Raw genomic sequence first — 57,671 nt, 5'->3', positions numbered from 1 at the left:
ATCATTCTTGGGCCAACAACTTCCGGACTGATACAGCAGGACTTTGATATTGCCCTGCTGGCCGAGATCGGGGTGGTTTTCCTGCTGTTTACCTTAGGCCTGGAATTCTCCATGAAAACCATTATGGCCATGAAAAAAGAGGTATTTGGCCTGGGTGGGTTGCAGGTACTCCTGACAGGCGTCGGCATTTTTGGCGTTCTGATCGCTTTTGATTTTGCCGTACTCACATCCTTTGTCTGTGCATCGGCACTGGCGCTCTCCTCCACCGCGATTGTCTCCAAGGAACTCACCCAGAGTAACGAAATACGTTCCCGCCAGGGGCAGCTGGCCATCGGTGTCCTGCTATTTCAGGATATTGCCGCCGTTGTCTTTCTGATTATGATTCCTGCCCTGATCGGTGGAGGCAGTGACTCCATCGCTTCCTCCCTCGGATTTGCCTTTGCCGAAGGGGTTGTGTTTGTGGTGATCATGCTGGCCATTGGCAAATGGGTTCTACCCCTTATTTTTCACGAAGTTGCCAAGGCCAGGTCTGAAGAACTGTTTGTTCTTATGGCATTGGTTATTGCCCTGATGGCCGCCTGGCTCTCTCACGCAATGGATTTATCCATGGCGCTGGGCGGTTTTGTGGCAGGCATGATGATGGGTGAGAGCCACTACAAACACCAGGTTGAAGCTGATATCAAACCCTTTCGGGATGTGCTCCTCGGGCTGTTTTTCGTATCCGTTGGCTTAATGCTGGATATGGATGTGCTGGTCACTTTCTGGAAAGAGATTCTACTGGGTACGGTAGCATTGATCGTCTTTAAGTTTCTGGTGATCTACACCCTGACCAGAACCTTTGCCGAGAGCAAAAATATCTCCCTCAGAACCAGCCTGTCACTGGCACAGGGTGGCGAGTTCTGTTTCGCCCTGGTTGCCCTGGCATCGCAATATGGTGAGAGTGGCGGCAACCTGACTTCCGTTGTACTCGCGATTACCATCTTATCGATGATTATTGCGCCGCTTCTGATCAGAAACAGCAATGCCATCGTTAAACTGGTCAAGTTCGATAAATCCGAACAGAGTATTCATCGGATAAAAGAAGAGGAAGTCCGCAAGCAAACTGCCCATATACACCACCATACCCTGATCTGTGGTTATGGCCGTGTCGGGCAAACCATTGCCCGCTTTTTGACCCAGGAAAACAAAGCATACGTTGCCATTGATGATGACCCTATTCATGTACATGAAGCGGGTCTTGCCGGTGATCCGGTCTTCTTTGGGGACTGCAGGAAGTTAGAACTGCTGATGGCGGTTGGACTGGAGCGGGCAAGTCAGGTGGTTATCTGTATCGACCGCCCCGAAAATGCGCTTAAAATCCTACAGGCTGTTCGACAGCAATCGCCCGAGGTTCCCGTTCTTGTTCGCACGCGGGATGACAGTCAGTCAGACGCATTGAAAAAGGCCGGGGCAACGGTGGTTATTCCAGAGGTGCTCGAGTCCAGCCTGGTCATTGTCAAGCATGCCCTATTGATGCTGGGCATGAACCCTATCCGTGTTCGTCAAAGAGTCCATGAAGCCAGAACCAAAGGGTATGAAATCCTCAACGGCTTTTATCCGGGCATTAGTGATTACCTGCTGGAGAATGATACGAAAACCTATCGCCACGCCGTTGCCCTGGGCAAAAAATGTGCGGCAGATCAGAAAACCATTGAGTCTCTTGATTTTAAAGGTACAGACGTTTCAATTGTCGAGGTCCGTCGAGATAATATGGTGCTGCAACCACAAGTCGGAATGATTTTAAATGCCGGTGATATTGTGGTTTTGACTGGAAGCAATAGCGATATTTCTCACATTGAGAAACTTTTTCACTAATTTATTGCCTAACAATAAGCAAACAACAATTATAATCGTCGGATTATTTCAGGCTCCTGGCCTGAAATAGTTAACCTTAGATTGAAATGGCAATGGAGTGCCTCCCATTCAGGATGGTAGGTATGCCAAGAATAATTGTGTCCAATGACCGTTTCCAGACTCTTCGATTCCCCGGGTTAATATCCTTGATTTTCTTATTGTGTAACGCCTCACTGGCTTATGCATCCCATCAAAATGAAGTTTACCTGTTATCACCAGACAGTCATTCTGATTTAGAAATAGTAGCTTCAGAACAGCAGGAAATCACGATTGCCATCGATACCAAAGGTCTTAAGAAAGATCTTCAGGGTAACATTCCTGTACAAATTATTTTGGAAAATGAGAGCCTGTTATTTGAAAATGGTGAGCAGCAGATATTATGGCATGATCAAATCAGCGCACTGAAAAAAGAAAGTAACAAAAGAGTTAATACAGATGAGCTGATTTATTTAACACTCGCGCCAGGCCAAAGTCATGTTGACAAGATTATAAAAATAAGAATAAGAAAAGAGAAAGATCTTTCCAGGTTGTCAGCCCTTGCTGCATTTTTCCCTCAAATGATTCCTGTTATCTTCATGGATGAAGTTACATTCGGTCCAAAGCCCGTTATTTTCTACGAAGCACTCATGAGATGGAATTATAAGCTATTGGGAGGTGATCTTGTTAAATCGATTCGAAATCTTGTTCTGAGCCAAACGTTTGGTAACCAAAAATCCCTGGCAACGCAATGTTCAGCAGATTTTATTGAAGGGTTCCTGCTTTTTGAAGCTGCCAATTATGGAGAGACTTCGGCATCGTCCAGAACCAAAAGCCAAACCATCCGGGCATATGTTATGAGCGCCCCCTTCAAGAGGCTGATGGACTGTATCTCAAACACAGTGGCATCAGCACTGTTTGACATCCAGAAAAATCACATCGGTGACGAGTGGCAATATTTGCAAGGACAGAACAAAGAGTCGATCAATGGCCTGGCAAAAATAATGGTCGGCTATAGTTTTAATACCTTTGCTTTTGAGGCGGGAGACTTCTTTAAGTTACTAAAGCAAACCATTGGTTTTTCTAATGCAATTGAGGATCTTGCGTTACAGAATGAACTGGACCGGTCAATTGTTAAAGCCACTCAGCTTACTCTTCAGGCAGGGTACGAAGATTTCTTTAAGGGCCAACTCAAATCTCATAGTTTTAATGAGAGCTACGCTCTGCCAATGGCCACGGGTGCAGGGGTTATTGAAATCCTGTTGAGGCTGTATGCCCAACAGGGCATGGCAGGGCGGGACCAGACCCATCAGGTTCATTCATTGACCAAGCGGGCCGAAGCAATAGGAGTATCCATCAATAAAGCCCTGGCACTACCGGAATTATCTGAACTTCAACTACTGACACTTGGTGTCGCAATACCTGCTGTCATTTATGGTGCATTTAAATTAACTACTGGATCTGATGTTTCATCTCCGTTGTTTAAACTATTTGATGCCACTTATGAAGGAATGGTACTTGGTGCTGCCACGCATTTATTGTCACCTGTTCTTCAGAGATATGGTATTTGGGCAGCAAACACTGTACAAAAGCCAATTCTTCAATTTATGGAGGCAGAGCCTGGAAGCTGGTCAGAATATTTTCTGGCAGATACGATTCGTTACCGTATAGATGTGGTTACTGAAAGTCAGCAGTAAAAAAAACTGATTTTGATAATAGATATAAATCTTTATTAATCCATTTATGGGAATGCAAAGGGAATAAAAACAAATTTTGTATCTCAATTAATTATGATTAAAAAATATTAGATTCGTTTAAAATATTTGAAAATTCGTCTCTACAACAGAGATAACAACTTTAAACAATATTATTCCAGATTTTTCTGTGGCAAAGGAGAGCCTGTCTACTTAGGTGGTAAATAATGGCTTTTCTATTATCCTTCAAATCCAGAAAAAAACCTGAAACATTTAAATCAGATACGACTGTTTATTATCCCCTGCCCCTGCTGTCACTCATATCTGAGTTATTTAACAGTAAAATCTTTTTGATGTTTTTTGTCTTCTCAGTTTATCCTGTTAATTCTTTTGCTGTTAATATTCCGAAGCTATCTCCCGGCAATAACAACTCTGTGGAGATTACAGTAAAAGACAACGCACCACTTCAACTGGAAATTGATACCGAGATATTAAAAAAACAAATTTACGGTAAAATACCCATACGATTTCAATCAGAACATGATCAGGCTTCTTTCAGTTCAGGAGACGCAGAGTCAAATAAAATGTATTGGCATGACAAGGAAGCTTCTGTTGTTGATAATGGGAAAATCCAGCGTGCAAATAATGATCGGTTTATTAATCTAACACTGAATACCACGGATGAAATGGTGGGTAAAAAAGTAAAAATCATACTTGAGAAAGAGGAGAACCTGTCCAGGGTAGCAGCTGTGGGTGCTTTTGTTCCTCAGGTGGTCCCCATTATTGCCATGAACATGGTAACCTGGCAGCCACACTCATTCTGGCAAAATCTTTTACGCTGGAATTATTTACTTCTGGGTATTGATGTTATTCATTCAATCCGGAATCTTGTCCAGAATCAGGTGTTTACGGAGACTGACTCTCTCTTTGCCCAGTGCGCTGCGGATTTTGTTGAAGGCTTTACCGCATATTCATTACTGGCGAATCATGGCGAAAAGGTGCTCGGCGACCCGGACAGACCAGCAGCGGCGGCAGTAAACACCGGAAAAATTGAAAAAAACGTAATAGAGACGAGTAGGACAGAAACGTTCAGACTATTCATGAGGACAACACCCACCAATCGAATGCTTAACTGCATGTCTTCCGTTGTTGGCAGTTCACTGAAGACACTACATAACGAAGGTCGTTTGCATCAGGTCTTTGGGAAATGGCCCATGCTCCATAGCCTGAATGATGAAACAATTGACGGTATCGCCATGCTGATGGTCGGGTATGGCCTGAATATGATTGGCAACGTTCCCGGAGGTGCGCTGTCTTTAATTCGAAGAGACCTGGGCTTCGAACATTTGCCTGAGCTTGCCGGTGATTTTAACAACTCGATAAAGACCAGTATTCAACACACCATTCACAATGGCTATATGACGTACTTTAAAGGCAGGGGGTGGGATGCAACGTCAGCTTATGCTCTTGCCTCAGGAGCCGGGTTGCTGGAAATCGGGTATCGTTTTTACCAGTTAAATGAAATGATACCGGCAGGCCAGGATGAACGCCTGAGCCTTTCAGGTTCAGACGACACAAGCCTGATCACCAACCTGCAGCATCAGATAACCTCTATTGGTGAGCGGGCGGAGGCGATAACTTCATCAGGATATCAACTGATCCCTCTGCCCGAAAACATCAGAGGCTATGTAGTTCCTGTAGCAGCAGCAACCATTCTCCCGATAGCAACCTATTACGCCATGAATGGGGTATTGAATTATTACACTACCGGTGGTTTGAATATTGCCTTGCAAAGAGCAGTGACATCCGCAACCAATGGCCTGGTTCTCGGTGCAATGGCTTATGTGTTACTGCCCTATGTCAAGGATCTGGGGGCCAGAGGTACCCAAATGCTGGCTGATCAACTGGTATCATGGACAGATGCTGATAACGATAGCTGGATCGGCTACTTTGCAGCCAGAGATACCCATTACCGGATCAGGGTTATCGTCCTCAATTAGTCTTACCTGTTTGCCAACTGAATTAACAAGATCATAATATGTTCATGTTAACAGTTGATAAAGAGAGTTGGCTGATGTCAGAAAGAAAAGGGACAGGCATTAAATCAGTGGTGTTGAGTGCGCTGTCTGCTGCATTCGGTGTTCAGAAAAGGGCGAATCTGGAAAGGGATTTCCAGCAGGGAAAGCCAGCGCACTACATCATCGCTGGTATCGCCGGAACCGTACTGTTTGTTTTGATACTTTTATTTGTGGTGTATGTCGTCACTCAAAACACTTAAGCTTTTACTGAGAACTGACCCAGTATACCGCCGTCGCAACAACCAGCATTATCAATGCAACAGCCGCAATGGCATCAATTGTACTGTCTTTCATTATTTATCTCCTTGATACTGTCAAAATGGCACATATTGTCTCAACTCATTTAAATTAGCGAAACCCTGACCAACCATCAACTTATTGCACCCCTTTGATTTATTACTTTTTAGCCTACTTTTATTAATAAATAATAGTTTTACTTATAAGTAAAAATCAGTATTCTTCCTCTGTCCCAGGTTTCTGACCTGTTCCCTGGATGTGGCTAATCAGACGAACAATTCATGTATAAATACGATGATTACGACCAGCAGATAGTCGATGAGAGAGTCCTGCAGTTCAGGGACCAGACTCGTCGTTTTCTCGCTGGTGAGTTGCCAGAAGATGAATTCCTGCCTCTTCGTCTTCAGAATGGGCTTTATGTACAGCGCTTTGCCCCCATGCTGCGCATTGCGATTCCCTATGGCATGGTGAGCAGTACACAGATGCGTAAACTGGCCTACATTGCCAGACGTTACGATAAAGGGTATGTCCACTTTACCACCCGGCAGAACCTTCAGTTGAACTGGCCAAGGCTGGAAGAAGTACCGGAAATTCTGGAAGAACTGGCCTCTGTCGAAATGCATGCTATTCAGACCAGCGGCAACTGTATCCGCAATACCACAACAGACCAGTTTGCTGGTGTAGCGCACGATGAGATTATTGATCCCCGCCCCTGGTGTGAAATTATCCGGCAATGGTCCACTTTCCATCCGGAGTTCGCTTATCTTCCCAGAAAATTCAAGATAGCGGTTTGTGGCAGTGAACAGGATCGGGCAGCAACACAGGTGCATGATATCGGCATTCATGCTTTCTTAAATGAAAATAATGATGTTCGATTTAAAATCCTGGCTGGTGGTGGTCTTGGGAGAACACCCATGGTGGGCTCCGTTATCAAACCATCCCTTGAGCCAGAGCACCTCCTGAGTTATCTGGATGCAGTACTGAGAGTTTATAACCGTTATGGACGGCGGGATAACAAGTACAAGGCCCGAATCAAAATTCTGGTGAAGGCTCTGACACCTGAGGTTTTTGCAAAAAAGGTTGAAACTGAGTGGTCTCACCTGAAAGAAACAGACGCCCGGCTTCCCCAACAGGAGATTGATCGGGTTCAATCTTTTTTTACTGAGCCTGACTACGAAAAGCTGACCAATATCGACTTCACTGATCTGGCTTTATCCGCCGAACCGGATTTTCAACTGTGGCTCAGACGAAATGTCCATCCCCATAAAAAGCCGGGGTATAGTGCTGTCACCCTGACTCTGAAGGCAACGGCTGATGCTCCGGGAGACGCCAGTGCCGAGCAACTGGAAGCTATCTCAGACCTTGCTGACCAGTTCAGTTTTGGTGAGCTCAGAGTGAGCCACGAGCAGAATCTGATTTTTGCTGATGTTCCCCAAAGCCGACTTCATGAACTCTGGCTGACACTGAAACCACTGAACCTGGCAACACCTAACCAGGGGCTGCTTACCGATATGATCTGCTGCCCGGGCGGCGACTTCTGTGCACTGGCTAATGCCCGCTCCATTCCGTTGGCAGAAAGCATTCAGCGACGGTTTGATGATATGGACTTTCTCCATGATATTGGTGAGTTGGATCTGAACATTTCCGGTTGTATGAACGCCTGTGGTCATCACCATGTCGGTCATATCGGCATTCTCGGTGTTGATCGTAAAGGTGAAGAGTATTACCAGGTTCAGGTCGGTGGTGCATCCGGGCATGACGCTTCTCTGGGAAAGATCCTCGGACCCTCCTTTAAAATGGATGAAGTGCCGGACATCATCGATAAGATCCTGAAGACCTACGTCGAACTCCGCACTCCGGAAGAGCGTTTTATCGATACCTGTCGACGGGTTGGTGTGCAGCCATTCAAGGAGAAGGTTTATGCCAAAGCTGCTTAAGGATCAGCAAATCAGAAATGATGACTTTCAGATTCTGCAGCAGGATCCGGAAGAGCCCGTATTACCTGATGGCAATGTGCTCTTCCATGTGTCGTCAATTGATCAGGCTGTGAAAGCCAATGGCCTGCATAAAGGTCAGGTTGGCATCTGGTTTGACAGTGACGACGAACCTGAAACGGTGGCCAATGCCCTGAACCAGTTTGAAGTCATCGCCGTTAACTTTCCCAGGTTTATGGATGGTCGTGGCTACTCTCTGGCCCGTTTGCTTCGGGAACGCTTTCATTACCGAGGGGACATTAGAGCCATAGGCGACATTCTTGTGGATCAGCTCTATTACCTCAAGCGCTGTGGATTCAGTAGTTTCAGATTAAGGGAAGATCAGAATCCGGATTATGCCCTGGCCGCTCTGACCACATTTAGTACGGACTATCAAACCGCTGCCGATAAATTACCCCCTGTGTATCGGTTGAGGCATCAGCTCTAACCACAGTTTGGAATCTCTTTCTTATTTGGAAGAGATTTTCCCCTTCTTCTGCACGAAAACCAAACTGTTGGTTATACTGTCCTTTCCATAAATAATCCAAGAATGAGCCTGAATGATGGAAAGCGGTTCCCTGCTCTTCTCTTTTTTTCTGATTTTCACCGGGGCAGCGATTCTCGCCACCGGAGCCTTGTTCACACGTCAGCCCCTGCTGGTAGCCTATATAGCCCTCGGTGCCATACTCGGTCCGTTTGGACTGGAAGTGGTTAATGACACCAATCTGCTCAATGATATTGCCCATGTTGGCATCATCTTTTTGCTGTTCCTTCTCGGGCTGGACATGCAACCAAGTCACCTTGCCCATCTGCTCAGGAAAACGGCTACCGTTGGCCTACTGAGCTCATTTCTCTTTGCCCTGACGGGCTATGGACTCGGGTTGACATTTGGTCTTCCCCAGAACGAGGCGATCATCATTGGAGCAACCATGATGTTTTCCAGCACAATCATCGGCATTAAACTTTTGCCAACCACCGTGCTGCATCACAGACATACCGGTGAGATCATGGTCAGCCTGCTGCTTCTGCAGGATTTGATGGCCATTATTGCGCTCCTGCTGCTTTATAACCTGAATCCGTCGCATAGTGCCAACTACAACGAACTCATCATGGCCTTTATTGCCCTGCCAGCCTTGATCTTCACCGCTATTATGCTGGTTAAATACCTGCTGCTGCCATTGATGGTCCGCTTTGACCGTTTTCATGAATATCTGTTTTTGATGGCCCTGGGCTGGTGTCTTGGCTTTGCGGAGTTAGCTCATAGCCTGAACCTCTCCTATGAAATTGGTGCCTTTATTGCCGGTATCAGTATTGCCACCAGTCCAATCGCCCAATATATAGCCATCAATCTTAAACCGTTACGAGATTTTTTCCTGGTGCTGTTCTTCTTTTCTATCGGAGCCAGCTTCAATCTTGACTTGATTGGCCAGGTACTTTTCCCGGCAACGGTGATGACTGGGGCTGTTATCCTGATCAAGCCGGTGGTTTTTGGTTTTCTGCTGCGCAAGGTCAGTGAGAATCGGTCCACAGCCTGGGAAGTCGGCTTTCGATTAGGTCAGACCAGTGAGTTTTCAATACTGATAGCGGCTTTTGCCAGCGGACAGAATCTGATTGGTGAGATTTCAGCGCATATTATCCAGGCAACAGCGATACTCTCACTGCTGGTATCTTCCTACATCGTCGTATTCCGCTTTGAATCCCCTATTGCCCTGTCAGAACGCTTGAGAAGGGATTAACACGGATATGGAGCAGAATAATTAATTCCGCGCCATCTGCCGTCCCATAAAGTGTGGGCCATCAATCACCAGGAGAATTTTTCTGCGGGGAACCAGGCTACTGTCATAAGCATCAAGCCAATCAATGGATCGACCATGTTTATCGACAGCAAGAGTCACATTGTTATTAATATCTATGACAATGACTGGCATTTTGGCAACCTGTGCCAGAAAAAAAGTATCTATATGGTCTGAAAAACATCCCGGAGCGGCTATTTCGTCAAGTCCATTAGTTATGGAGGTATTGCCAGCGTCATAACCAACATCACCTTGTAATCTCGCATAGGCTCGTGCCTCGATGGGTGAAAAATTGCTGTTGCCATCTGGATAGCGCTGCTGCCATTCTCTTGCAAAACGGGCAACCTGTTGTCGAAGATCTGTTGCATCTCTGGCTATTTCCGGGCACTGGTGGGCTGCTGAATCGTACAGGCAATTACCGTCTCGACTACTTCGATAAATAGTTTCCCCATGCTGCCTCAACAAAGCATCCACATTTGTTTCCTGCATCTGTATACATTCCTCTGGCCCCACTATTTTATAAGCTGGTGGCGGCTCAAAAGGGTCTTCTACAACGAATTCCGGTAGTGGCGTGTAGGCCGGGGGAGGCTCGGCAGGAAGGGGATTTGATGTTACTGGAGGCACATGCGCGGCCGCAGTCCCTGCTGAAGCAGGAGGCTCAGCAAAGGCGGAGTATGGAGGTGGTGCCGATGGCACATAAGAAGCATAATTTGCAAACCTTGGCGGGTCTACATAAGGAGCAGTGGATGGGGTCGCTGCCGATGGTGGAACATACGAAGCAGTGGATGGCGTCGGTGGCGATGGAGGAGCATAGGAAGCAGTGGATGGCGGCGGTGACGATGGTGGAATATATGAAGCAGTGGATGGAGATGGCTGAATGGGAGCTTCAGGACTAACTGTATCCGCTGAGATAGGCTCTGGCGACTGTATATCAGGTGGTGTCGTTGTGCTGTTTCCACCCCTATGGTGGTAAAAATACCCAATGACACACACCCCAAGTACTGCAGTTACAGCACCAGCGGCAATAATCGCAGCCAGGGGGCTGGCAAACAAAGAAACAGCCAGGCCCGCAAGCCCTCCTAAAGCTAAAACGGCCACCCCGGCAACTGCCCGAACGGTTCTGGACTGCGTCCAATGCTTAGTCTCACCGACATTATTGTCATTATGCGACTGATTATGATGGTAACCAGTCGCTACTGATGCTTCAACAGGGTTCATTATTATTGTCCATTTGAATAACTGATAGAACATTTGACTGCTATTTAGATCTATAGTTCAAATTTAATCAGCTCAGATAAGAACAAAAATGATGAATACCTGAAGAACCGGGTGCTGCTAAGAAAAGAAGCGACTGGTGTTAAACCGTCCCCACCACTTCATTAAGGTGTTATCCAGGGCTGACTCAGCCGCCATCCCCAGTTTGTCGGCAACGCCTTTTTTCATTACATACTCAACCTGTACCAGAACAACCTCATCGACCCTCCGGTAGATATACTCATCACTGGTGCTGATCTCATCAATAAGGTTGAGCGTCAGGGCTTTCTGACCATACCAGATTTCACCGGTTGAAACCTGATCAATATCAACAACTTCCCGCTCGGTCTTGACAAAATCCTTGAATAGCAGATGTGTATCTTCCATATCCTGGATAAATTTCTGCCGTCCTTTTTCGGTATTTTGCCCAAGAACGGTCAAAGTGCGCTTGAACTCACCGGCAGTGTGTAACTCAATATCCACATCATGCTTTTTCAAAAGACGGTGAACATTGGGCAACTGTGCCATTACGCCAATAGAGCCCAGTACCGCAAAAGGTGCTGCAACAATATGATTGGCAACACAGGCCATCATATAGCCACCACTGGCAGCCACTTTATCGACGGTGACCGTCAACTTAATTCCTTTATCGCGGATTCGCTTCAGCTGGGATGCAGCCAAACCATAGGAATGAACCAGACCGCCACCACTTTCCAGCCGGATCACCACTTCGTCCCGCTCTTTATCTGCGAGAGAAAGAACTGCCGTAATCTCTTCCCTCAGCGATTTGACCGCTGAGGCTTTAATATCGCCATGAAAATCCAGTATGAAAACTCTTGGTTTACCCTCTTCCTCACACTCTTTATTTTTTTTGGCTTTTTTCTCCAGCTTCGCCTTTTCCTTCTGCTCTTTGGCTTCTTTTTTCAGCTCAGCCTTATCCAGCAAGGCATGTTTCAAATCCGCCTGAAGGTGCTCGTAGTGTTCATTAAGACGAGTAATCTCAAGATGTCCCTTGTGCATTTTTCTGGCTTTCTGACCTATTGCTGTCACCAGAGCCACTAAAATCACCACACCACCAATCAGGGTAAACGTTTTGGCCAAAAACAAAATAAAGTCTGCCAGATACTCCAAAGGGACCTCCTTAGAAAGGCTTGTGAGTTCCAATATCAAAATGGCCTATATGATAACTGATTTATCATTGGCGGGGACTATAAAAAAGTGATGGGTGCCGGAAATTTTTACCGCCAGAGATTCATACAAGCGTTTGAATTTCGTTGACACATTCGGCTAATACTCATACCATTCGCTTTGTCTAACCAGAAATGCTTAATGTTAAGAAGAAGGATAAAGAAAATATGAGCACTCCTGCCGAAATCATTGAGTCCATGAAAAGCCGCTTTAATACCGATGCAGCTGCGGGCGTCGATGAGATTTTCCAGTTTGATATTGAAGATGCTGATGCCTACCATCTGATCATTAAAGATGGGTCTCTGGATATTGTTGCTGGCACCCATGACGACCCAAGCGTAACACTGATTATGGACAGTGAAACCATGTCCGGTGTGATGTCAGGAGAAATTGATGGCATGCAGGCGTTTATGATGGGTAAGTTGCGTGCTGAAGGAAACATGATGCTGGCTACCAAGCTTGGTGCCTATTTTCCTAACTAATAGACGACTGTCTGTTAACTGTTTGTGAAAAAAAGTTGTCTCCTGATAGATCATCACAAAAAGCCAGCCCTGGATAATTTCACGGTTGGCTTTTTTATTGTCGAAACCCTCTCATATCGGGAAATTAATTGCCATTTATCCAAAAATAGCTACCGTTTATCTCGAATGACGTGAGAAATCAGGTGAGAAAAGATATACAATCACTGACTTTTAATAATAACAATAACGCCATCAGCACCATCGATGAAAAAAATGGATGAAAAGATAAGAGAGTTCATACCTGAAAATTCTGCTGGCTTTACTTTGGTAGAATTGATCATCACCCTGACCGTTCTAAGTATTCTGTCGTCTATTGCCTATCCCTCCCTTACCGAGAGTATTGCCAATAATCGGGTCCGCAGTCATGCTGAAGAGATACAGAGTATCCTGGCATTTGCCCGCTCAGAAGCGATCACCCGTGGTACTGATGTTATTATCTCACCGGATAATGGCTGGGCTGGAAATAATGGCACGGTAACCGCCAATGGTGTCAACATAATGCAACTCCCTCCCCTTTCCGGTACCGCGATCAATTCGACTGCCGCACAGTTCAGTTTTGATGCACGGGGGCTTTTCACCGGTGCCAATGTTGTTATCAATGATGCCAAAGCTTCTCATACTGCAACATTGAGTATTGATGGTGGTGGCGCTACATCACTATTGATAACTGGAAAGGTTCAGGAACAGCTTGAGACAGATACCGGCAATGCCCAGGAAACAAGTGATGAACAGAAATAACGGCTTTACCATGATTGAAGTGCTGGTGGCCATGATCATCATATCAGTGGGATTGTTAGGCATTGCCGGTCTCGTGGTTGAGTCACGAAAGAATATTGTTGAAGTACAACAACGATCCATTGCCTTACAACTGGCTGAGGATCTGTTAGCCCGTATTAATGCCAATAATTCCGGGCTGGCCAGCTACAACGGCGATATTGCTGCCGCACCAGCCCTGCCAGCAACCCTGTGCGACGGGGCGAATTCTAACTGTACACCCGCGCAAACAGCCGCCTTTGACCTCTGGCAGTGGGGAGCGGCTCTCTTTGGTAATGAGGTGCAGACTGCTGCAGACACAGGAGCAGGTGGTCTCATTTCACCACGGGCATGCATCAACATCAATAATACCGATGTGACCCTGACGATTGTCTGGCGGGGAAAATTTACCCGCCCCGATACCAGGGCAGCGGTTACCTGCGGAGACGCAGATGCAGGCTATCGCTCCACAGTGGATAATGATCTTCGTCGGGTCATGGTGATACAAACCACCATCGGTTAGGTGCAGTACATGGATGTGAGGAAAGTCATGATAAAAAACCCGCGGGCCATTGCCAGTGATAAAAGACAACAGGGGTTTACCCTGGTTGAACTGATGGTCGCTGTCACCCTTTCGCTATTTCTGCTGGCTGGTGTGGCCGTTCTCTATCTCAACACCTTTACCGCCCAGCGTGACAGCAGTGCCATGATTACTCTCAATGATAATGCCCGCACAGCACTGGCCATCATCTCCCGCGACCTTCGCTCTGCAGGGTATATCAATGGCTTGCCGCCAGAGAGCATCAATCAAAATGGCCTGGCGGTTAGCGATGATTGCACTGGCATTGCTGCAGCCCTGACCCCTTCCCCCGCATTTATGGCCGGACGGGCCAGTAACGATATTTTCGGCTGCGCTGCCGGGCAGCCCGGAGACTATACCGCCAATGATGGCCTCCCTTCTGACTGGCTGCTGTTCCGGGGAGCAATTGGCGAAGTGGTTACCAATCCAGTGGCAGACACCAACTACCTGGTCGCCAATACTCAGGAAGGCCACCTTTTCCGTTCTGCCAATGCCCCGTTAATTTCCGCTGACCAGGAGATTCGGGAATATCAGTTCAGCCTGTTTTATCTTCGGGATAATCAGCTGAGGCTGACCCGTCTTGTCAATGACGCCCTGGTTGAAACCACACTGGCCAACAATATCGAAGCCATGCGCGTATTTCTGGGCATTGATGATAATGGCGATGGTCAGGTAAACCGCTATCAGGGAACACCGGCCAACACTAATAACTGGACAGAGCAACAATGGAATGACGTACAAAGCATCAAACTTTACCTGCTGGCCACTACCGATCAAATCAATGCCTTTGAAGATTTTCGCACCTACCAGATGGGCGACATTACTGTTCAGCCCAATGGCGATAACCGCAATCGTCGTTTAGCCAGTACCACCATCTTTCTCTATAACCAGACCTATCGGTGACCGGGGATGACACAGTTCAAAGCAAAACAGGGCGGTATGATTCTGATGGTTTCCCTGTTGTTTCTGATGATGCTGACCACTATTGCTGTCACACTGGTAAACCAGTCCAGCCGGTCACCGCGCATGATCGCCAATGCGGAAATAAAGCTGATTACGTTCAACCAGGCACAGGCAACGCTCAACCAGATTGCTGTTATGGGCATGGACAGTTTTGACCGGGGCATCTGTGGGGCGGACCAGGCTCCCTATAACCCATACGACCCTGACGATACCATGGACGAGCCAGAGAAATTGGCACATACCTGTGGTGCCAACAATACAGCGCCCAGCCCAAGCATTCACTATCAGGCTTCCAGCCAGACGTTACCCCGCAGCGAGAATGCCAGTGGCGTTGGTAAGTACAGCGTTGAGTTTTACCAGATTCAAACGAACAGTGCACAGTCAGGCATAGCCACCTCCCTGGCCATGAACACCTATAAAGTAATGTTGGGTGAACAGGGTGGTTCAGCAACCGGGGATTTGAATGTCAATGTCGGCAATATAGTGGCAACGGCAAGCCCATAGAAACAGCCAGGGGCCGTACCAGAAAGTTCTGGTTTCAACATAAACATGAATAACAAATTTGGTCGTATAATGTGGCATAGAGTGATTTTACAAGGCATTAAATCTGCGGCACTTGTCGCTGTACTTTTGCAGTATCAACTTGCTGCCCATGCTGACGATACGGAACTGTTTACTGGTGCCAATATTAACAATAATGCCAGGCCCCAGGTGATGATCTTGTTAGATACATCCGGGAGTATGGACTATGATGCCCCTTCTATCCCCAAACGCCCCTATAACCCATCAATTATTTATGGTGGTAGCCGAAATCCCAGTAGCCGCTACACCATTTACTGGAATTACGAGTTATTAGTTGATGGCAGCCCATGTACTCCAGTTTATTTTTTCGGAACATCCGGAACAGTTGTTGGCGCAACCTGCCCTGGCAATTACCTTAACTGGTATAATCAGACTGAATTCCAACCTCCCGGAACCCGGATTAACCTGGCAGTTAATGCAATTACCGATCTTATCAATAATAACCCCGGAGTAGACTTCGGCCTTGCTGCTTTTCTGAATGGCCGTGATCGGGGCAGAGGGGGCTATATCAGACGCCGAATAAGTCCGGATAGCAGCAATATTCTGAATGACCTGAATTATATTGATCCAGAAGGCGGAACACCTCTTTGTGGTGCCTACTACGAAGTCCTTAACTTTTTTATGGGGCGGGAATTATATCGAGGACAACTGACCGGCAGCCGGGACACCAGTGTAGAACAAATCCCTGGAAGCCGATACAAAACCACCAGTGAATATGGCGATATTCCAGTGGTTAAACCCTGTCAAAACCTGTACATCATATACGTAACCGATGGAGAGCCGAGTGCTGAGTTTGCGGTAAATAGCAGAGTCAAATCTGATAATCGGTTGCTGATCGATGGCCTGACACCCATTACCAGCTGTGATAATTATGCTGATAACAGTGGTGGGTTAAGTGAAAATTGTCTGCCAAAGCTTGCCGAATATCTGGCAAAGCCAGGACCAGGTGGACTTGATGGTAATATTGCTACCGGAAATCAAAAAGCATTTACCTACACCATTGGTTTTGCGACAGATCAGCCTCTGTTACGCGAGACCGCAGATAAAGGAAACGGAGTCTGCTATACAACCGTTGGCAGCAATATAGACGCTGACACCGGGTGTGTGGTCGTAAACGATATCGCTTCAGCATTCCAGGGTGCCCTGGGAGAAATTCTCCAGCAAACCAGCACCTTCGTTTCTCCTGCAGTTGCCGTAAATACATTCAAGCGAACTGAGTCGCTGGACAATGCTTACTATGCCATGTTCCTCCCAACCGACTCCGCTCGATGGAAAGGCAATCTGAAAAAATTGAAAATCTATAAGGATGACTCAAGTCCTGCCTGTACAGATTTGGATGATCACGTGCCAGGTACCGTGATTGATCGGCGATGTGATGTGGCACTGGATGATGGCAGCAATCGGATTGCCGATGGCCGTAGCACGTATTGGGGAACTGTTGATGATGGTAGTGATGTGGCCAGTGGGGGATTAGGGGCAACCCTTCTAAACTCAAGGGGGACGTTTTATACCAATTTGGTTAATGCTCAAAATCAGGAGTCAATTGGCTCACTGGATAATATTGATACGAGCCGTTTTAATCTTGACGGTAATGAGAGCTTCACCGCTACAGATCTGATTAACTGGGTCAAAGGACTGGACAGCAGTGGCAATACGCTGGACTGGGTTCTGGGTGATATTCTTCATTCAAGACCAGTAACTCTGAATTATGGCGATACTGATGGCAGCGGCACTGAGTACAGTGAAAATAATCCCGATATACGACTGGCTTTTGGCACCAACTATGGCGTCCTGCATTTTATTGAGGATCAGGGGAATAACGTGGTTGAGAACTGGTCATTCTTTGCCGGAGAAACCGCCGGTAACGCAGCAAAGCTCTATGAAAACCGTGATGATGCAGGCCACCCCTACGGGCTTGATGGCCAGATAAGCGTGATCCGCCTTGACTATAACAAAGACGGCAATATCAAACATACCGATGGTGATCGCATGATCCTCTATTTCGGCATGCGCCGGGGTGGCAGCAGTTACTATGCCATTGACGTTTCCAATCCGGATGGCACTCCTACCCTGCTTTGGCGGATTGACCATACCATGCCCGGATTTACCGAGCTTGGCCAAAGCTGGTCAACACCGGTACCTGTTATTTTGCCGGGCCATCGGGAGTTGGTGACGACCACCGAAGGCAAGGTAACGACCAGCTCAATCAACTATAAATATGCTCTTGCCTTTGGTGCCGGTTATGACTCAACCAATGATGATGATCGCCAGGGTGAAGATTTTATCGACGCAGCGGGTGACTCTCATAAAGTCAGGAAATATTCACAAAATGGCCGGGGCCTGTTCTTCGTTGACGCTTCGTCAGGGTCATTAATCCAATCGTTTACTGCCCCTGACGCCATTGATACAGCAAACCCGATACAGTACGAAAGCAGTGATCTGAAATGGAGTGTGGTGGCATCCCCCGCACCCATGGACAGTAATGGTGACGGCCTTACAGACCGGGTCTACTTTGCAGATACCGGTGGCAATGTTTTCAGAATTGATATCGGTAAGGCTTATCCTGATGCCAATGCTCCCGATGTTGAAACTGCCCTGTGGTCCATGATCAAGCTGGCAGAGCTTGGGGCAGATGAGACAGATATACGCCCATCTCCGGATAGTATCGACGATCGTCGTTTTATGTACCAACCGGAGCTGGTGAGAACCACTTACCGGGGACGTGCATATGATGCGGTAGTACTGGGCAGTGGTAACCGGGCCAACCCCATGGCCACTTCAAATACTGACCGTTACTACGTTATCCGTGATACCAATATTTTCTATAACCGCTTTGGCAGTTGTAATGACTGCACAACACCACCCAACGTTATTTCCCATAGCAGTCTGTACGATGCCAGCCGTAACCTTATCCAGCAGGGTACTGATCAGCAAACCGCTAATGGCTTGTCGCTACTGGATAGCAGTAACGGCTGGTATATCAACCTTTCCGCTTCGGGGGAAAAGACAACCACCACCGGCGATGTTTACAGCGGTCAGTTGCTCTACAGCACCTACGCTCCCTCCTCTGCCCCGGGGGCCAACATCTGCACACCCAGTATCGGTTCCAGCCGCTTTTATGTGGTGGACCTTCACACTGCTTCGGCGATTCGGGACGTAGACAATGATAATGATAAAGAGATACATGACCGGTTTTCCTTATTTTCCGTTGTAGGGATGCCCGGTGATGCCACTATTGTCTCCCTTGGTAAAGACACTCTCTCCCTCGGTAAAGACAATGGCTCCCTCGATAAAGACAGAGTCCCCCTCGGTAAAGACAGGAACCTGATCGATTTGAATACCGGATACAGCGGTGCTGTCAATGAAGTCGGTATGCATCGCAGTGGCTGGATAGAACAATAGCAATACATCAGGAGTAAAATAACATGGGAAAAGCCTCAGGCTTTACGCTTATCGAGCTAATTATCGCCGTTGTTATTGTTGGCATACTGGCCTCTATTGCTGTGCCAAGTTACCAAAACGCTATCCAGAATGGTCGGCGTGCCGAAGGACAGACAGCACTGCTGGACATTGCCGGAAGACAGGAGCAGTTTTTCCTTGATAACCATCAATATACCGCTGATTTAAGAAATCTTGGCCTGGGAGCCAATCCATTTATATCAGACGATGGCTGGTATTCAATCAGTGCTGCCTGTGGCGGTAACGGAGATTTTTTCGCCTGTTCCGACGGCTTTGTGCTGATTGCAACCCCACAGGGAGGTCAGGTACCTGATGGCGGCCTGGTCCTCGACTCTTTAGGTAATAGGTTCGGTAATTGGTAAGGCTAAAGAAATCGAAATTGGTCTGAAATCCCCTCTTGTTAGGCAAAGATCTCCGCTATTCTCGGTGATCTTTCTGGCGTTTCATCCTTTCTCAATGATTAACTTTGCCACAAATATTTCAGGTTTCTTATAAGTATTTAAATATGATTGGATAATATCAAACAAATAAATCCACCAGCTTTCTGGCTATAGTAAAACCCGGTGGCAGCTCTGGCGGATTATCCCGATGAAACCAGCCGGCAAAGCTGAGTTCCTTTTCTTCGAGGACAATTTCACCACTTGTGTACTCCCCATGAAACCCCATCATTAATGAATGGGGAAAGGGCCAGCTCTGACTGAAACAGTAATGGAGTTTGCCCAGCGTAAGGCCTGTTTCCTCAAGTACCTCACGATGCACAGCCTCTTCGGCACTCTCCCCGGGCTCGACAAAACCCGCCACCAGCGTATGCATGGTTGACGCTTTACCATGGCGATGATGTCGAACCAGAAGCATTTCTTCCCCCCGGATCACCAGGACAATGACACAGGGAGAAATCCTCGGATAGGCATGGTGCTCACATTGGGCACAAGCCATTGCCCACTCTCCGACTTTTTCCTGCATCTGATGACCACAACAGCCACAAAAGGCATGTTCCCTGCGTGAAGTCAGGATCTGCAGGCCATGGCTAAGGAAACTATAAACCGTTGAGTCTGACTCAGACAGTAAGGCCCTGATGCTTATAGTACCTGTTTCAACGGTGAGACTTGTGAGTTCAACAATCCCTGCTGCCTTGCCATGAAAATAGCCGGTGACTATCGCCTGTTGTTTGATTGCCAGCTGAAACTTGTCGAGACTGTACCAGAGGAAGTTTTCTCCGGTGCTTTCGTCATTTAAAACAACCTGTCCTTCAAACAGTACCAGCCAGCACTGGCCAATCAGTTCAGGTTGCAGGCCTTGCAAAGGTGAATAGTTCACATCCATCACATCGGTAAGATCATGATCCAGTGGCAAAGTAAACTCCTTGATTCCTTTCCATACCCTGAAGACACATTAAAATTATGAACTAATCGTTAGCAAGCCACAGGCAGTTACCCGACTGTTTTTGAATCTGTTCCAGCTTGTTTTGATGGTTTTGCAACTCAGTATCACTGACAGAGATGACTCGCAGCGCAGGCCTGCCTGCAGCCAGTCGCCGGATAATACTGCCCTCTTCCGAATCACCAGCACCATCCTCACTGCTGCCAAGGGAAAGAGCCGTCTGCCCGCCGGTCATGGCAAGGTAGACTTCCGCCAGAATCTCAGAGTCCAGCAAAGCGCCATGCAGGGTTCGGGAAGAGTTATCAATGAAATACCGCTTACATAAAGCATCCAGATTATTTTTCTGGCCCGGATGTTTTTTTCTGGCAAGGGCCAGAGTATCAAGCACACCACAGCAGCCTTCTACATTGGGGAACCCCCGGCGTAACAGGGAAAACTCATGGTTGATAAAACCAACATCAAACGCTGCGTTATGAATAACCAGCTCGGCTCCGCGAATAAACTCGAGAAATTCATCGGCAATGGCACTGAACACCGGCTTATCGGCCAGAAACTCATTGGTAATGCCGTGAACTTCGATGGCTTCCTGCTCTACCACCCGCTGCGGGTTGATATAGGCATGGTAATGGTTACCGGTGAGTTTCCGGTCAATCATCTCCACGCAGCCTATTTCAATAACCCGGTGCCCTTGTTTAGGGTCAATACCGGTGGTTTCTGTATCAAGAATAATCTGTCGCATAGTTAACGGTTCTCAAATATTGGCCAGAAGACTGTCTACTTTTTGAAAGCTTCCGCACCCTTACAGGCCAGCCGGTCAGCAATTTCATTTTCCCGATGACCGGCATGGCCTTTGATCCATCGCCAATCGATATCGTGTCGTTGATTCTGTTGGTCCAGCAGCTGCCAGAGATCCTGATTTTTCACTGGCTGACCCGCCGCTGTTTTCCAGTTTTTCCGTTTCCAGCCGGTCATCCATTCGGTGATACCTTTACGGACATACTGGGAGTCGGTAGTAAGAATTATTGAACAGGGCCGTTTCAGAGCCTTCAGCCCTTCTATCGCCGCCATAAGTTCCATCCGGTTATTGGTGGTTTCGGGTTCACCGCCAAATAGCTCTTTCTCTACAGTGCCGTAACGAAGTAACACACCCCAGCCACCGGGCCCGGGGTTTCCTTTACAGGCACCATCGGTAAAAATTTCAACTGTCTGACTCAAAAGAACTCCAGTCTTTGTTTACTTTCACGGAACTGGTTCTACCAGCACTGGGGCGGGTCAATGGCTGACCGACAAAACGCCTGCGCACATCGGACCACACCTTTCTTACCGGGGTCAGCCCGGGGGTTTCCCGGGTGGCAATCATCATATAAAAGCCACCGACCGGCAGCTGGAGTTGTTCCAGCCTTTGTTCAATCAGATCACCACGCAAACCAGTAAAGAAACGTTTCAGCGGTTGAACATAGCCACCATAAACGATTCTTTCCACATTGAAATTGAGCAGGGCAAGCCAGTCTTTCAACCTTGACGGCGAAATAAAGTGCGCATCCCTGAGAAGACGACGCTGACCTGGTACACACCACCGGGCAATATTGGTCATGCTGTAAGGGTTGAAGCCAATAATTATCAGCTTACCGTCCGGTATAATGGTATTCGCCGCCTCACTGAGCAAGCGATGCGGGCTGTCCACAATTTCCAGCGTGTGTTGCAACAGAACAAGATCCAGGCTTCCCGGTAACACTGGCCAGTAATGGGGATCAGCCATCACCTGTGGTCTCGGGCAATCGGCAAGATGACTGGAACCGAGGATAAACTGCCTTCTTACCGGACTGCTGAACATCAGATCTTTATGCCAGGAGGCAGAGTATTGCCCCGCATGGAAACCAAAGATGGTACCTAACTCTCTTTCCAGCAGACTTTTTTCATAGTCAACCAGTAACCTTCCTGAGTCGGTATCCAGCCAGCGACGCAAGCCTCCAATACGGTCAGAGAAACTGCTTTTGGTCCTTTTCTGAAATGGTCGAATCATGCAAATTATTGTACCAATAAATATCCCAGAGACTTTTCATCATCAGGTCTGTTCATGTTAACCTCGTTAAGATCGAGTTTATACAGAAAATATTATTCTATGACATCAGCAGATATCGGCTATAACATCTTCAACCGGACAACCTCATAGCACATACAGGCTCAAAACTGATCTTCCCTGTGCAGCAGTATCAACGATGATCACAGGGATGAAAGAAAGGACATTCAAGGCGATGCTGATTATATCTCCGATACCCGCATTTAATGACAACTACATCTGGATATTTCATTCACCGGATAGCCGGGATGTTTTTGTGGTTGATCCCGGTGATGCCAGGCCAGTTGAACAGGCACTGAATCATCATGGACTCAATCTGGTGGGTATTCTCATTACCCACCACCACTTTGATCATATTGGCGGAGTCGCTGAACTGACCCGCAACAGAAATATTCCGGTTTACGGTCCTGATAACCCGGACATCAAGGGAATCACTCACCCTTTGCGTGATAATGATACGGTTGAGCTCAGCACCTGCCAGTTTAAAATTCTGGCCACTCCCGGCCACACACTGGACCATATTGCTTACTTTACCGATTCCGGCGAGGATGAAAATCCAGCGCTTTTTTGTGGAGACACTCTATTTGTTGGTGGTTGCGGCCGATTATTTGAAGGGACGGCAGAACAGATGTACAGCAGTCTGTCCCGTCTGGCTTCACTCCCTGGCCATACACGGATTTACTGTGCCCATGAATACACCCAGGCCAATCTTGAGTTTGCCCGAGCAGTGGAGCCAAATAACCGGAAGCTACAGGAACAGGTTATGCAAGTCGCTGAGTTGCGCTCTGAAAACCGGCCTACCGTGCCCTCAACCCTGAGAAAGGAATTGGACACAAATCCGTTCCTCAGATCAGACCAACCGGAAGTTATTCAAGCCGCCTCTGACAGGGATCCGTCCTCAAGTGCCAGCCCAATCGACGTTCTAAGGGTAATCCGAGCATGGAAGGATAATTTTTGATAGTGGTAAAATAATGAACTGATAATACTCAGAACCCTATATATGACCAAAGCCCCCTACTTAACAGGCCAGCGATTTACTTTTGGCCCTCCCCGACGGACTCTGCCAACGCTGGCCCTTTCGCTGTTTCTGACGGGTTGTCAGCTGGTGAGTAACTCGCCCTCATCTTCGGCATCCACGGTCAAGAAAGAAACCAGGCCTATTGTTGAAAAGCCTTCTGTGGAAAAAGCGGAGGTCACAACACCGGAGAAGATAACGCCTGAAAAAAAAGAACCGGTGATCATCGACGACCTGTGGGTTCGCATTCAGTCAGGTCTGGCAATGGATCTTGACCAGAATAACCCGCGAATTCAGGCTGAACTGAACTGGTATAAACGTCACAAGTCTTACTTCAGCCAGATTTCCAAACGTTCAGAGCCCTATCTCTATTTTATTGTCAAAGAAGCGGAAGCGAGAAATGTTCCCCTTGAACTGGCACTGATGCCCATTGTAGAGAGTAGCTTCGATCCTTTCGCATACTCTCATGCAGGTGCTTCAGGGCTCTGGCAGTTTATGCCGGCAACGGGTAAACACTACGGCCTCCATCAGAACTGGTGGTATGACGGTCGCCGGGATGTGGTACATTCTACCCGTGCAGCACTGGACTATATGCAAACCCTGTACAACAGGTTTGGCGACTGGGAGCTGGCACTGGCAGCGTTTAACTCTGGCCCCGGCCGGGTACAGCGGGCTGTTCGGAAAAACAAAAAGCTCGGTAAATCTACCCGTTTCTGGGCACTTGACCTTCCCAGAGAAACCACGGCCTATGTGCCGAAACTGATCGCTCTTGGCAAAGTGGTTCGAAACCCATCCAAACATGGCGTCCAGTTGAACAAAATTCCCAATAAGCCCTACTTCGCCAAGGTAGATACCAGTGGTCAGCTGGATATGGCCAAGGCAGCCAAACTGTCAGGGGTCGAATTGGAAGAACTCTACCGACTCAACCCCGGGCTGAACCGCTGGTCAACGCCACCGGAGGGGCCTCACCACCTGGTAGTTCCAGTCTCTCATGCTGAACATTTCCGGACTCAGTTGGCAAACCTGCCGCCGGAGAAACGGGTAAAATGGGATCGCTACACAGTGAGTTCGGGTGACACCCTGAGCACCATTGCCATGAAATACCGGACCAGTGTCAATGTCATTACCGAGGCCAATAAACTCAGCGGAACCATTATCCGTATTGGTCAGGGCCTGATGATCCCGGTAGCGGCGAAAACAGCAGAAAGTTACACACTCAGTGCTGGCCAGCGCCTTGCAGCAAAGCAAGATCGTTCGGTGAATGGCCGTTACAAAGTTGAGTATCTGGTAAAGTCTGGCGACAGCTTCTGGACCATTGCCCAAAAGTATGAGGTTGGTGTTAACGAGCTGGCTCGTTGGAACAATATGTCTCCCAAAGATACGCTGCGAATTAATCAGAAGCTGGTGGTCTGGAAGAAACAGGATTCACAAAATGCGGTTGTGAGAAAGGTACACTACAAAGTCCGTTCCGGTGACTCCCTGGCCAAAATTGCCTCAAAGTTTAATGTGAATGTCGCCCAGATCAGAGATTGGAACAGCGATATGAGTGGCAAATTTATTCACCCCGGCCAGCAGGTCACATTATTTGTCAATGTAACCCGCAACTTCTGACTCCCCCACCTTTCCGGCAGATGCTATCCTGATAGCTTTGTGCTGGAAGGTCCTGAGCTTTGATCATCTCTCCCAAAAATAAGATAAGTCTTTAAACAACAGACATCGGGATTACGGCTATGGGGTTTACCGTCTTCAGATTAACAACACCGCTGATCATCTGTGTCTTGAGTATCAGTCCAATGCTGTCCGCTGCCGACCAGAACAGCAGGTTAAGACACGCCATCAGCCTTTATGGTGAGCCCGGGTATGCTGAGAGCTTCCGGCACTTTAACTATGTTAATCCCGATGCACCAAAAGGTGGTGAGCTGAAACAGGGCGTTATTGGTCATTTTGACAGTCTTGTCCCCTATATAGATCGTGGCACAGCCGCGGCTGGCAGTTATATGATGTATGACACACTACTGGCCAGATCCTGGGATGAGCCCCTGACCAAATACGGCCTGATTGCCGAGCGCATTGAACTTGCCCCTGATAATACCTGGGTAGCCTTTGCCATAAACTCTGCGGCCAGATTCCATGATGGCCAACCCGTCACAGCTTATGATGTTAAGTTCAGTTTTGACCTGCTCCGGGAAAAAGGGTCAACGTTTTACAAGCAGTTCTATCAGGATGTCGAGAAGGTAGAAGCCACCAGCAGCCACAGAGTGCTTTTTGTGTTCAGGCACAGCAATAACCGGGAACTGCCATTGATTCTGGGGCAAATGCCCATTCTTCCCAAACACTATTGGGCAAACCGTGACTTCTCTTCTCCCGGCATGGAGATTCCTGTCAGCAGTGGCCCCTATAAACCCATTAAAATAGAGCCCGGCCGCTCAATAACCTTTGCCAGGGTCGACAACTACTGGGGGAAAGATCTGCCCGTTAACCGGGGAAGACACAATTTTGACCGCATTCAATACGAATATTATCGAAACAGCCATGTCCTTTTAGAAGCTCTGCAGAAAGGAGAATACGATCTCAAAACCATCAGCGACCCTCGCGTCTGGCACGACCAGATACGGGATGAAGCACTGAAAAAAAACCAATTAATTCGCACATCTTTAAGCAATCATAACCCGCAGACCTTAACCATCACCTACAACGCCAGAAGAGAGATTCTATCAGAGCCGGGGGTCAGAGAAGCGCTGGGATACGCCATCGAATTTGACTGGATCAATCGACACCTATTCCATGGTATGTACCATCGGGCAGACAGCGTTTTTGCCGGGACAGAACTGGGAGCTTCGGGAAAACCCTCAGAACAGGAAACAGAATTGCTCTCAGTATGGAAACATGAAATTCCGAAACAAGCATTGGATCAGGCATGGACTCCACCGGGGAATGAGCCCGGGATGACCCGCCGGGATCGCAAAAGAAAAGCGCTATCCCTGCTAAAGCAGAGCGGCTGGACCATCAACAGCAACCAGCTGGTGAACCAGAACGGCAAACCGCTGGAGCTTGAAATCCTGTTATCCTCTTCTGAAGAGGAACGGATCTTTATTCCAGTACAAAAGACACTGGAAAGCATGGGGATCAGACTGACTATAAGAACCGTAGACGCTGCCCAATATGTTGAAAGGCTCAGAAACCAGGACTTTGATATGGTTCTGTACACCTTTCCCCACACGCCCTCTCCCGGCACAGAACAGGCCAGCTTATGGGGTTCAGCGACCGTTGACCAGCACGGCTCCAGAAATATTGCCGGTATCAAGCTGAAATCCATTGATAGCCTTACGGAGAAAATACCCCGGGCCAACTCCCGGGAGGAACTGCTAACGCTGGTCAAATCCATGGATAGAATCATTCTCTGGAACCACTATGTACTGCCCCTGTGGTACCAGCCCCACTGGCTGATAGTCCACAAACAGCAACTGAAGTACCCGAAAAATCCTGCGCCCTATGCACTGGATTTGAGTACCTGGTGGTATCAGAAAAACCAATAAGTGTGGCTAATTGCAAGGAACTCGCTGGATGACTGACTTTTTGAAAAATGGATTTCTATTTATCAGTCTTATTTACTCTGTGCATGCTTTCGCAAACCCTGCTGATAAAAATTCAACGATAGCTCATGGACTGAGCTTTCATAACTCGCTGCAATATCCAGAAAATTTTACCCACTTTGGCTATGCCAACCCCGATGCTCCCAAAGGCGGCACTCTGAGAAAAGGCGTTGTCGGCAGTTTTGATACGTTTAATACGTTTGCCCCAAAAGGCATCTGGGCGGATGGCAGCTACTTTCTTTATGACCCGTTAATGGTCAAGGCCGGTGATGAACCCTATTCAGTCTATGGCCTGATCGCCCGGCAAATTGAGTATCCCGATGATTTTCGATGGGTCATATACCATCTGAATCCCCATGCGCGGTTTCATGATGGACACGCGATTACCTCAGAAGATGTTGTCTATACCTTTCAATCACTGAAGAAACGAGGCCCACCTCACTACAGGCATCTTTATGGAATCATTGAGAATGTCGAGTCACTATCGCCTACGTCCGTTCGTTTCAGTTTTTCTGAGCCACCAGCCAAAAGTCTGATTCTTCGACTTTCGCAACTCAGGGTGCTGCCAGCGCACTACTGGCAGCAGCCAGAGCGTGATCTCTTCAAGGCGACACTGAAGCCCCCACTGTCCAGTGGACCTTTCCGGGTAAAAGAGTTCAGCCCCGGACGCTTTGTTACCTATGAACGTGTTACGGATTATTGGGCAGCTGACCTGGCCGTCAACAAAGGTCGACATAATTTTGATCTTATCAGAACCGACTACTACCGGGATGATGGCATTGCCCTTGAGGCCTTTAAAAAAGGAGAGTACGACCTCCGTATTGATGCCAATCCCCGAAGCTGGTCACAGGCGTATAAACCAACGCAGACAGGCAAAGCAAAATTCATTCAGGAAAAAATAAACAACAAAAGTCTGGGCATGCGAGCGTTTGTATTCAATCTGAGAAAACCGGTTTTTGCCAGCCGAACAGTCAGAAAAGCCATTTCCCAGGCGCTGGATTTCAACTGGATGAATCAACACCTGTTTTTTGGTATGTATTATCAGGCCTACAGTCTTTTCTCTAATTCAGACCTTGCCGCGGATGGGCCTCCTTCTGAAAAAGAAAAGGCGTTACTGGCTCCCTGGCAGGATGAGCTTCCTGATAAGCTGTTTACCGCCCGCTGGGAGCCGGTTCACACAGACGGTTCAGGCAACTGGCGAAACAACAAGACACTGGCCTTCCAATGGTTGAAAGAGGCAGGTTATCGCTACGACAACAAAACTCTTGTTGATCCCCATGGTCAACCACTGAAGTTTGAAATTCTGTTAACTGACCCTGAACATGAACGCTTTGTGATTCCATTCGTCCGCAATCTCAGTGAACTGGGTATTGCCGCCAGCATCAATACCGTAGATGCCTCGCGGTACATCAATCGGATCCGCACGTTTGATTTTGATATGATCATTCACGGCTTTTACCCTGGCATTACCCCCGGTACCGAATTGAAAAATTTCTGGGGCAGCGCCAGCGCAGACAGTGACGCGGGACAAAACCTTTCCGGCATTAAACTCGACTCGCTGGACCGTATGATTGATAACGCCATCATGGCAACAACCCGTGAAGAGCTGACTCTTTACACCCGGGCCATTGACCGGATTGTACTCTGGCACTATGCAGTCATTCCTCAATGGTACCTCCCCTATTGGCCGATGGTTTACTGGCCGGGACTGCAACACCCTGAGCTTGCCCCGCCTTTTGACAATGGCTTAAGCACCTGGTGGCGGGAATATTGATATAAGTCCAGCCTGACGGGTACTTAACAACCATCCATGGTTCAGTCTATATTAGAACGATTACTTATATACAAGACTGCACAGAGATTTTTCAACACTAACGGTTGCTTATGATGGTCATGAATTCTGGTTATCTTACACTTGCAGCGCTGACCCTTGGGGTAACTCTCTCTTATTCCGGCGGGTCATCAGCCACTGCCTCTGGAAATACCACCGGGTCAGAGCACGAGGTCATCGCTAAAACGTCACTGGTGCTGCACGGTGAAGCGAAATATGGCAGCAAACCCTTTACGCACTTTGATTATGTCAATCCGGAGGCCCCCAAAGGCGGCAGTATTCGTATGGCTGCCAGTGGTACCTTTGACAGCCTCAATCCATACACCAACAAAGGAACCCCGGTTAGCGGTATCGCGCTTATTTATGACACATTGATGACCCAGAGCCGTGATGAGCCTTTCTCCCTCTATCCACTCATCGCCGAGTCCGCAGAAAAAGCCCCTGATAACAGCAGCATTACCTTTAACCTGAACCCCGACGCCCGTTTCCATGATGGTCAGCGGATCACTGCTGACGATGTAAAATACACCTTTGAACTGCTGACCCGTCTGGGACACCCTTTCTACCGCAGTTACTATTCCGATGTGGACACCGTCACCGTGCTTGCTGATCGTCGGGTGAAATTCACATTCAAACATAGCAATAACCCTGAACTGCCTTTTATTCTGTCAGAGCTGCCTGTGCTCCCTAAACATCACTGGGAACTGGATGAAAATGATTTTTCCTCTGCCTCACTGCAAATCCCCCTTGGCAGTGGCCCCTATCAGGTTAAAAGTGTTGATGGCGGCCGGAGCATTGCCTATCAGCGGGTCAAGGATTACTGGGCCAAAGACTTACCCGTTAACAGGGGCCGATATAATTTTGATGAGGTCAGTTACGACTACTACCGGGACGAACATGTCGCCCTGCAGGCACTGAAAGCGGGCGAATATGACCTGCGCTATGAAAATATTGCCAAAAACTGGGCCACTGCCTACGACGTGCCCCCGGTTCACAACGGCGAACTGATTCTGGCCACCATCCCTACCCGAAACCCTGCGCCTATCCAGGGCTTTGCCTTCAACCTGCGACGGGACTTCCTGCAGGATCCCCTGGTCCGAAAAGCCATGGGCTATGCCATGGATTTCGAATGGCTGAATCGTAACCTTTTCCATGACAGCTACCTTCGTTCGACGAGCTATTTTGGCAATTCAGGCATGGAAGCCACCGGCATTCCTGAGGGGGATGAACTGAAACTCCTTGAGCCCTGGCGCAAGCAGTTACCGGCAGAACTCTTTACCACACCCTATAGCGTTCCGGTGACTAATGGTTCCGGCAATATCCGGCCGCAACTGAAAAAAGCACTGCGGCTATTGAAAAAAGCAGGGTGGACCCTTGAGAACAACAAGCTGGTCAATAACAATGGCCAACCCCTGGAGGTTGAGTTACTGCTCGGACAACCCTCTCTTGAGCGGGTAGCGCTGCCTTTCAAGAAAAATCTGGAACAAATGGGTATTGAACTGAAGATCCGAACCGTTGATATCTCCCAATACATCAACCGTATTCGTGACTTTGACTATGACATGATCGTTGCCGGCTATGGCCAATCGGCCTCTCCGGGTAATGAGCAGACGGGGTTCTGGGGCAGTAAAGCGGCAGACACCAAAGGCAGCCGTAACTACATGGGAATCAAAGATCCGGTAGTGGATGCCATGATTGACCATGTGATTGATGCCACCAGCAGAGAGGAGCTTACCACTGCAGTAAAAGCGCTGGACCGGGTGCTGTTGTGGGGTGAGTACCTGATTCCCCAGTGGTACTACCCTTATGACCGAATCGCCCATTCCAGCCGATTAATCAGGCCAGAATCAGAACCTTTGTACAGTACCGACATTTATACCTGGTGGATCGACAATCAACCGGATGCAACAACCCATTCATCCCGGAACACTGGCGATGCCAGCGAACCCGCCGGTAACGCTGAAAACGACCGTTCATGGTTATACTCAGCACTGATATTGCTGGGCCTTATTCCTGTCTGGATTTATCGCCGCAGAAAAAACCGTTAACAGGAACCCTCCATGAGCAGCTATATTTTGCGCCGACTTGCCCTGATGATCCCGACCCTGTTCGGAATCATGCTGGTGAACTTTGTTATCATTCAGGCCGCCCCCGGCGGCCCGGTGGAACAGATGATTGCCAAACTTGAGGGTTTTGAAGTCAACGCCATCAGCCGAATCGGAGGCTCCGGTAATGCCGAAGTCCAACAGATGAGTCTGGATGAGAGCAGTGAATATCGCGGTCGCAGAGGTCTTGACCCGGAACTGATCAAGGATATCGAGCAACTGTACGGCTTTGATAAGCCAGCCCATGAGCGGTTTGTGCAGATGATCAAAAACTACCTGACCTTTGATTTTGGCGACTCGTTTTTCCGCGATGCCAAAGTAGTGGACCTGATTAAGGAGAAACTGCCGGTCTCGATTTCACTGGGCCTGTGGAGCACCCTGATCATCTACCTGATCTCCATTCCGCTGGGTATTCGCAAGGCATTGAAACACGGCAGCCGGTTCGATATCTGGTCAAGCGCTGTGATCACCACGGGTTATGCGATTCCGAGCTTTCTTCTGGCCATTCTGTTAATCGTGCTGTTTGCCGGTGGCAGTTACTGGAACGTTTTCCCACTGCGAGGGCTGGTATCAGACAACTTCGAGGAATTAAGTTTTATGGGTCAGATACGGGACTATATCTGGCACATGATACTGCCCATTATCTGTATGGTCATCAGTGGTTTTGCCACACTGACCATGCTGACCAAGAATTCATTCCTGGATGAAATCCATAAACAGTATGTGCAAACCGCAAGGGCCAAAGGACTGGATGACCGTAAAGTCCTGTACGGCCATATCTTCCGTAATGCCATGTTGCTGGTGATTTCCGGCTTCCCTGCGGCATTAATTGGCATCCTGTTTACCAGCTCCTTGCTGATTGAAATCATTTTTTCTCTGGATGGGCTCGGACTGCTTGGCTATGAAGCGGCCATCAACCGGGATTATCCCGTGGTGTTTGGCTCTCTTTATATCTTCACCCTGCTGGGTATGCTGATCAAACTCCTCGGCGATCTCACCTATGTCGTCGTGGACCCCCGTATTGATTTCGAAGCCAGGGACTGACGTGGAATGACAAGGTTCAAACTTAATCCGCTCAACCAGCGCCGCTGGCAGAATTTCAAGCAGAATCGCCGGGGCTATATTTCGCTCTGGCTATTCAGCATTCTCTTCGTCATAACCCTGCTGGCAGAGGTGGTGGCTAACGATAAGCCGCTGCTGCTCTGGTACGATGGCAGCCCCTATTTCCCGACCCTGGTTACCTATCCGGAAACCACCTTTGGCGGAGAGTTTGAACTGGAAATGGACTACCGACAGGAATTTGCCCAAGAACTGGTCGAGCCCAAAGGATGGATGCTCTGGCCGCCCATTCGCTACAGTTACGACACCATAAATTACGCCCGTATTGCCCCCGCCCACCCTTCCCTTGACAACTGGCTGGGCACCGATGACCAGGGGCGTGATGTGCTGGCCCGGGTGATTTACGGCTTCCGCATTTCGGTACTTTTCGGTTTGGCACTGACCTTTTTCAGTACCATCATCGGTGTTGCGGTTGGCGCTCTGCAGGGCTTTTACGGCGGCAAAATCGATTTATTCGGACAGCGTTTTATTGAAATCTGGTCGGGCATGCCCAATCTCTACCTGTTGATCATCCTTGCCAGTTTTGTCGAGCCGGGGTTCTGGTGGCTGCTGGGTATTATGCTGTTATTCCAGTGGATGGCACTGGTGGATGTGGTGCGTGCCGAGTTTCTCCGGGGCAGAAACCTGGAGTATGTTCGGGCCGCCAGGGCCCTGGGGATGACCAATGGGCGTCTGATGTTCCGCCATATTTTACCCAATGCCATGATCGCCACGGTCACGTTTATGCCCTTTATTCTGACCGGAGCCATTACCACCCTGACCTCCCTTGATTTCCTGGGTTTCGGCCTGCCGGCTGGCTCCCCTTCCCTTGGTGAGTTGATTGCTCAGGGCAAAAACAACCTTCAGGCACCCTGGCTGGGAATTACCGCATTTCTGGTCATGTCCATTATGCTCACGTTACTGGTGTTTATCGGTGAAGCGTGCCGGGATGCGTTGGACCCGAGAAAATACTATTAAAGAGAACCGAACATTTATGGATAAGCCATTATTGGCCATTAACAATCTCCGGATTGGTTTTCAACAGGGTGAGCACCGTGTTGAAGCCGTTAAAGGTGTGTCGTTCTCTGTCAATGCCGGAGAAACCGTTGGCCTGGTTGGAGAGTCCGGATCCGGCAAGTCCATCACTGCCCTGAGCATCCTGCAACTGCTTCCCGAAAACGCCCATTGCTCTGGTGCAATAGCGTTTGCCGATGAGGCCCTGCTGGATTTGTCCAAATCACAAATGCGCAAAATTCGTGGCCATAAGATCAGTATGATCTTTCAGGAGCCGATGACAGCGCTCAATCCACTGCATACCATCGAAAAGCAGATAGGCGAAGTACTGGCTATACACCTTGGCCTGCAAAACTCAGAAGCAACGGCTAAGACACTGGAACTGCTGGAACTGGTGGGTATCCGTGATGCCAGGAACCGTTTAAAGGCCTATCCCCATGAGCTGTCCGGTGGACAGCGACAACGGGCCATGATTGCCATGGCCCTCGCCTGTGAACCAACACTCCTGATTGCCGATGAACCAACCACCGCCCTGGATGTAACCGTGCAACGACAAATTCTCAGTCTGCTGGCGGACCTTCAGCAGAAACTGGGTATGGCCATTCTGTTTATCAGTCACGACCTTAATCTGATACGCCATGTGTCGGATCGAATCTGCGTGATGAAAAACGGTGACATTGTTGAGCAGGGCGTCACCGAATCCGTGTTCACAGCGCCCCAACACCCCTACACCATCGACCTGCTCAATGCCGAACCTGACGGAGAACCTGAACCACTGAACGAACACCCCACGCCGCTGGTCACTGGTGAAAAGATCAAAGTCTGGTTCCCGATCAAAAAAGGCTTTTTCAAAAAAACCGTAGGCCATGTTAAGGCAGTCACTGATTTATCGCTCACCATTCACCAGGGCGAAACCCTGGGTATTGTTGGTGAGTCCGGTTCCGGTAAAACAACCCTGGGCATGGCCCTGTTGAAACTGCAGACGTCAGAGGGCCTGATCAGGTTTGAAGATACCCGTATCGACACGATGAACCAGGACCAGTTCCGGCCACTGCGACGGGAAATGCAGATCGTGTTTCAGGATCCCTTTGGCAGTCTCAGCCCACGCATGACGGTTGCTGATATTGTTGGTGAAGGCCTTGATATTCATAAACTGGCCACTGAAGCCAATCGTGATGAACAGATCATCGCTGCCTTGGAGGATGTGGGCCTTGACCCGGAGTATCGTCACCGTTACCCACATGAGTTTTCCGGCGGCCAGCGCCAGCGTATCTCCATTGCCAGGGCTCTGGTGCTGAAACCCAGACTGATGGTGCTGGACGAGCCAACGTCTGCGCTGGACAGAACCGTTCAATCCCAGATCATCGATTTACTGCGCAACCTGCAGAAAAAATACCACCTCAGTTACATTTTTATCAGCCACGACCTGGCGGTGGTGAAAGCCATGAGTCATCGAATTGTCGTGATGCAGGGGGGAAAGATTGTCGAACAGGGAACTACCCGACAGATTTTTAACCAGCCTGTAGAAGCCTATACACGAGAGTTAATCAGTGCTGCTTTTGAATCACAGAAAAGCGCTCAGGAGGCTGACTGAGAATAGACTTCCCTGTTTATTGGCCGAATTTTAGGCGGACCCCCTTAAGAGTACTCTTCATAGTTCCCGGTCCCCATAGGGAACCAAAACCAGATACAGATGTCAGCAGATACAATACCAGATGTCAGAAATTGAAACAGTGAGTTTTTTTATATGGGTGTTACAGACGGCGTTGACTGTTTAATCTGTCACGATTCAGCACAATGCAGCCCCTTCAAACTAACGTGTAGACATACTTTTGGCAGATCGTGCATGCAGAGATGGATGGCAAGTTCTGGCCAGAGAAACTGCCTGATATGTACAAGACAATTAACTGATGATGAAGTAGAACAGATAAACTATATCCCGTTGTATGACCGAGTGGTAAATATTTCGATAAAAGCTATCCCAATCTTTGGCAGAACTGCTTCAATGTATCTCGGTAGTTTGTACGCAGGCTTTGCCGCTGGCGTGGTTCTTAACGGGTCCTTGAATCCTGCCTCATTGATTGCAATTGCTGCAAATACTGCCGTGTTTATTCCTGTGGCTGCTATCGGGGCTCTCGGGGCTGCTGCTGATGCCCCCATAGGTTTTGTTACTGCTGCCGGGGCTGCTGCCGGGGCTTGTGGTGGGGTTGCGTTTAATCATACTGCAGCTGCTTGTGGCGTGCTCAATCTTTCTGATACTGCGGTTTGTCTCGGGGGGGCTGCCATGGGAGCTGCCCTGGCTCATTTGGCGTATGAGGAAAGAGAGTGACCAGATAAAGATGTCAGCATTTGAGGATGAAACTGTGAGGCTTTCATATGGATGCTGTTGACGATGTTGCATGTTTAATATGTTATGATTCTGAAAAATGCAGCCCCTTCAAACTAACATGCGGACATGCCTTTGGTAGATCATGCATGCAGGGATGGATTGAAAGTTCTGGCCAAAAGAACTGTCTGTTATGTACAAAACAATTAACTGATGATGAAGTAAAACGGATAAAATGTATCCCATTGTATGACCGGGCAGTAAATATTTTGATAAAAGCTATCCCAATCTTTGGCAAAACTGCTCTGTATTATTTCAGCATCTCCGGTATCGGCACTGCCCTTAACGTAATTCGTGATGGTTTTTTTAAACCGTCCCAGGTTGTTGCCACTGCTGCGGCGGTTGCTACGTTTTTTCCCACTGCTACTATCGGGACTCTTGCAGCTGTTGCTGGTGTTCCCCTACGTTATGCCACAGCCGCCGGGGCTGCTGCCGGGGCTTGTACGGTGGCTATGGTTGATCAAGCTCGAGCTGCCGCCGCTCCTTATCCTTATCACGCAATGTTTCCTTCTGCTGCTGCGGTTTGTATCTGGGGGGCTGCCCTAGGATGTGTCGCAACTGGTATAGCATATTGCGCAAAAAAGTGAGCACATTTCCGCAAAGCTTAAAGCACTTTCAGATTAAACCTTTAGCGGTTAAAGTTGTTATTAAAAGACCTTGGTTGTCTTTTGGCTGAATCTCGCTGACCAGATTCCTTCTGTCGAGCGTCATTTACTCTTAATGGCCGCCCGGCTACTTCTTTGCCATCCATAGTTCTGGCGGCTTCAGCTTCCGTTTCTTTTTCAAAGGTGATGAATGCAAAGCCCCTTGAGCGCCCAGTCTCCCGATCCCTCATCAGTTTGATATCTTCAATGACACCAAATGATTCGAAAGCCTGTTCAAGGTCTTCTTCAACGGCGGTATACGCCAGGTTACCAATGTATAAAGTCCTTTTTTGCATGGAAAACTCTGGTTTTTCTCTAGGTTGAACGCAAGTCCTTGCGTAGAAAAGCAGTATCAACATCAAGATCAACAAAATGTAACAATCATCAGATTGTCATATCACACTGTTGTTGTCCACTTGCTTATCGGCAGATTCATGTTGATCATTAACGGATTCAGGAATTATAGACATTTCACTAAAATGAACTTATGAACAGAACAGCAGTCTGCTTTTTTATATTCTCATGAATTAATGAAATATAATTATGGACAGAAGCTCTGCTGGTATCAGTGGTAGATACGCAAGACCAGATAATGATTACAGACAACCGGATGACCATGCCGCTTCTTTAAGGCGTGGTCGGTATAGACATGCCACGGTCAGCCAGAGGGATAGTACCCCGCGCACTAAACCGTGGCGTCATAAATATTACCGTTCTTCTGCCGTATGCCCTTCTCAACACCTGCAGTGCCGTTCAGTAGACCCTGTTCAAGATTTCAATGACCTCATCAAACAGGAAAGAATGGCTGGTCTGTTGAGTAAATCGAATCGTTTCGGTCACCGCTATGATGGGAGAAATCACGGTCAATATGCCAGTTCAATAAAAAAATACACGTTAGCTGCTAAAAGACCGTTAAATCGAGCGGAACAAAGCCAGCTGATACGTTTGCTGCAAAATTTTATCGCAACCCGGAGTTGGAATTGGCGAAGCCTGACAACAACGCTTCATTCATTCACTTCAGCCGGTGTTTTTACCCTTCATAACCCCATGGATGAACGTATTAAACTTACTCAAGCCAACATATTGTCAACGCTATTTGATGCAATAAAATTTAACTGCAATCTGCAACCTGAATCCGGGGATATTGATACCCAGGAAATCGCCAACCTGCTGTGGGCCATGGCAAAACTGGTGGACAATGGGCAGGGACGAACACCAGGGCTCAAAGAGGCCGCGGCTGCGCTATTGCCCCACGTGAAAGCACAGACAGCTCAATTTAAACCACAGGAAATCGCCAACCTGCTATGGGCCATGGCGAAACTGGGGGACAACGGCCTGGAGTGGGTACCAGGGCTGAAAGAGGCCGTAACCGCGCTGTTGCCTCAGGTGAGCGAACAGAAAGACCAATTTATTCCTCAGCATATCGCCAACCTGTTGTGGGCCATGGCAAAACTGGTGGACAACGGGCTGGAGCAATCACCACGACTCAAAAAGTCCGTAGCCAAGCTGTTGCCACAGGTGAACGCACAGAAAGACCAATTTATTCCTCAGAACATCGCCAACCTGCTGTGGGCCATGGCGAAACTGGTGGACAACGGGCTGGAGCAATCATCAGGCCTCATAGAGGCCGTGGACGTTCTGTTGCCCCACGTGAACGCACAGAAAGCCAACTTTAAAACCCAGGAAATCGCCATACTACTGTGGGTCATGGCGAAACTGATGGACAACGGACCGGAGCGGAAACCAGAGCTCAACCAGGCCGTGGCCGTGCTGTTGCCTTTCGTGAACACACAGAAAGACCAATTTACTCCTAACCAGGTCGCCTGTCTGCTCTGGGCCATGGTGAAACTGCTGGACTATGGGCTGGAGCAGTCGCCAAGGCTCAGAGAAACCTTAGCCGCGCTGTTGCCCTGCGTGAACGCACAGAAAGACCAATTCAATGCCCATGGTATCAGCAACCTGCTGTGGGCCATGGCGAAACTCGTTGACAACGGCCACGAGCAGACACCAGAACTCAAAAAGACGGTGGCCGCACTTTTGCCCTGCGTAAACGCTCAGAAAGACCAACTTAATGCCCAGGGTATCAGCAACCTGCTGTGGGCCTTGGCAAAATTAGTGGATAACGGCCTGGAACAGACACCAGGGCTCAACGCGGCCTTGGCCAGGCTGTTGCCCCACGTGAACACACATAAAGCTCACTTTAAAACACAGGGGATCACCAACCTGCTGTGGGCCATGGCGAAACTGTTGGACAACGGGCTGGAGCTGACACCAGTGTTCAACGAGGCCCTGGCCGCGCTGTTGCCACACGTGAACGCACAGAAAGATCAATTTAATGCCCAGGGTATAGCCAACCTGTTGTGGGCCATGGCGAAACTGGTCGGCAGTGGGCAAGAGCGGACACCAGAACTCAACGAGGCCGTGGCCGTGCTGTTGCCCCATGTGAACACACAGAAAGACCAATTTATTCCTCAGCATATTGCCAACCTGCTGTGGTCCATGGCGAAACTGTTGGACAACGGGCAGGAGCGGACACCAGAGCTCAATGAGGCCGTGGCCGTGCTGTTGCCCCATGTGAACGCACAGAAAGACCAATTTACAGCTCAGCATATCGCCAACCTGCTGTGGGCAATGGCCAAACTTTTGGACAACAGGCAGGAGCAGACACCAGAGTTCAACGAAGCCGTGGCCGCGCTGTTGACCTGCGTGATCGCACAAAAGGCTAACCTTCACCCACTGGGTATTGCCAACCTGCTGTGGGCCATGGCAAAACTGGTGGACAACAAACAGGAGCCGAGATCAGTGCTCACAGAGGCCGTGGTCACGCTGATACCCTATGTAAACCAACAGAAAGATCAATTTATTCCCATGCATATTGCCAACCTGCTGTGGGCCATGGCAAAACTGGGTGAGCTTATCGAGCTGAACGTGTTTACCTCTACGTTTGAATCTCTTGTCCAGAGAATCAGTAACAACCCGACGCTCTCTCAGCAAGGGATATTGATATCTCTCTGGGGAGTAATGGTGTCCTGTGCCAGATTATCTTTGGTGGCCAGTGTCAATAAACAAGATGTGCTTGAAAAACATCTGGCTGTCCTGTTTTCTCGTCTGGAAAATACATCCCCGGATGATGAAGAGGATCAAACCATCATTTCCATGGCCGCCAAGTGGCTCGGGAAACCCTGCCCGTTCGTCCTCGATTACCAGACAACCAGGTCAAGACCTCAAGCCGAGTTCCGCGATAAACTCAAATCATCCATTCCCTCTTTGAAGATTGAAGAAGAAAAGTGTCTGAACTCATTACCTCCGGTTGATCTCTTACTGCCAGATCACAACATGGTTATCGAAATTCAGGGACCGGCTCATTACGTAAGTGGTGATTTCAAAACCAGGAATGGTTCGACTCTGCTGAAAATTGCGCTGCTGCAAAAAGCAGGATTTGAGGTTATTGAAATCCCGGTTAACGAGCTTTTGGACAAAAGGTTAATAAAACGACGTATTGAACAAATAAAGTCCAGAATACACATCCCGGTACACGGGCATGACGCTGTATCACTTAAAAGAGGGTGGACAGATAACGCATACGTTGCTGCCGATAAAGATTGGCACCCCTCAGATTACTGCTACTTAACCGCCGAAGAAAATTCACAAGAGCAAAGAGACCACCCAGAAAGTAAAAAGAAAAAACAACCAGTATACCAATTCAATTAAAAAATACACGTCAGCGTCTAAAAGACCGTTAAATCGAACTGAACAAAGCCAGCTGATATGTCTGCTGAAAAATTTTACCGCAACACGGCGTTGGAGTTGGCGAAGCCTGACGACAACATTTCATTCATTGACTTCAGCAGGTGTTTTTACCCCTCATAAACCCATGGATGACCTGTTTCATCGCCTGCAAAATACATCTCCGGATAATGAAGAGGATCAATCCGTCATTGCCATGGCCGCCAGATGGCTTGGGAGACCTTGCCCGTTCGTCCTCCATTACCAGACAACCAGGTCAAAACCTCAAGCCGGGTTCCGGAATCAACTCCAATCACCCATTCCCTCTTTGAAGATTGAAGAAGGAAAGTGTCTGAATTCATTACCTCCGGTTGACCTGTTACTGCCAGATCACAACATGGTGATTGAAATTCAGGGACCGTCTCATTACGTGAGTGGTGATTACAAAACCAGGAATGGATCGACTCTGCTGAAAAAAGCAGGATTAGAGGTCATTGAAATCCCAGTCGGTACGTGGCCCGTAACCGTGACAAATCTTCATAAAAATCACGTAACCATCTTGTTTTTATTAGGAAAAATATCAAATTCTAACGGTCGTACCTTTTTCTTCAGGTCCAGCCGGTAATCCCCCAGAAGATTAATATGATGGTCACGGTACGGTGAGAGGTGGCTCAGCATTTCATCCGTGATTTCATGCCCTTCTTTTCGTAACTCAGTCAATGTGCGACTCAGAGTTTCGACTGTGTGAAGTATGACCATATTGGCAGTCAGGTGATTGTACTTGATAATTTTGTCCTGTTGGCTCCGGTCATTCTCCCTTATGACGCCTTTGTTGCCAAAGAACAGCAAGGCAGAGAAGTCATTGAACTTTTCGCTTTTGTTGGTTGCGGCGTTAATCATTCTCCGCATTCCCGTGTCCTGAATGTATTCCAGAAGGAAAAGTGTTCTTACTGCCCGACCCAGTTCTCTGAACCCATAATACACAGAGTTTTTTCGGCTTTTGCTGTTGAGCCGCTTGATGATGGTCGATGCTGAGATCTTCCCGGCTTTGATGGACATGGCAATTCGCAGCATATCCTCCCAGCAAGCCTCGATCCGTTCCCATTTCAGAGTTTCCCGGAACAAAGGACCAATATTATCAATCTTTAGCCCAGTTTCAGGGCGATAAAATATCAGCCTTTTTATGTTTTTGATGCGAGGCATCAGCTTTATACCCAGCAGATGTGCCAAACCAAATACTGCAAGGCTTTGCCCATGGGTATCGGCATGTAATGTGTCTGGTTGTATATCTGACTGGTTCTCCAAAAGGGCATCCAGTATATAAATCGCTTCATAGACTCCACAGGGGATGAAACGGCTAAACAGAGCTATGTAGGTATCAGAGACATGGTAATAGCCGATGCCGCCGTATCCCCCATAGCGAACATGGTATTCTGATAGCAGATTATTTTCATAAAGATCCCACTTTGTACCATCCGCTGAGGCACTCTTTCCTGTTCCCCAGTAACCGGGTAAAGAAAATTTGTTGTAGGCATTAATCACCTCTTTAATACATTGGCTCAGGCCTTCTTCTGAGCTGTATTTCAGGTTCATGCGGGCAATCTGTTTGCGGCTGACTCCTTTGACGGATCGTGATAATTGGGCCGATCCCAGGTTGCAGCCATAGCAGAGTAGAGCCAGTACAAAGCGTTCCTCAAGGTTGTCGATGCGGCTTTGCTGCCCTGATAGCGGTCGCCAGTGCCTACTTAAATTGAGCCACAGCTTTGTTTCGGTCAGTAAATCAAGAATATTGATTGACGGTGTTCGTTCTTGAATCAGAGTCTCAAGAACTTCCAGTTCAGCGGGTTTCTCTTCGGCACGAATAGGAGAGATGACCAGTTCGCCATCCTTTATCTTTGCCTGAGTATTACTTGGAAAAGCCATATCCGTCTTTTGACATACAGCTTTCAGGCGCTGCCTCAAATCCTGACAGAAGGCAACTTTATCAGCAGGGAAACCGACCATATCGCAGTAGTCAGCCTCGCCGTCCCGATACTCCTCATCGCTGATTAGCTGCAGACGCCGGTCACTGAATTCGGTACTGTTTTCAATAAAGAGATCAGCACATTGCAGTCCCTCAGCAACCAGAGTCAGAAGGCATAACTCAAGATAAAGCCGATGAACCTTTACGATTTGTTTTGTCTTTTTATCAGTGCCGGTCACCAGCTTCCACCACTTTCTGGCTGGTATCCAGTCCCAACTGATTTGAGTATCACTCACATCCAGCCAGGTTTTGCGTGACTTCTGGTGCTTTTTGATAAAATGCCATGCCTGTATCAGCCGATAGTCATTACAGGCCGTCCTCAAAGTGAATAACGACATTGCGGTAAGCAGACTGGACCGATGGTATCTGTAGGAAGGAATGGTGAAAGGCAGGTAATTGCCATCAGAGTATTCCAGCAGTTCATTGCAAGCTTTGATGACTTCCTGAGGTTTGTTTTTCAGGGCCTGGCCAATGGATTCAAGAGTAGGGTCTGAGCTTGTGCTTTCCTGCTGGTAAGCCTGACTGACCGACTTTAGCTGGGCAATGAGTTTTTCCTGTTGCTTCGTCTTGCCTTTCTGCCACTCCTGCAGTTTGGTCTGTGCCCTGTTATGAATACTCCGAAGCAATTTCAAAAAAATACTGGCAATGTCGTCGAGTACCTGAGCGTGTCGATAGCGCAATAACAAAGCAAGAAGTAGAGCCTGTTTCTCCGATTTTATACTTTCCATTTCGGATCGATCCTGGGCACACGCTTCAAGTTCCAGTGCCCGGCATTTTTCAGGTGTCATTTCCGGCAGGTTCGGAAGATTTTTACGAATATTTTGGTACCATTGCAACTGGTTGAGGTGCACGGAAGCATTGTTGCGACTCACTTTTTTGTTGATGGGCTTCAGTCGATCCCATGGTTCCTGCTCCAACAATTCGGATAGCTGCTTTTTACTTTCCGTTGAAAGCTTCTGCCAATAGCTTGAGTAAAGGTTACTGTTGAACTCGTGTCGGGCACTGACTGCCATTTTGTTTAAGGTTGAAAACCCTGGGAGTTCACATCGGTCTTTTAACAGAAGCTCAATGACTTCATTAATCATATCCTGTTGATAGTGGCGCGTTTCAGCCGATACTGCCATAGCTTGTTCTGCCAGATCTGTATCAAATGGCCTTACGCCCAAATGCTGCCTTATCTGCTCGATGTAAAACGACCGACGAGAGCTGTGGGCGTCGCGTCGGACGGATTCAACGGTAGATCGATGCCGCAATTTCTTACCGTAATATTGTATAAAACCGGCAGGTATATCTTTGAAGGCAACGTGATAGCCCAGGTGCTGGAACATTTTAAGATGGATCAACAATACATGTCGGTGCAGAGGCTTGGTAACGACCTGCTTAACCCATTTCAGTTCGTCCGGAGCGGGTTCCCAAATAGATCCCTCCAAGTCTTTGAAGGTCGTTCTCGAACGCAACCGGGGATAGGCGGTTTCATGAACTGCAACCATTGATACTTCGTCTTATTATTAATGCTCGGACTGAACATGTTCCCTTCAGTCAGTCAACTTTTCCAGCCATGGGGACTCCCCTGTAGCGCAGGTAGGAGTAAAGTGTTGACTTGCAAATGCCCAGATGGGAAGCAATTTCATCAACGGTTAATTGACCTTCTTTATATAAGGTCTCAGCAGCGCAGGCGATTTTCTGTGCCCGCTCGGGTAGCCCCTTAGGCCGCCCCCCTCTGCGACCGCGCAGCCTTGCAGACTCCAGGCCTATGCGGGTACGCTCCCTGATGATCTCTCGTTCAAATTCAGCCAGTGCCGCAAAGAGATTAAAGCTTAACCTTCCCTGTGGCGTTGAAGTATCCACGGGGTCATTGAGGCTAATCAGGCCGATTTTTTGCTCAATCAATTCGCTGGCCAGAGATACAAGATGTTGAAGTGATCGTCCCAAGCGATCCAGTTTGCAAATGACCAGCATGTCACCAGGTCGGATTGCTTTCATAAGATCTTCAAGACCAGGTCTGTCTGATTTTGCTCCACTGGCCACATCCTGAAAAATTTTCTGGCAACCAGCTTTTCTCAGCGCATCAATTTGTGAGTTCAGATTCTGATCTGAAGTACTAACACGAGCGTACCCAATTTTCATGTTTTCGGTCAAAGTCGTCTGCTGTTCTCAACACTACAGAAGAAAAGTAGACGATAAAAAGTTAGACGGCAAAAATGCACGATTTGGCGGGAGGTACAGAGGTTGGTCGAACCTCCGTACCGCAGTCTGAAAAAACGACCGTTAAAATGAACTAACCCATAAAGGAGATTCAAATGGTGCTTTATGGGGGTTTGCGCCCCCCTTTTAATTAGCAATTTGCAGGCCAAAACCCGATACTCCAGAATGAGTGTTCATTGTTACCAGAATACGCACGAGGTAGACCACCAATAGGCGGACGGCCGCTCCCTTCAGCGTAAAAAGCAGTGTAGCTGTTCAAAGAGTTTCTATTTCACAGGGAAGAGATGAATCCCGTTGGGAGTTTTTAGGATTTCAAGCTCCTCTGCTTGCTCAGCTAACTGCCGCTTGATTTCGGTAGCTAATGCAGACTCTCGTTCACTGACTGTCTTTTTGCGGTTGGCAGCGGTACGCCATGTATAAAGTTGAGATTCTTTCAGGCCAAGCTCTTTTGCAGCAAAGGGCGCACCTGTTTTCTCAGCCAGTTTCAATGCTTCAGCTTTGAATTCAGGAAAATGAAATTTTCTTTTTTTCTTGGTATTCATTGGTCACCTCACAGAGTGATTTTAGTCTCTTATGAAGGTGTCCATAACTACTGCTTAACATCACTATTGAGTCAACATGCATAAGTGGTCAGCGGGAATTTCAGGTGAACCATTTAAACTGATGTCCCAACAGTGCAACAGAGCACAATATCACGCCTCCCCATTGCATCCCTACGGGTAACTCGCCAAGAATAGGGATAGCCAATATTGCCGTCACCACCGGCACGAATGCCATAAACAGACTGCTTGTCATCGGCCCAAGCACTTTTATCGCATATGAAAAAAGCAGTAGCCCTCCCAAACTGACAACAACACCCTGATAAAGCATTTGAAACCCAATTTCGCCAATGCTCGCGTGAATTAATTGCGAGGGCATGAATACCCATAGCGGAATAAACAGTAGCGTGTTCGACCAAGGTACCCACACAATAATATCACTCAACGCCACTTTCCAGACTTTTACCGCCAACATATAAATTGCTAAAACCCATGCTGCACTAAACAGCAAAACAACACCACCTGCATAAAACTCAGTTTCATGTGTGTTGTACCACAGTAGAGCGTTTGCAATCGCCAGCAAGACAACTGTAACAGCCATAGCCAGCGAGGGCTTTTCTTTCAGTAATATCCAACAAAGAATGCCGCTTACAATAGGCAAAGAACCGTTAACGATCACACCTGCATAAGCTGCGGGATTCAATGCTAAGCCATAGAAGCTTAGTAAGGTATAAGGAAATCCACACCCCAAGCCCACTATTAGCACGCGGTACATTTTTACGCGTTTCCATGGGTACCTGATCGCCAGTGGCAGCGTGCACAGCGCAGCTGTTCCAAACCGCAACAGCGTCATATCGGAGGCTGTCAGCGTTGATTGCAAACCTAATCTGGAAAACACAATCCACCCCGACCAGATAAGCATTACCGCCAAACCACTTAACACTGCTAACACAGTGGTTGACGCCGCCAACCTATTCCCAAAGATCTGCGAGAGACTCATAGCTTCGATTCCGGATAGTCTGCATTAGGCCAATAGGAAAAGATTTCGTCACGTTGCTGCTCGGCGGTAAATCTTTCCCACATAATGCCATTGCAGTCGTGTGATTCTGTCAGGTTTGGCGCGTTGGGATCCTCAAAACCAAGGTGCCGTAACTGCCCCGCTATCTCAGGCTTTTCATTGATAGAGAAATTCAATTGTGCAGTCCGCCACAAGGCGTACCTTCCCGGAACAACACATACTGGCTCTACGCCTAAACGATGAGTATATTCAGCAATGGATGCATTAAGCTCGGTGACTGCCAACGCGATATGAATAGGTTTCATGCTTACTCCTTAAGACTAATAAAAACGACGAAGTCTCAGCCGACTTGTAAAGCCCGCCAACATCATTCAACGGTAATCTAGGCTGTCGCCTGACCGATGTGGCGGGGAATGCCTTTGGTATCAAACTTTTCAAGCAACTGATCCAGATATCGCTGTGAGCTGTTCATCCGAATAAGCGCGCCAAGCGCTATTTCTCTACCTAACCGCGGGTCACGGTCGATAAGTGGGGCAATAACTTTATTAAGCCAAGCTTTCGCGTGGACGGTGTCAATGCCGATATGTAACTCGTGATAGACAATACCGACTTCCGGCAAACCGTTCCGCTTCCAAGCTTTAACGACGTGCTTGAATCGACGCGGAGCAAGGTACTCTGTCACCCCAAAATAACCAATTGCTTTATAGTAGTGCCGCCGAGACAGCGCTAAGCAAGCCGATAAATTACCCGAGATTCGGGCACCTGGCAGAATATGCTCACGAACATAACTCGGTGTGATAGATAAATCGTTCAAGGCTTGCGCGAACAAGCGACTGTGGACTTCGTGAAGGTTACCATTACCCATCTCATCCCAGTAGTTTTGAGCAATTTCTAGCTTTACATCCACCTGATTTCCAATTTGCATCAACGCAAGAATGTCATCAAATCGGGGGTCTAGCGTCGTCTCTTGAGCAAAATAGTAGGCAAGCTCATCCGGTCCGGCATGGTTAGAAAGGTACTCATTGTATACTGAGTGAACACTAGAGGGATGCTGACTGATCAAACGTTGCAACCACTTTACGTATTCAGCACCGTTTTTTGGGTACGCGTTGATCAGCTCTAAATCTATCAGCGTATGCTCTGCCGAGAGCATTGCGGCTTCAAGTTGCGCTGCCAAATCACGAATTAGCGGCTGTGTATCGGTGTTCAGGTTTTCGTAGCTAGGAACGACAAAGTCTTGGTTATATATCAGCTCAAGCGTTCGGTGAATCTCGGTCAACGCTGCCTGTTTCGATTCAGCGTCGTCTGGGTTTTGAAGTTTTTGTGCAATATCACACAGTTGTTTACCATACGCATAAAGTTGATGGCGGAAGCCAAAATTGGCATGCAAGCTCTGCCATACTTGCTCAGGCTGCTTTAGCAGTTCTGCTAACCATTCATCCAGTGGGCATTTAGCCAATTGGGAGATCATGTATTCGGTCTGCGTGTACATTCTCAATTAATTCCAATTTAATTAGAGGGTTAAACAAGCTCTGTGAGTGTTTTTATAGATTGCTGTACTAAGGCTGAAAGCTGATTTTCTCTCTCAACCACTTGATTCAATATGGTGAGCAATTGCTTGTCCGAGACAGCAACACTGACATCACGGCTTTTACATTGCATCTTGAACATTCGCCAAGCTTTTACACAGATAGACAGTGCTTCGAACACCTCTTGGGAATCAGGCAACACCCGTTGCCATGGCATTGGATCATATTCCCAACTTTCCAAAATTGCCGTGTAAGCAGTTTCTATCATTAAGGCCGTTGTGTAAGAATTATGTACTTGGGCATAAGTGCGCGGCATGCCTGCTTCAAGATCGTCTGAAAACTGTGAAAAATACGTATCAAATGCATCCGCATTCGCTTTTCGATGTGTGGCCCAATGAGTAATGGCGTTTACCACTCTCGTTTGATGGTTGGATAACAGCGTCATTGCCGACGTAATACTGTCATCCGGCAGGTAATAAAATGTGTCCTCTTTCTCATAGACATGGAACAGGTTTGAACGGATACTTTCAATAAACCAGTCACGGCGAAAAGCCATGACCAAAGTTTTAATACCCAAGTTATCAATGCCGTAATAATATTCGTCGTCCCAATCGATCACTGTTACTTTGTGACCATTAGTACGGTGTTCCTTGAGGTAAAACTCATCAAAATGCTCGTGATAGTAGCTATCAACACGGCAGATACAGTATCCCTGCTCTTCTACCGTAGATCGAATTTGTTGTTCCAAATCCCCAGTGATCGGAACGAGTTGCTTAGAAAGACCCATCTGATCAAACAGCACCTCATCCCGCTTGTGCTCCGAGTCCAGAGCATTGCGACAACTTAAACCACGCCATTGAGATTCAATGAAAGGCAATGCAGTCAGAGTCAACCACGGATAGTACAGTTCTTTAGGTAATATCTGAGCCAGAGAAACGACGTGACAATCATAGTAAACGCTGTTCAACGTTTGCCAAGATTTCCCTGTGATGCGGCTTTTATGCTGTGTGATTTCTTTCGTGGCGATCATACCGTTACTTCCACTGTAAATGTAATTGTGCAGGTGAGCGGAACGCCACACCTTCGATGGCTGGTGAGTAGCCCGATGCAAATGTAAGTTGGCGCGCATCGGCCAGAACTGCCTGAAGCACCTCGATGACTTCGCGGGTAGCCAGAAGACGACCCATGCACTGATGTTTCCCGCCGCCAAAACTGAAATGTCTTTTCACATTGGCTCGTAGCGGATTGAACTCGTTTGGATTATCAAATCGACTTTCATCCCGGTTAGCCGCAGCAAAGTTGATATTCAGCAGGGCTCCTTGTTCAAGTTCTACACCGAGCACAGAAACCGATTTTTTGCAGATTCTTACACTGGAGTGGATCGGTGGCTCAAAACGCATTACTTCCTCTACAAAAGCGGGCAGTAGAGCATGTTGTTCACGCAATCGCGCTTGCCATTCGGGATTTTGGGTAAGTAAGTACAGTGCGTTACCAATCAGCCGATTCGTCGTATCTATTGCAGCGGGAATCAATAGCCCAATCTGGCGAATAATTTCATCGTCACTAATCGAGGCACCATCTCGCTGGGCCTGAATCAAACCGCCGATAACACTGTTATCGGGTTCAGAGCGCTGCTGATCACATAATGTAATGACCATTTTTTTCAAAATTGTCATTGACGCTTTAGCAGCAACAAGGGTTTCGCGGTTTGCTACGTCTAAGTATCGAATTATCGGTAAAGTGAGCTCGAAAAACTCTCGGTAATCTTGTACAGGAATACCGATGATTTGCGACATCACTTTGGTGGGAATGTGGTTAGCAAATTCTCCAATAAAATCTCCGCCATTTTTCGCCCGAAGGGGAGCCAACTGCTCCTGAATAACGGGTCTAACAATATTTTCAACATAGTCATCATAACGAGCGGGAACAAAACTGCCATTGATGATAGAACGTAATCGCGTATGCTCCTCACCATCAACATCCATGACCGTGCGCCCAAACAGGATGCGGGATGCTCGGAATGGTGTATCCACGATGAAATCACGCTTAACCATGACATGGTGTAATGCGTCAGCGCTCAATACAAAGTACTGTCTGTGCCGCGGGGACCAGAAAACCGGGTGTTCTTTGCGAGCTGCGGCATAGTATGGATACGGGTTGCACTGAAAATCCTGATCTTGGAAATCTGGCAGATCGAATAACTCAATGTCTTTTTTATTGTTGTTATACATCATGGGAAAATGTCCTTCAGAGGTAGTCTCGTGCGATTACTCCAATCAGTGTTTCTTCACTACCGCCAGCCAGCCCCAGCCCCGGGGACTCACAATACGCGCGGGCGGCTGCGTGGCTTTCCATGTAACCGCGCCCACCACTCCACTGGAGAAATCGGTCAGCCGTTTGTACTAATAATCGGCTGCCATTGAGCTTGAGCATGGCGGTTTCTCGGGTGGCTGTTTTCCCAGCTTGGAGCACTTTTGCTAACTGCTCGGCCTGCGCTTGAAAACCCGCCCACTCAGCCCAAAGATGAGCATGATCAAAAGCTGCGGCCTGACGATCAATCAACGGCTTTCCAAACGTTTTCCGTTTTTTCAGTTCAGTTAACTGTTGTTCTAGGAGAAACTTCCCGTAACCCGCAATACGTGCAGAAATCAAAAGTCGCTCAAAGTCCAAGTGCTTGAGCAGCGTGATTAACCCTTGACCGGGTAGACCAATCATTGCATCCACGGGCAACTCAACATTGTTGAGATCGAACCCACCCAAGCATCCCTCATACCCCAATAAGTCATAGTGATCATGTCGGTCTACACCTGGGCTATTTAGAGGGACTAAAAACAGCGCATAGGATAAAGGTGAGCGCCCAGCTTGAATTCGCGCCAGCACTATCGCTAAATCAGCATCTGCACCATTGGTAATACTTGCCTTGTGCCCTGTCAGACTCCACCCTGATTCCGTTTTTTGAGCAAAGGTTTCAATGCCTTGAAGATCGCTTCCAGCGTTGCGCTCAGTCATAGCGAGCGCCAGCAGACATTCGCCAGTCAATGCTTTAGGTAGCCATGCCACTTGCTGCTGATTTGTGCCATATCGCTGAAGGAGTCGCCCCCCAATATCAAGGTGAGATGCCAAACACAGACCCAATCCACCAATGGGTTGCTGTGCAATACAATAGTGAAGATACAATTGTTGGCTAATGTCGTTGTTGCCCCATGGCGCAGGCCAACCTGACGTAAGAAGTTGGTGCTCATTCAAGGAGGTAATCAATTTACGGACTTGCGGTCGCGCATATTGTTGCCAATGCTCTAACTGCGCCAGTATCTGGCGCTGAAACCAAGCATCCAGCTTCTCTTTATATTGCCTATCCACGTCAAACATCATCGCTGCTCTCCTCGTATCGTTTGCGCAAATTTTTCGCTAGCGATCAAGCTGGTCAGCATCATTTCATCAGAGCCTGTCGAAATGGAAAATAAACGAGAATCGGTATATAACTGCGCCAGTTCGGATTGCTGTTGATAATGATTAACACCACCCGCATGAAGCGCAGTTCGAGCGACACGACGAACCAAGCGCGAAGAAAGCAATTTGCTGGCTGATGAAAGGCTTTCATACGGTAAACCTTCTGCCCATGCTTCTAGCGCCTGATAGGTCAACGCCCGACATTTTGCCCAGTCACTTTCCAGGTCAGCAATTTTGTGTTGCCAGCTGTCACGATCAATCAGCCTTTGATCAGCAACCAACCGCTCTTGCGTATGCGAGATCAATCTGTCTAGCCCACGCCGGGCTGCGGCATTGGCTCGAAGGGAAGACACGATCCTCTCTTGAACAAATTGCTGTAGCTGAATTACAAAACCTAGGCCCTGTGCGCCTAGCCTACAATCGTCATCTACCCATACATTGTCTAAATGAATATCAGCAACAGGACAGCCTTTATTACCCATAGTTGCTTGCTCAGGCCCAACGGACACACCTTTCAAGCTTGACGGCACAAGCAAGATCACCATATGAAATGGTGCTTTTTTTCAGGGAGCCTTGCGAGAACAAAATGAACATCAGCGGCAGTCGCGAGCGAAATCATTGTCTTCGTACCGTTGAGCAGCCAGCCACCTTTGTGGCGCTGAGCTGTGCAGGAAATGTTACTAAAATCAGATCCCGCTGACGCTTCGGAAACGGCATGACTGAAGAGCAATTCCCCTCTAAGAGCTGGCTTTAAAAAGCGTTGCTGACAAGCGGTATTACCATGGGCCGCGATGACGGGGGCCACCATGTCATAATGAATTGTGAGCCCCATACCTACCGCTCCCGAAATGACATGACCAAGTCGCTCTGCAAACAATGCTTGAGACCAGAGCCCATCGTCTGTGCCGCCTTGTGCAACTGAGTACCTAAGCCCAGACAACCCCCTTTCATCAAGCAATCTTATGTAACCCTTAAAATCCAGGGAACCTCCTGCATTTAACGCGGCCTGACTACGTTCATTAATAAGGCTGAAGCAGTCACCCAGTTTTTTGCTAAGAGTTTTAAATCGGCTATCCAGCCAAAAAACAGGAGGGTGAATATCTTTTCCCCAGTAAACATCAGACATCACTCACCACCTCTGATGATTCGAGAGTCAAGGCATTAATATTAGTATTCTGACTTAACGTTAAAGCTTGGGAAGCGGCAATTTGACGCAAAAGCTTTGCATCCACCTTGCCCGAAGGTTTTAATGGAAACTCAGCGGCGGAAAACCAAAATTTAGGACGCATATACGGAGGCAAAAGGCTTTTGGCCGATTCAAATACCGCTGCCCATCGATCCGATGACGAATTCGTGTTCACGACAATGACTAAACACTCCCCTAATTGATCGTGTTTAATGTTGACTGCCACCGCATCACTGATCTCTTTCTGGTTTCGAAACGGTGTCGCTACATCATCAAGATGTATTCGATATCCCCTGACCTTAACTTGGTCGTCGCATCGACCAAGAAAGATAAGCTTTCCCTGATCATCACGCTCGACTAAATCACCAGTACGGTAATAGCGTGTGCCATTGACAACGACGATACGATTTTCATTAAGGTCTGGACGGTTGAGGTAGCCAGTCAAAAGCTGACTGCCTGCAATCCAAAGTTCACCTTGTTCTGATTCGCTGTCATTGCTCTCATCGATCAATACAGAGATACCCGCTAAGGGCGAGCCAATGGGGTAAGCCTCATATTTATCCACGTTTGCTGCGTTTATGGTAAACACTGTACAGACACATGTTGCTTCAGTCGGTCCATACCCATTTAAAATATGTACATTCGGTGCCACATCTATCCATTGCTGCATGGTTTTTGGATTAAGTACTTCCGCACCTGTCATGATGGTTTTTAATTGTGGCCAAGAACGCTGTTCAAAACCTGGCGTTGACGTTAAAACGGTTTGTGTCGAACCTACTCCGCAAAGATGCGTAATTTGTTCCTGCTCAATTAATTCGATTATCCGTAATGGCATGGGAAATTCGGGACTCAGCCAAACCGACGCTCCCTGATAGAGTGGAAGCAGCGTATCAACAACCGATACGTCAAAATACATCGCTGAGGTATTTAAACAACGAGAACGTTGTTCCACACCCATATAGACGTTAACCGCATTAAAGAAATCAATCATGGCACGATGACTTATTCGCACACCATTTGGGACGCCAGTAGAACCGGATGTATAAAGTACGTACGCATCATTTTCAGGACAAAAAGACCAGTCATCAACTTGATAGTTTTCCACATCCTCAACATGACACATATCTAAGATTGTATAGTTTTCGACTGTATCGCACAGCGGTTCAGCGGATGCATAAAGAATCAAGCTTGGCTTTGCATCTTTGACGATAGATAAAATGCGGTCTTTGGGAGATTTCGTATCTAAAGGGACATAAGCCGCACCTAAAGAGAGTGTCGCGAGAAGTGCAACTACGGCATCACAAGACTTTTGAATGTGAATAAGAACCCGATCACCGGGCAGTACTCCTCGAGCATTTAACGCCTTTGCCAGCGAAGATACTTTCTTGCCTAGTTCACAGTAGGAAAGCTTGCACCTACCGTCGTCAACGGCTAATCGATCACCGTGATAAGCTGCCCAATATTGAATGCGTTGGGGTAACGCTACTGCAGTAGACATCTTTATCTCCAACTACACCGTTCTGCTTTCAATAAGTTCAACAAGCGTTCCAAACGAGGCTAGTGCATCAATATCATCCATTGACTCACCAAAATTAACACCGAGCTCAGAACTGATTTGCACGGTAAGTGATACCGAATCAAGGCTATCTAAATTGTATTTAGTAATAAAATCATCACTATCACTAAGCTCTATCGTGTCAACTGGTAGTTTTTTAATATCCGCGATGATTTTCATCAAACTTTGCGCCGCAGAAGAAGTTGTAGACGTATTCATTTCAAGTCCCTCTAAAATTAAATAGATCGGTAAAAAACGGGTATTTATCAGTAGAGCGTGCTACACCAAAGGCTCTTGGCTTTCAGCAATGACTGGCAAGATCGTAGACTGCTCTAAATTCCACCCTAAACATTCGATTTCGTCGTCAGATAAGTCGGAATCTGCTTTTATCGCATCAATTGGACACTCAGGTTCACAAACACCACAATCAATACAAACTTCAGGGTTAATAACCAGAAAAGTTGGAGCTTGATGGAAAGCCTCAACAGGGCATACATCCACACAGTCAGTGAAACGACAATGAACGCAATCCTTTTTAACTACATAAGTCATCTTGCTCACTTTTTTTAAATAAACAATGAATGTGTATGACGCCTTACAGGTCTTTATACTTATAGATCTTGAAGCTACTGGATATGAGAGGTCTCATGGTTTTTCCCTGCTGGTCACACAATACCGCACTCTGGTTATCTCCCCTTCTTAGACATAAAGGTTTGATTGCATATCGATAAATAGCTATGTGCACTATACGTACATATACGTATACTTTCAAGATTAAAACATTAAATTCTTCTTGCTTTGATTTCATTTTTATGAAAATTAAAACGCATATTATTGAACTATGTAGTGCCTGTCCGGAAACCCTAACACTATGAAAACAGTGACCTGAAGCCATATATATCATTTGAAGATTTTCCAAACAGGCTATTTCTGAGCTTATGCGTCAAGCCATCAACCCACAAATGCAGTTGGGCGAGGTCGATATCTCCGCCATCACATTCAACCCCAAGTCGAGAGACGACATTCCCCGCCTGCTCCGGGCTTTGCAGCATATCTGGACCGATCTGGAGCTGCGAAATCAGGTTTTTCGGGTACTTGAAACCATGATACCCGCAAATCGGAACAATGGTCGCCCTGGCATGGACCTCTGGAAAGTACTGGTTTTCGGCACGTTGCGCCTTGTCACCAACTGCGACTACGACCGGCTGCAGGAGCTGGCCAATGAACATGGCACGTTACGGAAAATGCTCGGGCACGGGCCATATTGCACACATTCCTACCACATCCAGACACTGCAGGATAACATCAGCCTGTTCACGCCAGAGATACTGGATCAGGTCAACCAGGTCGTGGTGGCTGCCGGTCACCAGCTGGTTAAAAAAAAGATGAGCCGCTACATGGCCGTGCCGATTCGTTTGTCGTCAAGACTAACGTTCACTTCCCTACTGACATCAGCCTCCTGAGCGACGCTTGCCGTAAAATCATTGAGTTTGCATCGGCGTTAGCCTGTGACGACAAAGAGCCTTTATGGCGGCAGCATGACTACTTGAAGAGACAGCACATGAAGTGCTATCACAAAGTGCGGAACCTGAAGCACTCCACAGCGGACTGCGAGACCAAACGAAGCCTGCGCCAGCATGATATTGAGATGGCGCACGCGGAATACCTGAAGTACAGCCTCAAGATCATACGCAAGGCGGAACTCACACAGTCGGTGCTGGCAAAGCGCCACTCTGATGAGGCAAGGCTTGAGAACCTCCACTACTGGATACTTCATGCAAGGCACCAGTTTACTTGATTTATCGCCGGGTGGTTGAACATGAAGCCATTCCTCATGCCGAGAAAGTGTTTTCGCTTTTTGAGCCCCATACCGAGTGGATCAGCAAATGTAAGGCCGGGGTTCTTGTAGAGCTTGGTCTGCGTGTTTGCGTTCTGCAGGATCAGTTTGGTTTTACCCTGCATCAGCAGGTGATGGAAAAACAAACCGATGACCAGGTAGCGGCTCCCGTGGCCGAGAAGGCAAAACTTGAAAAACTGGAAACCCTTCTGGACCGGGCGGTGCTCCCCAAGAAGGGAAAACTCTCGGCAAAGGATAAGAAACGGGAGTCACACCCGGAATTTGTCCGGGCAAAACGTAAACACTCTGCTGTTGAGTCGGATATCAACGCACTGGAGGCGCATGGCCTCGACAAGTGTCCGGATAAAGGGATTGACGCCTTCAAGCGCTATGTCGCCCTCGCTGTCCTGGGCAGCAACCTGAACCGGTTGGGTAAAATCCTGCTGGAACGGGATCGGCAGTAGTTATCGACGGACCGATTGACGTCTACTCTCACAATCATGCGGAGCATGAGGCTTCTGTATACCAGCAGAATAAGGTTTTTGTGTGATTTTTAAACATACCTGTCAGATATGGCAAGAAATAATTGGCTGTACGATCAAATCTTGCTGACTGCCTGATGACCGACTGAGCTGATGACTAAAATTGATGGGTTTTCTGACAGGCACTATGTAGATATACTTCAATGGCAATGGCACTGACTTAAGCCTTCACCCCTGAAATACCAAGGCTTGCTCAAGAATAAAAACGATTATAAAAGTCATGAGTATTCAAACTCTCCTCGAGTGAGCCATGACCAAGTTTAGCCCAGAATACCTCCGCCTCGCAGACGAACTACTCCGCCAATTCGCTTTGGCGGGGTGTGACAGGTTCTCAGACGTACTAACCAAAGAGAACCTTGGGAATTTTCAGCTACAGTATACAGGCGGAAGAGTCAGGGCCTTCCCGCCATTAAAGACTCTCAGTCTGTTTATGCACCAGGTGGCCAGTTAGAATAAGTCCTTCCGTAATACCCTGATCGCTGATACACGAGATCAGATAGCCATGGGACGCGAACCCAATAAAACCGGCAGCAGTAGCTACTGCAATGCAAGGCAGCGCCTCACGGAAGAGAGTCTCATGACACTCCTGACTCAATCCGGTAATAACCTCGGTAGTGCCAGCCTGGAGTCGTGGCTCTGGTTTAATCGCAGAGTCGTCATTGTCGATGGCTCGACGCTCTCCATGCCAGACACAGCCGAGAATCAGAAAACGTACCCTCAATATGGTTCGCAAAAAAAGAGGTTGGAAATCCGCTCCTGAGAATAGAAGCTCTCACGGCAGTAGGCAGTGGTGCTCTACTGGCCTACGCGGTCGCTCCCTACAAAGGCAAACAAACTGGCGAAGTCACGCTATTCAGGCAACTGGTGGGACAGCTTAAAGCCGGTGACATCGTTCTGGGTGATACCATTTTTGAAAATTACTTTCTACTCGCGCTGCTCCAGATAGGCGACATTGATGCGGTCTGTGAGAAAAATAGAGCCCGACATGTAGACTTCAGGCAATGTGACCAGAAGCTGTAGAAGAAAGACGGGCTAATCCACCTGACCAAACCGGCACGCCCAGACTGGATGAGCCGTGAGTACTAGGATCATTGGGTGCCTGATGAACTGACAATCAGGGTGATCAAAAATAAAAAACGCATTATCGTCACTACGCCGTTGGATTCTGAACAATATCCACGGTCAGAAATTGTCAGCCTTTATCTGGCCCGGTGGCATGTTGAGCTGGATTTAAGAGCCATCAAAAGCCTGATGAAGGTGGGCGTACTACGTTGTAAAACCCCGGAGATGGTCACTACATCTATAGAGTCCAGTGCCACAAAATTCAGCTTGTTCAACGAATGGTTATCACTTGTCATCATATGGATATCAATATCGGTTTTGTTGTTGTAGATCATGTCGTACAGGGAGTGGCCTTCATACTCATTCAGGCCGATATTCTTGGCGTTAACGGCGACATGATTGGCGAGTAAGTTGTAAAGCGATATACCTCGCCCTTTGCCCAGGTACTTTTTGGAATAGCGTGACTGAATAGTGCTATCGGTGGTTGCGAATTTTGCCCGTGTGCATCTGCCAGTACCTTTTCGTTCATGAGATTCGACTGTTTGAAAATCGGCCGTGAATGAATATGGTTGCTGACAATATCATTAGCCGCACACAGAGTATCAATACGAATAAAGTCTTCCCGAATTGACCGTAACTGGCTCAGCTCGATATCTGACATATCAGCCATTTTGAGCGCGCCAAATCCAAAAGCTCCTGACAGCAGACAGGCGTTAATCACCAGTGGTAAAGGTTTTTTCCATTTGGTGTAACGATCGTTTTATCAAACTGCGATCTGGGTCTTTCGTAAGAAAATTCATTTTTCTTGATGCAATCAAATGGTTATGGAGATTCTATGAAGATTTGTCGCAGTTACGGGCCACGTACCCAGTCAACCGGTTTTGCAGCCAGTATTTAATGAAACTATGC

At 47.9% G+C, this 57,671-nt stretch carries 50 protein-coding genes and 3 pseudogenes (1 of these 53 only partly in view); 30 read left to right on the top strand and 23 right to left on the bottom strand.

What is annotated here, in order from left to right:
* From ACO6UX_RS03450 to ACO6UX_RS03420, 7 genes are all read left to right on the top strand, one after another.
* Positions 1 to 1,854 carry the 3' portion of a cation:proton antiporter gene (locus ACO6UX_RS03450; RefSeq protein ID WP_422444902.1) on the top strand. The gene continues 114 nt to the left of window position 1, outside the view, so the window shows 1,854 of its 1,968 coding nt (coding positions 115–1,968); its start codon lies beyond the left edge, outside the window; the stop codon is at positions 1,852 to 1,854.
* Between the two features lie 122 nt (positions 1,855 to 1,976).
* Positions 1,977 to 3,566, top strand: coding sequence for a hypothetical protein (locus ACO6UX_RS03445; RefSeq protein WP_422444900.1), 1,590 nt, complete (start codon positions 1,977 to 1,979; stop codon positions 3,564 to 3,566).
* Between the two features lie 581 nt (positions 3,567 to 4,147).
* Positions 4,148 to 5,563 carry a hypothetical protein gene (locus ACO6UX_RS03440; RefSeq protein WP_422444898.1) on the top strand — a complete coding sequence of 472 codons (1,416 nt, stop codon included), beginning with the start codon at positions 4,148 to 4,150 and terminating at the stop codon, positions 5,561 to 5,563.
* A 38-nt stretch (positions 5,564 to 5,601) separates the two neighbouring features.
* A complete protein-coding gene (locus tag ACO6UX_RS03435) occupies positions 5,602 to 5,841 on the top strand; it encodes a DUF2970 domain-containing protein (protein WP_422444896.1) in 240 nt (79 codons plus the stop codon).
* Between the two features lie 318 nt (positions 5,842 to 6,159).
* Entirely contained in the window at positions 6,160 to 7,815 is a 1,656-nt protein-coding gene (locus ACO6UX_RS03430; protein WP_422444894.1) for a nitrite/sulfite reductase, read from the top strand.
* The gene (locus ACO6UX_RS03425) at positions 7,799 to 8,299 is read left to right on the top strand and encodes a DUF934 domain-containing protein (protein ID WP_422444892.1); all 501 of its coding nucleotides are present in this window, start codon (positions 7,799 to 7,801) and stop codon (positions 8,297 to 8,299) included. The genes ACO6UX_RS03430 and ACO6UX_RS03425 overlap by 17 nt, the downstream gene beginning before the upstream one ends.
* Positions 8,300 to 8,414: 115 nt before the next feature.
* Complete coding sequence (locus ACO6UX_RS03420; RefSeq protein ID WP_422446123.1) at positions 8,415 to 9,587, top strand: cation:proton antiporter; 1,173 nt, start codon at positions 8,415 to 8,417, stop codon at positions 9,585 to 9,587.
* Between the two features lie 21 nt (positions 9,588 to 9,608).
* Here ACO6UX_RS03420 and ACO6UX_RS03415 read toward each other — a convergent pair whose 3' ends face one another.
* Positions 9,609 to 10,133 (bottom strand): OTU domain-containing protein, encoded by a 525-nt coding sequence (locus ACO6UX_RS03415; RefSeq protein ID WP_422444890.1) that lies wholly within the window; start codon positions 10,131 to 10,133, stop codon positions 9,609 to 9,611.
* A 119-nt stretch (positions 10,134 to 10,252) separates the two neighbouring features.
* On the opposite strand from ACO6UX_RS03415, the gene ACO6UX_RS03410 reads away from it, so the two are divergent.
* Positions 10,253 to 10,540, top strand: coding sequence for a hypothetical protein (locus tag ACO6UX_RS03410; protein WP_422444888.1), 288 nt, complete (start codon positions 10,253 to 10,255; stop codon positions 10,538 to 10,540).
* Positions 10,541 to 10,979: 439 nt separating this feature from the next.
* Here ACO6UX_RS03410 and sohB read toward each other — a convergent pair whose 3' ends face one another.
* Positions 10,980 to 12,029 carry a protease SohB gene (gene sohB, locus ACO6UX_RS03405; protein ID WP_101745810.1) on the bottom strand — a complete coding sequence of 350 codons (1,050 nt, stop codon included), beginning with the start codon at positions 12,027 to 12,029 and terminating at the stop codon, positions 10,980 to 10,982.
* A 224-nt stretch (positions 12,030 to 12,253) separates the two neighbouring features.
* On the opposite strand from sohB, the gene ACO6UX_RS03400 reads away from it, so the two are divergent.
* The 7 genes from ACO6UX_RS03400 (at position 12,254) to ACO6UX_RS03370 (ending at position 19,306) form a co-directional block, all read left to right on the top strand.
* The gene (locus tag ACO6UX_RS03400; RefSeq protein ID WP_422444886.1) at positions 12,254 to 12,568 is read left to right on the top strand and encodes an SCP2 sterol-binding domain-containing protein; all 315 of its coding nucleotides are present in this window, start codon (positions 12,254 to 12,256) and stop codon (positions 12,566 to 12,568) included.
* Positions 12,569 to 12,820: 252 nt separating this feature from the next.
* Positions 12,821 to 13,345 (top strand): GspH/FimT family pseudopilin, encoded by a 525-nt coding sequence (locus ACO6UX_RS03395; RefSeq protein WP_422444884.1) that lies wholly within the window; start codon positions 12,821 to 12,823, stop codon positions 13,343 to 13,345.
* Positions 13,332 to 13,883, top strand: coding sequence for a type IV pilus modification protein PilV (gene pilV / locus ACO6UX_RS03390; protein WP_422444882.1), 552 nt, complete (start codon positions 13,332 to 13,334; stop codon positions 13,881 to 13,883). The genes ACO6UX_RS03395 and pilV overlap by 14 nt, the downstream gene beginning before the upstream one ends.
* A 27-nt stretch (positions 13,884 to 13,910) precedes the next feature.
* Positions 13,911 to 14,843, top strand: a complete 933-nt coding sequence (locus ACO6UX_RS03385; RefSeq protein WP_422444880.1) for a PilW family protein — start codon at positions 13,911 to 13,913, stop codon at positions 14,841 to 14,843.
* 6 nt (positions 14,844 to 14,849) lie between these two features.
* The gene (locus tag ACO6UX_RS03380) at positions 14,850 to 15,407 is read left to right on the top strand and encodes a hypothetical protein (RefSeq protein WP_422444878.1); all 558 of its coding nucleotides are present in this window, start codon (positions 14,850 to 14,852) and stop codon (positions 15,405 to 15,407) included.
* A gap of 81 nt (positions 15,408 to 15,488) precedes the next feature.
* On the top strand, positions 15,489 to 18,887 hold the full coding sequence (locus tag ACO6UX_RS03375; protein ID WP_422444876.1) for a pilus assembly protein: 3,399 nt from the start codon (positions 15,489 to 15,491) through the stop codon (positions 18,885 to 18,887).
* Between the two features lie 23 nt (positions 18,888 to 18,910).
* Complete coding sequence (locus ACO6UX_RS03370; protein ID WP_422444874.1) at positions 18,911 to 19,306, top strand: type IV pilin protein; 396 nt, start codon at positions 18,911 to 18,913, stop codon at positions 19,304 to 19,306.
* A 157-nt stretch (positions 19,307 to 19,463) separates the two neighbouring features.
* On the opposite strand, the gene nudC is transcribed toward ACO6UX_RS03370, so the two are convergent.
* Genes nudC through ACO6UX_RS03350 form a run of 4 tightly spaced genes read right to left on the bottom strand, consistent with a single transcriptional unit; the run spans position 19,464 to position 22,347 of the window.
* A complete protein-coding gene (gene nudC, locus ACO6UX_RS03365) occupies positions 19,464 to 20,297 on the bottom strand; it encodes an NAD(+) diphosphatase (protein ID WP_422444872.1) in 834 nt (277 codons plus the stop codon).
* A gap of 52 nt (positions 20,298 to 20,349) precedes the next feature.
* A complete protein-coding gene (gene dnaQ / locus ACO6UX_RS03360; RefSeq protein WP_422444870.1) occupies positions 20,350 to 21,063 on the bottom strand; it encodes a DNA polymerase III subunit epsilon in 714 nt (237 codons plus the stop codon).
* Between the two features lie 35 nt (positions 21,064 to 21,098).
* A complete protein-coding gene (gene rnhA, locus ACO6UX_RS03355) occupies positions 21,099 to 21,539 on the bottom strand; it encodes a ribonuclease HI (protein WP_101745800.1) in 441 nt (146 codons plus the stop codon).
* Positions 21,523 to 22,347 (bottom strand): methyltransferase domain-containing protein, encoded by an 825-nt coding sequence (locus tag ACO6UX_RS03350; protein ID WP_422444868.1) that lies wholly within the window; start codon positions 22,345 to 22,347, stop codon positions 21,523 to 21,525. The genes rnhA and ACO6UX_RS03350 overlap by 17 nt, the downstream gene beginning before the upstream one ends.
* Before the next feature lie 232 nt (positions 22,348 to 22,579).
* Here ACO6UX_RS03350 and gloB point away from each other — a divergent pair, with 232 nt between their 5' ends.
* The 10 genes from gloB to ACO6UX_RS03300 all read left to right on the top strand — a co-directional run bounded on the left by gloB (position 22,580) and on the right by ACO6UX_RS03300 (position 36,033).
* Positions 22,580 to 23,362, top strand: a complete 783-nt coding sequence (gene gloB / locus ACO6UX_RS03345; RefSeq protein WP_422444866.1) for a hydroxyacylglutathione hydrolase — start codon at positions 22,580 to 22,582, stop codon at positions 23,360 to 23,362.
* 42 nt (positions 23,363 to 23,404) lie between these two features.
* Positions 23,405 to 25,030: a LysM peptidoglycan-binding domain-containing protein gene (locus tag ACO6UX_RS03340; protein ID WP_422444864.1), complete on the top strand. Its 1,626-nt coding sequence runs from the start codon at positions 23,405 to 23,407 to the stop codon at positions 25,028 to 25,030.
* A 119-nt stretch (positions 25,031 to 25,149) separates the two neighbouring features.
* Positions 25,150 to 26,955: an extracellular solute-binding protein gene (locus ACO6UX_RS03335; RefSeq protein ID WP_422444862.1), complete on the top strand. Its 1,806-nt coding sequence runs from the start codon at positions 25,150 to 25,152 to the stop codon at positions 26,953 to 26,955.
* 28 nt (positions 26,956 to 26,983) lie between these two features.
* The gene (locus ACO6UX_RS03330; RefSeq protein WP_422444860.1) at positions 26,984 to 28,786 is read left to right on the top strand and encodes an extracellular solute-binding protein; all 1,803 of its coding nucleotides are present in this window, start codon (positions 26,984 to 26,986) and stop codon (positions 28,784 to 28,786) included.
* Positions 28,787 to 28,905: 119 nt separating this feature from the next.
* The gene (locus ACO6UX_RS03325) at positions 28,906 to 30,891 is read left to right on the top strand and encodes an extracellular solute-binding protein (protein ID WP_422444858.1); all 1,986 of its coding nucleotides are present in this window, start codon (positions 28,906 to 28,908) and stop codon (positions 30,889 to 30,891) included.
* 12 nt (positions 30,892 to 30,903) lie between these two features.
* Positions 30,904 to 31,992 (top strand): microcin C ABC transporter permease YejB, encoded by a 1,089-nt coding sequence (locus tag ACO6UX_RS03320; RefSeq protein ID WP_422444856.1) that lies wholly within the window; start codon positions 30,904 to 30,906, stop codon positions 31,990 to 31,992.
* 6 nt (positions 31,993 to 31,998) lie between these two features.
* Complete coding sequence (locus tag ACO6UX_RS03315; RefSeq protein WP_101745792.1) at positions 31,999 to 33,024, top strand: ABC transporter permease; 1,026 nt, start codon at positions 31,999 to 32,001, stop codon at positions 33,022 to 33,024.
* Between the two features lie 16 nt (positions 33,025 to 33,040).
* Entirely contained in the window at positions 33,041 to 34,654 is a 1,614-nt protein-coding gene (locus tag ACO6UX_RS03310; protein ID WP_422444853.1) for an ABC transporter ATP-binding protein, read from the top strand.
* A gap of 411 nt (positions 34,655 to 35,065) precedes the next feature.
* A complete protein-coding gene (locus tag ACO6UX_RS03305; protein WP_422444851.1) occupies positions 35,066 to 35,389 on the top strand; it encodes a hypothetical protein in 324 nt (107 codons plus the stop codon).
* 47 nt (positions 35,390 to 35,436) lie between these two features.
* Entirely contained in the window at positions 35,437 to 36,033 is a 597-nt protein-coding gene (locus ACO6UX_RS03300; protein WP_422444849.1) for an RING finger domain-containing protein, read from the top strand.
* 41 nt (positions 36,034 to 36,074) lie between these two features.
* Here ACO6UX_RS03300 and ACO6UX_RS03295 read toward each other — a convergent pair whose 3' ends face one another.
* Positions 36,075 to 36,386, bottom strand: a complete 312-nt coding sequence (locus ACO6UX_RS03295) for an RNA recognition motif domain-containing protein (protein WP_269674327.1) — start codon at positions 36,384 to 36,386, stop codon at positions 36,075 to 36,077.
* A gap of 247 nt (positions 36,387 to 36,633) precedes the next feature.
* Between ACO6UX_RS03295 and ACO6UX_RS03290 the strand changes: the two genes are divergently transcribed.
* Both ACO6UX_RS03290 and ACO6UX_RS03285 read left to right on the top strand, forming a co-directional pair.
* On the top strand, positions 36,634 to 39,801 hold the full coding sequence (locus ACO6UX_RS03290; protein WP_422444847.1) for a DUF1601 domain-containing protein: 3,168 nt from the start codon (positions 36,634 to 36,636) through the stop codon (positions 39,799 to 39,801).
* Between the two features lie 163 nt (positions 39,802 to 39,964).
* Positions 39,965 to 40,441: a hypothetical protein gene (locus ACO6UX_RS03285; RefSeq protein ID WP_422444845.1), complete on the top strand. Its 477-nt coding sequence runs from the start codon at positions 39,965 to 39,967 to the stop codon at positions 40,439 to 40,441.
* Here ACO6UX_RS03285 and ACO6UX_RS03280 read toward each other — a convergent pair.
* The 14 genes and pseudogenes from ACO6UX_RS03280 to ACO6UX_RS03215 form a co-directional block, all read right to left on the bottom strand.
* Positions 40,363 to 43,329: a Tn3 family transposase gene (locus ACO6UX_RS03280; RefSeq protein WP_422444843.1), complete on the bottom strand. Its 2,967-nt coding sequence runs from the start codon at positions 43,327 to 43,329 to the stop codon at positions 40,363 to 40,365. The two genes, ACO6UX_RS03285 and ACO6UX_RS03280, sit on opposite strands and share 79 nt — an antisense overlap.
* A 73-nt stretch (positions 43,330 to 43,402) precedes the next feature.
* Positions 43,403 to 43,966, bottom strand: a pseudogene (locus tag ACO6UX_RS03275) (recombinase family protein); the annotation flags it as partial.
* 359 nt (positions 43,967 to 44,325) lie between these two features.
* A pseudogene (locus tag ACO6UX_RS03270) lies at positions 44,326 to 44,586 on the bottom strand (transposase); the annotation flags it as partial.
* Between the two features lie 100 nt (positions 44,587 to 44,686).
* Complete coding sequence (locus tag ACO6UX_RS03265) at positions 44,687 to 45,583, bottom strand: DMT family transporter (RefSeq protein ID WP_422444841.1); 897 nt, start codon at positions 45,581 to 45,583, stop codon at positions 44,687 to 44,689.
* Positions 45,580 to 45,906, bottom strand: coding sequence for a hypothetical protein (locus ACO6UX_RS03260; protein WP_422444839.1), 327 nt, complete (start codon positions 45,904 to 45,906; stop codon positions 45,580 to 45,582). The genes ACO6UX_RS03265 and ACO6UX_RS03260 overlap by 4 nt, the downstream gene beginning before the upstream one ends.
* A 77-nt stretch (positions 45,907 to 45,983) precedes the next feature.
* A complete protein-coding gene (locus ACO6UX_RS03255) occupies positions 45,984 to 47,093 on the bottom strand; it encodes an iron-containing redox enzyme family protein (RefSeq protein ID WP_422444837.1) in 1,110 nt (369 codons plus the stop codon).
* Between the two features lie 29 nt (positions 47,094 to 47,122).
* Positions 47,123 to 48,160 (bottom strand): hypothetical protein, encoded by a 1,038-nt coding sequence (locus ACO6UX_RS03250; protein WP_422444835.1) that lies wholly within the window; start codon positions 48,158 to 48,160, stop codon positions 47,123 to 47,125.
* 4 nt (positions 48,161 to 48,164) lie between these two features.
* Positions 48,165 to 49,364 (bottom strand): cytochrome P450, encoded by a 1,200-nt coding sequence (locus ACO6UX_RS03245; RefSeq protein WP_422444833.1) that lies wholly within the window; start codon positions 49,362 to 49,364, stop codon positions 48,165 to 48,167.
* Between the two features lie 13 nt (positions 49,365 to 49,377).
* On the bottom strand, positions 49,378 to 50,502 hold the full coding sequence (locus ACO6UX_RS03240; protein WP_422444831.1) for an acyl-CoA dehydrogenase family protein: 1,125 nt from the start codon (positions 50,500 to 50,502) through the stop codon (positions 49,378 to 49,380).
* Positions 50,499 to 51,062, bottom strand: coding sequence for an acyl-CoA dehydrogenase family protein (locus tag ACO6UX_RS03235; RefSeq protein ID WP_422444829.1), 564 nt, complete (start codon positions 51,060 to 51,062; stop codon positions 50,499 to 50,501). The genes ACO6UX_RS03240 and ACO6UX_RS03235 overlap by 4 nt, the downstream gene beginning before the upstream one ends.
* A 56-nt stretch (positions 51,063 to 51,118) precedes the next feature.
* The gene (locus ACO6UX_RS03230; protein ID WP_422444827.1) at positions 51,119 to 51,706 is read right to left on the bottom strand and encodes an acyl-CoA dehydrogenase family protein; all 588 of its coding nucleotides are present in this window, start codon (positions 51,704 to 51,706) and stop codon (positions 51,119 to 51,121) included.
* On the bottom strand, positions 51,699 to 53,264 hold the full coding sequence (locus ACO6UX_RS03225; RefSeq protein ID WP_422444825.1) for an amino acid adenylation domain-containing protein: 1,566 nt from the start codon (positions 53,262 to 53,264) through the stop codon (positions 51,699 to 51,701). Before ACO6UX_RS03225 ends, ACO6UX_RS03230 begins: the two co-directional genes overlap by 8 nt.
* A 12-nt stretch (positions 53,265 to 53,276) precedes the next feature.
* Entirely contained in the window at positions 53,277 to 53,540 is a 264-nt protein-coding gene (locus tag ACO6UX_RS03220; protein ID WP_422444823.1) for an acyl carrier protein, read from the bottom strand.
* Positions 53,541 to 53,600: 60 nt separating this feature from the next.
* Complete coding sequence (locus tag ACO6UX_RS03215) at positions 53,601 to 53,873, bottom strand: indolepyruvate ferredoxin oxidoreductase subunit alpha (protein ID WP_422444821.1); 273 nt, start codon at positions 53,871 to 53,873, stop codon at positions 53,601 to 53,603.
* Between the two features lie 386 nt (positions 53,874 to 54,259).
* On the opposite strand from ACO6UX_RS03215, the pseudogene ACO6UX_RS03210 reads away from it, so the two are divergent.
* From ACO6UX_RS03210 to ACO6UX_RS03200, 3 genes and pseudogenes are all read left to right on the top strand, one after another.
* Positions 54,260 to 55,622 (top strand): annotated as a pseudogene (locus tag ACO6UX_RS03210) (ISNCY family transposase).
* Between the two features lie 580 nt (positions 55,623 to 56,202).
* Positions 56,203 to 56,460, top strand: a complete 258-nt coding sequence (locus ACO6UX_RS03205; protein WP_422444819.1) for a hypothetical protein — start codon at positions 56,203 to 56,205, stop codon at positions 56,458 to 56,460.
* Between the two features lie 104 nt (positions 56,461 to 56,564).
* Entirely contained in the window at positions 56,565 to 56,720 is a 156-nt protein-coding gene (locus tag ACO6UX_RS03200; protein WP_209278884.1) for a hypothetical protein, read from the top strand.
* Positions 56,721 to 56,899: 179 nt separating this feature from the next.
* Here ACO6UX_RS03200 and ACO6UX_RS03195 read toward each other — a convergent pair whose 3' ends face one another.
* Positions 56,900 to 57,205, bottom strand: coding sequence for a Tn3 family transposase (locus ACO6UX_RS03195; RefSeq protein ID WP_422446121.1), 306 nt, complete (start codon positions 57,203 to 57,205; stop codon positions 56,900 to 56,902).
* Entirely contained in the window at positions 57,127 to 57,483 is a 357-nt protein-coding gene (locus ACO6UX_RS03190) for a Tn3 family transposase (RefSeq protein WP_422444817.1), read from the bottom strand. The genes ACO6UX_RS03195 and ACO6UX_RS03190 overlap by 79 nt, the downstream gene beginning before the upstream one ends.
* Positions 57,484 to 57,671: the final 188 nt, after the last annotated feature.

It is taken from the genome of Endozoicomonas sp. ALB091 (assembly GCF_049310265.1).
Classification (GTDB): domain Bacteria; phylum Pseudomonadota; class Gammaproteobacteria; order Pseudomonadales; family Endozoicomonadaceae; genus Endozoicomonas.
This window is presented reverse-complemented; position numbering and strand designations above follow the sequence as displayed.

Excerpts from the sequence above, each read along its gene's own strand:
- ACO6UX_RS03425 (WP_422444892.1), top strand. The coding sequence starts at position 7,799 with ATGCCAAAGCTGCTTAAGGATCAGCAAATCAGAAATGATGACTTTCAG.
- ACO6UX_RS03250 (WP_422444835.1), bottom strand. The coding sequence starts at position 48,160 with ATGATCGCCACGAAAGAAATCACACAGCATAAAAGCCGCATCACAGGG.
- ACO6UX_RS03205 (WP_422444819.1), top strand. The coding sequence starts at position 56,203 with ATGGGACGCGAACCCAATAAAACCGGCAGCAGTAGCTACTGCAATGCA.
- ACO6UX_RS03430 (WP_422444894.1), top strand. The coding sequence starts at position 6,160 with ATGTATAAATACGATGATTACGACCAGCAGATAGTCGATGAGAGAGTC.
- ACO6UX_RS03410 (WP_422444888.1), top strand. The coding sequence starts at position 10,253 with ATGTTACTGGAGGCACATGCGCGGCCGCAGTCCCTGCTGAAGCAGGAG.
- ACO6UX_RS03305 (WP_422444851.1), top strand. The coding sequence starts at position 35,066 with ATGTATCTCGGTAGTTTGTACGCAGGCTTTGCCGCTGGCGTGGTTCTT.
- ACO6UX_RS03220 (WP_422444823.1), bottom strand. The coding sequence starts at position 53,540 with ATGAATACGTCTACAACTTCTTCTGCGGCGCAAAGTTTGATGAAAATC.
- ACO6UX_RS03445 (WP_422444900.1), top strand. The coding sequence starts at position 1,977 with ATGCCAAGAATAATTGTGTCCAATGACCGTTTCCAGACTCTTCGATTC.
- ACO6UX_RS03260 (WP_422444839.1), bottom strand. The coding sequence starts at position 45,906 with ATGAAACCTATTCATATCGCGTTGGCAGTCACCGAGCTTAATGCATCC.
- ACO6UX_RS03325 (WP_422444858.1), top strand. The coding sequence starts at position 28,906 with ATGAATTCTGGTTATCTTACACTTGCAGCGCTGACCCTTGGGGTAACT.
- ACO6UX_RS03295 (WP_269674327.1), bottom strand. The coding sequence starts at position 36,386 with ATGCAAAAAAGGACTTTATACATTGGTAACCTGGCGTATACCGCCGTT.
- ACO6UX_RS03265 (WP_422444841.1), bottom strand. The coding sequence starts at position 45,583 with ATGAGTCTCTCGCAGATCTTTGGGAATAGGTTGGCGGCGTCAACCACT.
- ACO6UX_RS03215 (WP_422444821.1), bottom strand. The coding sequence starts at position 53,873 with ATGACTTATGTAGTTAAAAAGGATTGCGTTCATTGTCGTTTCACTGAC.
- ACO6UX_RS03330 (WP_422444860.1), top strand. The coding sequence starts at position 26,984 with ATGACTGACTTTTTGAAAAATGGATTTCTATTTATCAGTCTTATTTAC.
- ACO6UX_RS03300 (WP_422444849.1), top strand. The coding sequence starts at position 35,437 with ATGGATGCTGTTGACGATGTTGCATGTTTAATATGTTATGATTCTGAA.
- ACO6UX_RS03255 (WP_422444837.1), bottom strand. The coding sequence starts at position 47,093 with ATGTACACGCAGACCGAATACATGATCTCCCAATTGGCTAAATGCCCA.
- ACO6UX_RS03290 (WP_422444847.1), top strand. The coding sequence starts at position 36,634 with ATGGACAGAAGCTCTGCTGGTATCAGTGGTAGATACGCAAGACCAGAT.
- ACO6UX_RS03280 (WP_422444843.1), bottom strand. The coding sequence starts at position 43,329 with ATGGTTGCAGTTCATGAAACCGCCTATCCCCGGTTGCGTTCGAGAACG.
- ACO6UX_RS03350 (WP_422444868.1), bottom strand. The coding sequence starts at position 22,347 with ATGATTCGACCATTTCAGAAAAGGACCAAAAGCAGTTTCTCTGACCGT.
- ACO6UX_RS03370 (WP_422444874.1), top strand. The coding sequence starts at position 18,911 with ATGGGAAAAGCCTCAGGCTTTACGCTTATCGAGCTAATTATCGCCGTT.
- ACO6UX_RS03400 (WP_422444886.1), top strand. The coding sequence starts at position 12,254 with ATGAGCACTCCTGCCGAAATCATTGAGTCCATGAAAAGCCGCTTTAAT.
- ACO6UX_RS03285 (WP_422444845.1), top strand. The coding sequence starts at position 39,965 with ATGGATGACCTGTTTCATCGCCTGCAAAATACATCTCCGGATAATGAA.
- ACO6UX_RS03435 (WP_422444896.1), top strand. The coding sequence starts at position 5,602 with ATGTTCATGTTAACAGTTGATAAAGAGAGTTGGCTGATGTCAGAAAGA.
- ACO6UX_RS03380 (WP_422444878.1), top strand. The coding sequence starts at position 14,850 with ATGACACAGTTCAAAGCAAAACAGGGCGGTATGATTCTGATGGTTTCC.
- ACO6UX_RS03225 (WP_422444825.1), bottom strand. The coding sequence starts at position 53,264 with ATGTCTACTGCAGTAGCGTTACCCCAACGCATTCAATATTGGGCAGCT.
- ACO6UX_RS03320 (WP_422444856.1), top strand. The coding sequence starts at position 30,904 with ATGAGCAGCTATATTTTGCGCCGACTTGCCCTGATGATCCCGACCCTG.
- ACO6UX_RS03310 (WP_422444853.1), top strand. The coding sequence starts at position 33,041 with ATGGATAAGCCATTATTGGCCATTAACAATCTCCGGATTGGTTTTCAA.
- ACO6UX_RS03415 (WP_422444890.1), bottom strand. The coding sequence starts at position 10,133 with ATGCAGGAAACAAATGTGGATGCTTTGTTGAGGCAGCATGGGGAAACT.
- ACO6UX_RS03420 (WP_422446123.1), top strand. The coding sequence starts at position 8,415 with ATGGAAAGCGGTTCCCTGCTCTTCTCTTTTTTTCTGATTTTCACCGGG.
- ACO6UX_RS03440 (WP_422444898.1), top strand. The coding sequence starts at position 4,148 with ATGTATTGGCATGACAAGGAAGCTTCTGTTGTTGATAATGGGAAAATC.
- ACO6UX_RS03395 (WP_422444884.1), top strand. The coding sequence starts at position 12,821 with ATGGATGAAAAGATAAGAGAGTTCATACCTGAAAATTCTGCTGGCTTT.
- pilV (WP_422444882.1), top strand. The coding sequence starts at position 13,332 with ATGAACAGAAATAACGGCTTTACCATGATTGAAGTGCTGGTGGCCATG.
- ACO6UX_RS03335 (WP_422444862.1), top strand. The coding sequence starts at position 25,150 with ATGGGGTTTACCGTCTTCAGATTAACAACACCGCTGATCATCTGTGTC.
- ACO6UX_RS03340 (WP_422444864.1), top strand. The coding sequence starts at position 23,405 with ATGACCAAAGCCCCCTACTTAACAGGCCAGCGATTTACTTTTGGCCCT.
- ACO6UX_RS03245 (WP_422444833.1), bottom strand. The coding sequence starts at position 49,364 with ATGATGTATAACAACAATAAAAAAGACATTGAGTTATTCGATCTGCCA.
- ACO6UX_RS03240 (WP_422444831.1), bottom strand. The coding sequence starts at position 50,502 with ATGATGTTTGACGTGGATAGGCAATATAAAGAGAAGCTGGATGCTTGG.
- ACO6UX_RS03235 (WP_422444829.1), bottom strand. The coding sequence starts at position 51,062 with ATGGGTAATAAAGGCTGTCCTGTTGCTGATATTCATTTAGACAATGTA.
- gloB (WP_422444866.1), top strand. The coding sequence starts at position 22,580 with ATGCTGATTATATCTCCGATACCCGCATTTAATGACAACTACATCTGG.
- ACO6UX_RS03315 (WP_101745792.1), top strand. The coding sequence starts at position 31,999 with ATGACAAGGTTCAAACTTAATCCGCTCAACCAGCGCCGCTGGCAGAAT.
- dnaQ (WP_422444870.1), bottom strand. The coding sequence starts at position 21,063 with ATGCGACAGATTATTCTTGATACAGAAACCACCGGTATTGACCCTAAA.
- ACO6UX_RS03230 (WP_422444827.1), bottom strand. The coding sequence starts at position 51,706 with ATGTCTGATGTTTACTGGGGAAAAGATATTCACCCTCCTGTTTTTTGG.
- ACO6UX_RS03385 (WP_422444880.1), top strand. The coding sequence starts at position 13,911 with ATGATAAAAAACCCGCGGGCCATTGCCAGTGATAAAAGACAACAGGGG.